This is a genomic window from Pseudomonas sp. HMSC08G10 (assembly GCF_001808425.1).
Taxonomy (GTDB): domain Bacteria; phylum Pseudomonadota; class Gammaproteobacteria; order Pseudomonadales; family Pseudomonadaceae; genus Aquipseudomonas; species Aquipseudomonas guariconensis.
On record NZ_KV793292.1, the window covers coordinates 1 to 57671 of the forward strand.

General features: G+C 62.5%; 42 protein-coding genes. 23 read left to right on the top strand and 19 right to left on the bottom strand.

The genetic code is table 11. The annotated features are described in order from the left end of the window. The first annotated feature begins 244 nt into the window (after positions 1–244). Complete coding sequence (locus tag HMPREF3173_RS03545) at positions 245–1162, top strand: AEC family transporter (RefSeq protein ID WP_070571564.1); 918 nt, start codon at positions 245–247, stop codon at positions 1160–1162. Positions 1163–1211: 49 nt separating this feature from the next. Then, complete coding sequence (locus HMPREF3173_RS03550; protein WP_070571565.1) at positions 1212–1823, top strand: cell wall hydrolase; 612 nt, start codon at positions 1212–1214, stop codon at positions 1821–1823. A 56-nt stretch (positions 1824–1879) separates the two neighbouring features. Here the strand turns inward: HMPREF3173_RS03550 and HMPREF3173_RS03555 are convergent, their stop codons facing one another. The 4 genes from HMPREF3173_RS03555 to HMPREF3173_RS03570 all read right to left on the bottom strand — a co-directional run bounded on the left by HMPREF3173_RS03555 (position 1880) and on the right by HMPREF3173_RS03570 (position 16155). Then, positions 1880–5554, bottom strand: coding sequence for an Ig-like domain-containing protein (locus HMPREF3173_RS03555; RefSeq protein WP_070571566.1), 3675 nt, complete (start codon positions 5552–5554; stop codon positions 1880–1882). A gap of 104 nt (positions 5555–5658) precedes the next feature. After that, on the bottom strand, positions 5659–10263 hold the full coding sequence (locus HMPREF3173_RS03560) for a Tc toxin subunit A-related protein (RefSeq protein WP_070571567.1): 4605 nt from the start codon (positions 10261–10263) through the stop codon (positions 5659–5661). Positions 10264–10406: 143 nt separating this feature from the next. Further along, positions 10407–15074, bottom strand: a complete 4668-nt coding sequence (locus HMPREF3173_RS03565; protein ID WP_070571568.1) for an Ig-like domain-containing protein — start codon at positions 15072–15074, stop codon at positions 10407–10409. Positions 15075–15225: 151 nt separating this feature from the next. Next, on the bottom strand, positions 15226–16155 hold the full coding sequence (locus HMPREF3173_RS03570; RefSeq protein WP_070571569.1) for a LysR family transcriptional regulator: 930 nt from the start codon (positions 16153–16155) through the stop codon (positions 15226–15228). Positions 16156–16369: 214 nt separating this feature from the next. On the opposite strand from HMPREF3173_RS03570, the gene HMPREF3173_RS03575 reads away from it, so the two are divergent. The 7 genes from HMPREF3173_RS03575 to HMPREF3173_RS03605 all read left to right on the top strand — a co-directional run bounded on the left by HMPREF3173_RS03575 (position 16370) and on the right by HMPREF3173_RS03605 (position 25369). Further along, positions 16370–17698 carry a hypothetical protein gene (locus HMPREF3173_RS03575; RefSeq protein ID WP_070571570.1) on the top strand — a complete coding sequence of 443 codons (1329 nt, stop codon included), beginning with the start codon at positions 16370–16372 and terminating at the stop codon, positions 17696–17698. Between the two features lie 9 nt (positions 17699–17707). Further along, complete coding sequence (locus tag HMPREF3173_RS03580; RefSeq protein WP_070571571.1) at positions 17708–19342, top strand: amidohydrolase; 1635 nt, start codon at positions 17708–17710, stop codon at positions 19340–19342. Positions 19343–19391: 49 nt separating this feature from the next. Next, the gene (locus tag HMPREF3173_RS03585) at positions 19392–20741 is read left to right on the top strand and encodes an APC family permease (RefSeq protein ID WP_070571572.1); all 1350 of its coding nucleotides are present in this window, start codon (positions 19392–19394) and stop codon (positions 20739–20741) included. A gap of 91 nt (positions 20742–20832) precedes the next feature. Further along, positions 20833–21150 (top strand): DUF2388 domain-containing protein, encoded by a 318-nt coding sequence (locus tag HMPREF3173_RS03590; protein ID WP_043215867.1) that lies wholly within the window; start codon positions 20833–20835, stop codon positions 21148–21150. A 280-nt stretch (positions 21151–21430) separates the two neighbouring features. Then, the gene (yghU, locus tag HMPREF3173_RS03595; protein WP_070571573.1) at positions 21431–22267 is read left to right on the top strand and encodes a glutathione-dependent disulfide-bond oxidoreductase; all 837 of its coding nucleotides are present in this window, start codon (positions 21431–21433) and stop codon (positions 22265–22267) included. A 300-nt stretch (positions 22268–22567) separates the two neighbouring features. Next, complete coding sequence (locus HMPREF3173_RS03600; protein WP_070571574.1) at positions 22568–24271, top strand: amidase; 1704 nt, start codon at positions 22568–22570, stop codon at positions 24269–24271. Between the two features lie 180 nt (positions 24272–24451). After that, positions 24452–25369 carry a pyridoxal-phosphate dependent enzyme gene (locus HMPREF3173_RS03605; RefSeq protein ID WP_070571575.1) on the top strand — a complete coding sequence of 306 codons (918 nt, stop codon included), beginning with the start codon at positions 24452–24454 and terminating at the stop codon, positions 25367–25369. A gap of 7 nt (positions 25370–25376) precedes the next feature. Here HMPREF3173_RS03605 and HMPREF3173_RS03610 read toward each other — a convergent pair whose 3' ends face one another. Beyond that, positions 25377–25547: a KGG domain-containing protein gene (locus tag HMPREF3173_RS03610; RefSeq protein WP_070571654.1), complete on the bottom strand. Its 171-nt coding sequence runs from the start codon at positions 25545–25547 to the stop codon at positions 25377–25379. Positions 25548–25856: 309 nt separating this feature from the next. On the opposite strand from HMPREF3173_RS03610, the gene nspC reads away from it, so the two are divergent. Together nspC and HMPREF3173_RS03620 are read left to right on the top strand one after the other, a co-directional pair. Continuing rightward, positions 25857–26954 carry a carboxynorspermidine decarboxylase gene (nspC, locus tag HMPREF3173_RS03615; RefSeq protein WP_043206869.1) on the top strand — a complete coding sequence of 366 codons (1098 nt, stop codon included), beginning with the start codon at positions 25857–25859 and terminating at the stop codon, positions 26952–26954. A 33-nt stretch (positions 26955–26987) separates the two neighbouring features. Further along, on the top strand, positions 26988–28232 hold the full coding sequence (locus tag HMPREF3173_RS03620; protein ID WP_043206871.1) for a saccharopine dehydrogenase family protein: 1245 nt from the start codon (positions 26988–26990) through the stop codon (positions 28230–28232). Between the two features lie 116 nt (positions 28233–28348). Here HMPREF3173_RS03620 and HMPREF3173_RS03625 read toward each other — a convergent pair whose 3' ends face one another. From HMPREF3173_RS03625 to HMPREF3173_RS03635, 3 genes are all read right to left on the bottom strand, one after another. Then, positions 28349–29395 carry a class I SAM-dependent methyltransferase gene (locus HMPREF3173_RS03625; RefSeq protein ID WP_070571576.1) on the bottom strand — a complete coding sequence of 349 codons (1047 nt, stop codon included), beginning with the start codon at positions 29393–29395 and terminating at the stop codon, positions 28349–28351. 155 nt (positions 29396–29550) lie between these two features. Then, positions 29551–30396 carry a type 1 glutamine amidotransferase domain-containing protein gene (locus HMPREF3173_RS03630; protein ID WP_070571577.1) on the bottom strand — a complete coding sequence of 282 codons (846 nt, stop codon included), beginning with the start codon at positions 30394–30396 and terminating at the stop codon, positions 29551–29553. A 14-nt stretch (positions 30397–30410) separates the two neighbouring features. Then, positions 30411–30716, bottom strand: coding sequence for a putative quinol monooxygenase (locus HMPREF3173_RS03635; RefSeq protein WP_070571578.1), 306 nt, complete (start codon positions 30714–30716; stop codon positions 30411–30413). Positions 30717–30812: 96 nt separating this feature from the next. On the opposite strand from HMPREF3173_RS03635, the gene HMPREF3173_RS03640 reads away from it, so the two are divergent. After that, positions 30813–31727 (top strand): LysR family transcriptional regulator, encoded by a 915-nt coding sequence (locus HMPREF3173_RS03640; protein ID WP_070571579.1) that lies wholly within the window; start codon positions 30813–30815, stop codon positions 31725–31727. Between the two features lie 42 nt (positions 31728–31769). On the opposite strand, the gene mqo is transcribed toward HMPREF3173_RS03640, so the two are convergent. Then, a complete protein-coding gene (gene mqo / locus HMPREF3173_RS03645) occupies positions 31770–33359 on the bottom strand; it encodes a malate dehydrogenase (quinone) (protein WP_070571580.1) in 1590 nt (529 codons plus the stop codon). A 248-nt stretch (positions 33360–33607) separates the two neighbouring features. Here mqo and HMPREF3173_RS03650 point away from each other — a divergent pair, with 248 nt between their 5' ends. Then, on the top strand, positions 33608–35398 hold the full coding sequence (locus tag HMPREF3173_RS03650; RefSeq protein ID WP_070571581.1) for a thiamine pyrophosphate-requiring protein: 1791 nt from the start codon (positions 33608–33610) through the stop codon (positions 35396–35398). Positions 35399–35403: 5 nt separating this feature from the next. On the opposite strand, the gene HMPREF3173_RS03655 is transcribed toward HMPREF3173_RS03650, so the two are convergent. Then, entirely contained in the window at positions 35404–35883 is a 480-nt protein-coding gene (locus HMPREF3173_RS03655; protein ID WP_070571582.1) for a VOC family protein, read from the bottom strand. Positions 35884–36176: 293 nt separating this feature from the next. On the opposite strand from HMPREF3173_RS03655, the gene HMPREF3173_RS03660 reads away from it, so the two are divergent. Further along, positions 36177–36992, top strand: coding sequence for a protein phosphatase 2C domain-containing protein (locus HMPREF3173_RS03660; RefSeq protein ID WP_070571583.1), 816 nt, complete (start codon positions 36177–36179; stop codon positions 36990–36992). A 59-nt stretch (positions 36993–37051) separates the two neighbouring features. Here the strand turns inward: HMPREF3173_RS03660 and HMPREF3173_RS03665 are convergent, their stop codons facing one another. Continuing rightward, entirely contained in the window at positions 37052–38212 is a 1161-nt protein-coding gene (locus HMPREF3173_RS03665) for a GGDEF domain-containing protein (RefSeq protein ID WP_070571584.1), read from the bottom strand. A gap of 149 nt (positions 38213–38361) precedes the next feature. Further along, positions 38362–39234, bottom strand: a complete 873-nt coding sequence (locus tag HMPREF3173_RS03670; protein WP_256543866.1) for a LysR family transcriptional regulator — start codon at positions 39232–39234, stop codon at positions 38362–38364. A gap of 118 nt (positions 39235–39352) precedes the next feature. On the opposite strand from HMPREF3173_RS03670, the gene HMPREF3173_RS03675 reads away from it, so the two are divergent. Next, complete coding sequence (locus HMPREF3173_RS03675) at positions 39353–40309, top strand: DMT family transporter (RefSeq protein ID WP_070571586.1); 957 nt, start codon at positions 39353–39355, stop codon at positions 40307–40309. Positions 40310–40365: 56 nt separating this feature from the next. Here HMPREF3173_RS03675 and HMPREF3173_RS03680 read toward each other — a convergent pair whose 3' ends face one another. From HMPREF3173_RS03680 to HMPREF3173_RS03695, 4 genes are all read right to left on the bottom strand, one after another. Beyond that, entirely contained in the window at positions 40366–40929 is a 564-nt protein-coding gene (locus HMPREF3173_RS03680) for a DUF4174 domain-containing protein (RefSeq protein WP_043206895.1), read from the bottom strand. A 226-nt stretch (positions 40930–41155) separates the two neighbouring features. Next, positions 41156–45679, bottom strand: a complete 4524-nt coding sequence (locus HMPREF3173_RS03685) for an NEL-type E3 ubiquitin ligase domain-containing protein (RefSeq protein WP_168166363.1) — start codon at positions 45677–45679, stop codon at positions 41156–41158. Between the two features lie 101 nt (positions 45680–45780). Then, positions 45781–48141, bottom strand: a complete 2361-nt coding sequence (locus HMPREF3173_RS03690) for a DNA polymerase II (protein WP_070571655.1) — start codon at positions 48139–48141, stop codon at positions 45781–45783. Between the two features lie 125 nt (positions 48142–48266). Then, positions 48267–49187, bottom strand: a complete 921-nt coding sequence (locus HMPREF3173_RS03695) for a LysR substrate-binding domain-containing protein (RefSeq protein WP_070571588.1) — start codon at positions 49185–49187, stop codon at positions 48267–48269. A gap of 154 nt (positions 49188–49341) precedes the next feature. Between HMPREF3173_RS03695 and HMPREF3173_RS03700 the strand changes: the two genes are divergently transcribed. From HMPREF3173_RS03700 to HMPREF3173_RS03730, 7 genes are all read left to right on the top strand, one after another. Then, a complete protein-coding gene (locus HMPREF3173_RS03700) occupies positions 49342–50118 on the top strand; it encodes a YqcI/YcgG family protein (protein WP_070571589.1) in 777 nt (258 codons plus the stop codon). Positions 50119–50120: 2 nt separating this feature from the next. Next, positions 50121–50750: a LysE family translocator gene (locus HMPREF3173_RS03705; protein ID WP_070571590.1), complete on the top strand. Its 630-nt coding sequence runs from the start codon at positions 50121–50123 to the stop codon at positions 50748–50750. Positions 50751–50789: 39 nt separating this feature from the next. Then, positions 50790–51884: a hypothetical protein gene (locus tag HMPREF3173_RS03710; protein WP_070571591.1), complete on the top strand. Its 1095-nt coding sequence runs from the start codon at positions 50790–50792 to the stop codon at positions 51882–51884. A gap of 190 nt (positions 51885–52074) precedes the next feature. Further along, entirely contained in the window at positions 52075–52737 is a 663-nt protein-coding gene (locus HMPREF3173_RS03715; protein ID WP_070571656.1) for a hypothetical protein, read from the top strand. Between the two features lie 93 nt (positions 52738–52830). After that, on the top strand, positions 52831–53532 hold the full coding sequence (locus tag HMPREF3173_RS03720; protein ID WP_043207072.1) for an AzlC family ABC transporter permease: 702 nt from the start codon (positions 52831–52833) through the stop codon (positions 53530–53532). Beyond that, positions 53529–53843 (top strand): AzlD domain-containing protein, encoded by a 315-nt coding sequence (locus HMPREF3173_RS03725; protein WP_043206906.1) that lies wholly within the window; start codon positions 53529–53531, stop codon positions 53841–53843. Before HMPREF3173_RS03720 ends, HMPREF3173_RS03725 begins: the two co-directional genes overlap by 4 nt. After that, a complete protein-coding gene (locus HMPREF3173_RS03730) occupies positions 53840–54673 on the top strand; it encodes an AraC family transcriptional regulator (protein ID WP_070571592.1) in 834 nt (277 codons plus the stop codon). Before HMPREF3173_RS03725 ends, HMPREF3173_RS03730 begins: the two co-directional genes overlap by 4 nt. A gap of 189 nt (positions 54674–54862) precedes the next feature. Here the strand turns inward: HMPREF3173_RS03730 and HMPREF3173_RS03735 are convergent, their stop codons facing one another. Further along, positions 54863–56020 (bottom strand): MFS transporter, encoded by a 1158-nt coding sequence (locus tag HMPREF3173_RS03735; protein WP_256543870.1) that lies wholly within the window; start codon positions 56018–56020, stop codon positions 54863–54865. Positions 56021–56169: 149 nt separating this feature from the next. On the opposite strand from HMPREF3173_RS03735, the gene HMPREF3173_RS03740 reads away from it, so the two are divergent. Next, on the top strand, positions 56170–56397 hold the full coding sequence (locus HMPREF3173_RS03740) for a hypothetical protein (RefSeq protein ID WP_043206911.1): 228 nt from the start codon (positions 56170–56172) through the stop codon (positions 56395–56397). Positions 56398–56515: 118 nt separating this feature from the next. Here HMPREF3173_RS03740 and HMPREF3173_RS03745 read toward each other — a convergent pair whose 3' ends face one another. Next, positions 56516–56995 (bottom strand): copper chaperone PCu(A)C, encoded by a 480-nt coding sequence (locus tag HMPREF3173_RS03745; protein ID WP_070571594.1) that lies wholly within the window; start codon positions 56993–56995, stop codon positions 56516–56518. Then, complete coding sequence (locus HMPREF3173_RS03750) at positions 56995–57603, bottom strand: SCO family protein (protein WP_043206915.1); 609 nt, start codon at positions 57601–57603, stop codon at positions 56995–56997. The genes HMPREF3173_RS03745 and HMPREF3173_RS03750 overlap by 1 nt, the downstream gene beginning before the upstream one ends. Positions 57604–57671: the final 68 nt, after the last annotated feature.

The following is a 57671-nucleotide window of genomic DNA, read 5'->3' on the forward strand; positions in this document are numbered from 1 at the left end:
CCTGCCATGACCTGCTGCTGGGCAATGACCATACACTGGAGGCCGGCAAGGCATTGGTGGAGGCGTTGCTGGATGGGCTGGAGAGACAGCAGGTGACAAAGACCATCGACTAGCCATGGCTGTGACTGCGCGAGACGTGACCGCTGACCGTGCAGTTTTCCTCAAGGGTCACTGCAGAAAACAACGTTTTTTTATGCTGACTGGCGCGGCTAGTCTGTGCCGGAACCCGACACGGACTGCCGCCATGCTCCCTCTGCTCCTGACTACCCTGCTCCCCATCATCCTGCTGATCGCCTTGGGCACCGTGCTGCGGGTGCGGGGGGTTCTGGGCGAGACGTTCTGGCCCGGTGCCGAGCGTCTGAGCTACTACGTGCTGCTGCCCGCTTTGTTTCTGCATGGCCTGGCCACGGCCAACCTGGACGGCGTGCCAGTGTTCGGCATGGTCGGCGTGCTGATGCTTTCGACCGTGCTCGGCGCGCTGCTGCTGGTGCTCTACCAGGGCGCGGTCAACCACGACGGCGCTGACTTCACCTCGGTGTTCCAAGGGGGCGTGCGCTTCAACAACTACATCGGCGCCACCCTCGCCGCAGGTCTTTACGGCAGTGCCGGCATCGCCCTGGCAGCGGTGGCCAACGCTGCCATCGTGCCGTTGGTGAACCTGCTGTGTGTGCTGGTGTTCGCCCGTTTCAGCGCCCGGCACAGCTCGCCAATCACGGTGCTGCGGGCGATCTTCGCCAACCCGTTGATCGTCGGCTGCGCCGGGGGCCTGCTGCTGCGGGTGACGGGGCTGGGCCTGCCGCCAGGGCTCGAGCCCACGGTCAAGGCCTTGGGCCAGGCAGCCCTGCCCCTGGGGTTGCTGTGCGTGGGCGCAGCGCTGGGCGGCGCTCGCCTGGGCCACCAGGTGAGGCCCTTGGTGGCGGCCTCGGCATTCAAGTTCCTGGTAATGCCTCTGACCACCTGGGGCCTGTGCCGACTGTTGGGCCTGGGCGGTCAGGCGGCGGTGGTGGCCGTGCTGTTCCAGGCCCTGCCGACCGCGTCGTCATCCTATGTGATGGCCCGGCAGATGGGCGGCAACGCACCGCTGATGGCCACGATCATCGCCTTGCAGACTGTCGCTGCCGCCGTCACCCTGCCACTGGTGCTGAGCTTGGCGCTGAGTTGAATCCGCTTGGCTAGACTGTGATTCACCTCACCTCGCGGAAAACTCGACCATGCGCACCTCGTCGCTGCTGTTAGGCCTGACCCTGGCCCTGCTCGCAGGCCCGCTGCACGCAGCCGACAGCCCCAAGGCCGCCGTGGCCGAGGACAAGGCGCAAGTGCTGGAAGAGAAAGTGGTCGAGGACGCGCCACCGCCCAAGAAGAAAGAAACCCTCACGCCCGGTGAAGTGAAAGCGGTCGACCCCGCCGGCCAGGCGCCGTTGGATGACAGCATCACCTGCCTTGCGCGCACCATCTATTGGGAATCGAAAGGCGCCAACGCCCAGGACATGAGCGCCGTGGCCAGTGTAGTGCTCAACCGCCTGGGCCACGAAGGCTTCCCCGACACGATTTGCGGGGTGGTCAAGCAAGGGGTGGAAACCAAGGCGTGCCAGTTTTCCTGGTGGTGCGATGGGCGACCTGATCAGGTCGAGGAGGAGCAGCGCTACGCCGTGGCCAAGGAAATCGCCCGCAAGGCCCTCAACCAGCAGTTGAAGGACCCCACGGGCGGCGCGCTGTATTTCCATGACCGCACGGTGCGGCCGCAGTGGGCCAAGGCCTATCGCAAGACGGCCGAGACCACGCATTTCTTGTTTTACAGGCCTAATCAGGCGTTGGCGCGATAGCCGCCCGGATCATCGACCTGCCCTTCCCAGGCGATGCTGAAAGCGCGCCTGTTCTCTTAAGGCATCACCGATGGCCAGAGGGTGAACCTGCCCACCCCTCCGATCGTTGTCGAGTTATAGGTCACACTGATTTCCATCGAGCAAGTGCGTTTGCGGTCAGTGGCTCCCTTTATTTCCCAATAGCCTTTGGACGCCGGCACACTCGAAGACACGCCAGGATTACAGGTCACCGTTGCATCGGACGTCAGACGTTCTATTTTGAGTCCGAGAGGATCGCCCTTGAAGTTCTTGAACCTGAACGACAGCTTTTCTGCTTTGGCGGTTATTTCAAAGGGATTATTTGTCCACTTATCTCGTGGTATCACAACGCCCTTCCAGGATATCTCCACTTCATCCGCCATATCAGGCATGTGCACAAAGAACAGATTCGCCTTGATGAAAGAGTCCGGGTAAAGCGAGCAATGAATGTTCGCCCTGCCTTGGCCACTTTTCGATGACGCGCCTGTCATCGCCCAACGGGTAATGCCAGTCGCATCCATATCCACTAGCTTGCCTTCACCTGGTACGGCGGTCACGAGTCCAGTGGTACTGTCAGTGATCTTGAGCGATAGTTTGGCCCCCAGCGTTATGAGCGGGCTGTCTGCAGGATAGGTCGCCTCCGCCCCTCGGGGGTCTTTCATTCCCCGCTTGATGAATACACCTGTGCGTTGGCCGTTATTCACATCGTCTTCGAGCCGAGTAGACAACAGCCCGCACGTTCCCAGCACAAAGGGCGTTTGGAATCGCTCCATCGTCACCGTTACACCGAACACGCCACTGACATCTGTCCCGGTCAATGTCCAGTTCAGTCCTTTGGCGACCGTCGTGGGCTGACCATATCCAGGTACAGCGTTCATATCGGTCTGCTTCAACGTGCCGCCATCGTTGAATGACAGACGGGCGACGAGATCCAACTGGGTGAGCGGGCTGCCAGCTTTGGGCTTCAAGCTGATCGTGCGCCCCACATTGCGTCGGAAGATCGGCGGTTCGCTTATATCGGAGCCTGACAACGTGTAATCCACTTCATCGTCCAAGTGGCTCGACATCAGTACTGCTGTGGACAGCACCCTTGGGGTATCGAAGTCCTCCACCCAGACTTCCAGACCGAACCGTCCACTGGTATCCGACGCCCCAGTCAAGGTCCATTCGTTGCCACCGACCGGTATCGGGCGCGGGACACCGTAATCCGGGTTCGCCACCAGCTTCGACACGGGCAAACTTTGGGCATCACGGAATTGCAGTCGGCTTTTAAGCGCCGTACCTGCGCTCAATGGGCTCGTATCCTTGGGCTTGAGCGTGACCCGCTGCGGCTGGCCCCGCCAGAAGTACCCCACCTCAGTCGCAGGCGAACCTTCCAACAAAAGATCGAATTCATCCTCCACCTTTTGCGACAGAAGCAGCCAAAGTCCTCGCTTCACAGGCGTCGTGAAGCCTTCCATGTGCAACTGCAGGCCAAAGGTGCCGCTGACGTCCGTTCCCGTGACCGTCCATGCCGGATTGGTGTAGCCATTGAATTGGTTGCCATAGTTTGGAACGGAACCTACCTGCTGGCTGCTCAGCGAACCGGAGTCATCGAAGGCGAGCCAATACTTGAGTTTCGACTGGCTTATGGGGCTGTTTGTCTTGGGCTTGAAACTGATCGTTTGCGCCACCTTGCGGCGGAACGTTATCGATTCCGTCTGAGCACTACCGTCGACTGTCATCTCGACTTCGTCGTTCAAGTCCAATGACAACAGCAGAGCATTGCTCAGCTTCAGCGGTGTGGTGAAACCCTCCATATGGACCTGCACGCCGAAAATACCGCTGGCGCTCTGTCCGGTGAGGCTCCAGGCCGGGGCGCTCAAGTCGGTGAAACGCGTACGATAGGCCGGAACGGCCTTCACATCTGCCTCGGCCAACGTGCCGCTGGTATCGAAATCCAACCAGAATTTGAAGCCCAACGTCTTTAGTGGGCTGCCAGGCCGGATCGCGAAAACGATTTTTTGTGTCTCGCCCCGGCGGAATATCGTTGGGCTTACAGGCTCGCCCTCCCCTAGTTTCAGAACGGCCTCATCGTGAAGGTCGGTCGACAGCTGAACACCCAAGAGCGAGAGCGGCACTTTCAGGCCTGCCTCGGCGACTTCCTTGGCGTACAAGCTGAACAGACCACTTATGCCGGTACCGCCTTCGATCGTCCAGCTGATACCGTCCTCGCCCATGCGCTGCGCAACATCAGCTTTCGGCTCAAGGGTGATGCCCAACTTCGACTCATCCGGCCAGCTCAGGGCGATATCCTTGCCGACAAAATAGCTCTCGGCGCTCGTGGGTTTGAGCGTCAGCGTGTGACGCGTACCCCGGGTCAGGCGCAGGGCCAACGCCGTCAGGTCGGCAATCGGCTTGCCATCGAGCGTCACCTCCACCTGTTTGAGCCAAGGGGACTCGTCGAAGACCGGCAAGGTACGTTCAGCGCTGCTGGTCTGCTGCAGTGCATCCTTGCACTGTGCAGCGAAAACCACCTGGTTCGCCTCACCTGCATCTCCCAGTTCAGGGATATAAGTCAGCGTGGCGTGGCCGTTGGCGTCGGTCTGACTGACATGCTGCTTACCTCGGTAGGACCAGATGACCTCCTGGCCGACTACAGGCCGATCAGGTGCGAAGGGGTTCTTCACGATGGCAGTCAAAGTGGTGGAGTTTTCGCCAACGACGGGCACGATGAAATCCCAGCGGATCTCTTCGATGATGTGATGGAAATCCCCTAGCTGCGCCGCGATGGGGTGTTTCTCCGCCTGCCAGTAGCTGCCCAGCCCCAGAGGTAGGTCAGAGGGAGGGTGATCTTCGGGTAACGTGGCATCGGCGGTCAGCCTCCAGCAGGCCCCGTCTCCGCTGGCCAGCGGCTGGTAGCGGTCCTCCTCGTCGCCACCACGGTTGAACTCAGGCTCAGCTTCCAGGCCGTACTGGATCGGCAGCTGATCGGTGCCCATCCATAGCAGGCTGGTTTTTTGTGCTTCCCAGGCGTCGCCAGCCGGCACCTTCACCTGCAGGCGGTGGGTGGCGCCGTGACACAGCAGAAACGGTCTTTCAGACTGGACGATCGGGTCATCGCCAGGGCGCTCAACCATGAGCTGAAGCTCACTCGCGTCGTTGAATGCCGGCAGGCGCAAGTGAGAGGTCACTTTTCTGAGAAAGAGAACGGGACCGGTCTGTTTCGGCGTTTCGAACTGCACGCGCAGCCGGCGAACGCCTTCCGGTATCTCGATGCGGCGCTCGGACAAAACATGCCAGGTGGCATCCGGTTTGGGCGGAATGACCGAAGGCGCTTCATCGATCGGCTGAATCAGCTCCAACGGTTTGCCTTGCATGACGCCTTCATAGAAGTGTTCCTTCCCATCGTCGTCGGCATCATAGACCCGAAGCCAGCACTCTTTGAACGCGGTGGCATCGTACTCGCAGCCCAGCCAGTACTCAGGGCGTCCCTCGACAGCGGCTTGGACAGGAAGCTCGATGATTTGCCAAAGCTTCTGGTCACAGGTAATCCCCACGTAAGTCCCGTCATTCGAATGTTCATAGTGTTGATATCGGATGTTTTGGGCTTTCCAGACAGTCGGTTTCGACTCAGTGAACTCGCTGATCGAGCCCAGGGGAAACGACTCGGCCTGGACCAAGTTGTGGCCGCGTGTCGATGAATCAATATTGCCGTTCATTGCAAAGGACATGGTTACTCCAACGTGTTGTAGATCTGCCGAATTCCCAGGCAAGGCCCTTCCTTGCCTGGATCGCGGCGGATGAAAATGTCAAAAGTTGCGTAGACGCCTTCGTTTCAGGCCGGCAGTGAGCGCGTGCGTCTCGGGTCCGTTGCCAGCAATTGCTCAACCGCCTCTTCAAACAGCGGCCCGCCATGCAGGGCGTGGTAGCGAACCTCGAGGATGACGTCGCTCAGGCTCGCCAGGGTGTCGGCCTGCTGGATATGCCGTGGGAACCGCAGGAGCCAGTCCGACACCGCTCCGGTACCCTCGAAGGGCCGGTAGCGGTCGTCAGCCTCTGGATTGCCGACCATCCCGATATCCTGGTTGGCGGACGACAGGCACACCTGTTGCCGCGCGCGCAGGCTCATCATCACGTTGCTGCCGTCGCCCTGGTCATCGGCCCGGGTCGCCTTGGGCGTCAGGAACTTCACGCCCTCGATGTCGGGCTTGACCAGCAATCGGCTCTGCGTCTGGGTCAGCGTCGCGCGGATGTTCTGATACGGCCCAAGCAGGGCAGGTATGGACAGTGCCACGCTGTGCAGGCGGCGCAGGTAATGGCCGGGGTAGTCCTCGTTGAACAGCGTCTCGGACAGCGAGAACGCCACTTCGCCATGCTCACTGAGCAGCTCGCCAAGCCGGGCTCCCTCCTCGACGGGGGTACCGTCCTTGGTGGATACCAGGCCTTTGTCGAGCAGCGCCTGCAAGGAAACCGTCTTGTGCACCTCCAGGTGCCGCTCGTTGCGCAGCAGCGCTTCGGATTCCAGGCGGTGCAGGTCCAGTCGCAGTTCGTTGCCGGCATTGAGGCCATAGCGGTCCGCCTGCCAGATCGGCGCCCGGACGATGCGCTTGTCGAACTGACCGGTCTCGAACTGCCAGCACGCCTCGGCGCTGTTGCATAGGCTGACCGCCACGTCGAACAGGGTTGCCTGCAGGGTCGCGGTCTGCGAGCGCAACCAACGGTACAGCGACACGCTGGTGGACTTGTTCTGGTAGTAGGCATACAGCTGCTGGGTATGGGCCAGCGCCTTGCGGCTATGTGCCAGCGCCTGCTCGGCGGCCAACGTGGCGTGCTGTTGCGCGTCCAGCTGCTTGTCCAGGATATGAAGCTCTTTGCCCGCCAGTTTGGCCTGCAGCTGCCATTCTTGCCGGCGGCGGCGGTAGCCTTCGGTTTCTCGCAGCAGTTCGGCCGCCGTCACCATGGTGCCGCCGGTTACCTGCAGCCCATGACCGACCAGGCTCAGCGGGCCTTTATAGCGCATCCCGCCGTTGGCCATCCCGAATACGTTCGGCCCCAGCTCCGCCAGGTGTGATGCCCCGATGAAACCGGTGCCCGAATGGGTCAGGGCTCGGCCGATACCGTGCAGGCTCATCGCCGCGTATTCACCGTCCGAAATGTGCTCTTCGTAAAGCTTGGTGTAGTGGGAGTGGCGCAGCTCAGTGGCGGCCCGTTGCGCTTGAAGCACGTCCTGGCTCTTTTGCTGCTGCTGGTAGAGCTGCTCCTGAATGCCAATGGTGTAGCTGGCGATTTCCGCCGCCTGCCGGAACTGCAAGGCTTCCAGTTCGGTGCGCTCCTCCTGCTCCATCAGACCACGCAGTTGCTCGCCGAACTGGATCAGCGCCGTGACCACTTCATGGGCCTTGCCAATGATGGTCCGGAAGCGATACGGCGGCACCACGGTGCGATAGCCGAGCAGGTGCGACATGCTGGCATTGCCACCCATCCTTGCCATGAGCAAGTCGAACGGGTTGGCCGCAGGCGCATACAGTGGCAGCAGCAGCGGTTGACCATCGATCGTCAGGTAGTGGCGCAAGTTGTAAAAACGCTGCTCCAGCAGCTGCCAGGTATCGATCAGGTGCTGATTGACGGGCAGGCGGAAAGCTTCGTGCGCCGCTACACCCGTCCACACGAACGTGGCCAGGCGTTTGGGCAGGTCCGCCGGGGCACGCACCTGTGCCTGACAGGCCAGCAGTTGTTCACCACGCGATGTACCGAGCAGTTGCGCCACGGTCTGGGGTTGCCAGGTGTTGATCGCACGCGCATTCGGCGCCTCGCCCATCAAGTCGGCCGCCCTTCGATAGAGCAGCCAGGCGGCGGCCAGGCTGTCACGGGTCGGCTGACGGTAATGCAGGTCGGCCTCGCCGATCAGCAGGTGCACGTACTGGTGGAAAATCGCCTTGCGGTAGTGAGAAGGTGCATGCAAAGCAATGGTATGTGGATCGAGCAATTGGTGTTCCAGGCCGGCGGCCGGGGTGTCCTGGGCCATGATCCAGGCGCAGTTCCAGTATTCAGGTCCTGGATTTTCCGTCGACGGCTGCTTGCGCTGCGGATCGAAGATCAAGCCCAGCCAGCGGCGGGCTTCTTCGTAGCGTTCCTCTGCCTGTAGACGCGAGGCGATCAAATGCGGGACGTGGAAGAAGAGCTCGCGCAGGTACAGGCCGTTGGCATCGTAAGCATCCATCGGCGCATCGTCCTGGGTACGCAGCCAACCGCCATGGCCCTTGCTGTTGGCCGCTTCGATGTAGGCCGGCTCGCGCAAGTATTGGGCGTCCCAGTCGAACACCGCCTGAGGCGACGCCTGGGCGCGATTGATCAAGTCCGGTACGTGCTGGGAGTTCAGGCGTGCGACCACTGGCTTGAATTGTGTTTTCTCGATCAGACCGATGTTTTCGAACACTAGAAAATCGGTATCGCTGCCCTGGCGTACGATGTAGGGCATGGTTGCCTGATCGATGTTGACCACAAGCCCCATTGTCAAGGTGAATACGGCTGCTTTGCTGGCATCTTCGGCGCTGGAGCTGGTTGTGACCGGTCCCAGCGTGACCTTGATCGACGGAGGGGTGCCGGCCTCCCCTGGTGGCGCCCAGCTCTCGGTCAACCATGGTGTGGCCGCATTGCCATTGAGCAGGAAGGTGCCGGTCCAGCTTTGGTCGCTTGCACCCGAGAACTTCATCTGTTCGCTAATTGCGGTTTCGGCGTGGACGGTTACGAAGTTGTCGGGGTTTTCCAGCACTTGCGCGTCCGACGCATCGATCTGCGCGCTGAAACCCGCACCTTGACGTATCCCTTGCGCGTCATACTTGGCCAGTGCCGCAGGCAGCGCCTCGGACTTCACCTCATCTGTAGCTTTGTACCAGCCATAGAAGGTCTTCTCGAATGAACTTCCAAGCAGAACCACATTCGCCGTTTCCACCGGGTGGGTCAGCTTCACCGCCTGGAACTGAGGCGCCTTGTTCGTCGTGCAACGGAACTCGACCTTGCCCTCAGGTGTCGTGAGCACCTGGGCACGCATCCAGACGCCCTCTGCCAATTTCAGTAAACGGGATACGTACACCGCCACAGGCTTGGGGGTGGTCTTCACTTGCCAAGAACGGCCACGCAGATGCAAGCGATGCTTGCCATTGCCTGTCTCCTCCAAAAACGCCTCAAGGTCCAGGCAAGGATCGCTGCCTGCTGAGGGCATGACGCTTCGGATCACCCACTGGCTATTGGTTATGCGGCGCTGGAAAGTCAGGTGGTCATCGCTTTTGTCTTCGAAATGCTCGAACAGCCGGGTCCTGGATGTCACATCAAAAGCCAGATGCTCCGGGGCTTCTCGTTTGAGCACGTTACGCTGGACCGTGAACAAGTCCACTCCCTTATCCGCGCGTAACGCGACGCACAGCTCGTCGTCACTGCCGTGGGCATGGGCAACGGCTACGGCCAGCAGTCGGTACAGGCTCGTGTCCAGATCTTCATTCTTTTTGATCGGGTCGGTTGTCATGCTCCAGAGCGTTTCAGGTGTGGACCATTGGTTGTCCAAACCTAGATGCATGATGTCTAGCTTGAGCGTGTAGCGTCTGGATTGGTCGTCTTGCGCCTGGTCTTGCTTAGGTTGGTCCTGCACCGGCTCGCCATGGTGCATCCAGACCAGATGCAACCGGCCGCAGAACAGCACCAGACGGGCCAGGATCACCTTGGTGCCAGCCGGCATGGAGATCGCGTGCCACTCCGTCCAGGCGTCGGGTTGAATGACCGTGGAGGTCTTGTCCAAGCGCACAGCGACTTTTCGCCAGTAATAGCGCGTAGGCGTCGCTGTGTCCTTGCCGAGCAGGTAGTAGTCCGAGTTGGCAAAGGCGTAGCCGTCGAAATGATCGCCATCAGTGTGGCGATCCTGGTAATCGATATAGCCAGACTGCACGCGGATGCTGTTCTGGTACTCGTAATGCTTTAGGTAGGTCAGCAACGCGTTCTGCACGTTCGCATCGTTGATCTTGCCTTGCCCCAGATCGTTTTCCAGGGTCTTGAATGGCTCGGTTTTGTCCAGGCGCATCTCGGCGCGAATGTAATTCTCCGGGTAGTCCTCCAGCATCTGGTAGGCAGCCCAGAGCGAGTAGTTGGACATTGCCTGCTGCCAGAAGGCGATCAAGGCCGGGTCGAAGTCCTGGTCGTATCCAGGTTCGAGGTTGCCGAGGATCGAGTTGATGTACGTCTGGGTAGTGGCCAGTGCTTGCGCCAGATAGGAGGTGGTCACGGCGGAGGTAACCTGCGTGTCCATCATGAAGTACCGATCCAGATGCTCGGCCGTCAACATATTAAGCGAAGCGGCCTGGGATTGGTCCGGCAGCACATGGTGGATGACATAGGCACTGAGCGCGTCGCGCCACTGCTCAGCCAGTTTATGGGTCAATGCATTGCTCATGGAGACCTCGATTGGTGGGGTCGAAGGCGTCGGGCGGCCGAACACCGCCCGACAGGCAGGGCCTGCTGCCCTGCCTGCTATCGCGCCAAATGAATTAGGGCTATTCCTGCCACCGGAGGCAGGGATGTGATTGTGGCGGTCCGTCAGGCGGGGGAAGGCTTGACGATGACGTCGATCCAGATCGGTTCCATGGCTTGCACGTAGGACACGCCAAGTTGCAGGGAGGCTTCCTGGTTCAAGCCGGTAGGCTTGCTCTTGATCTTCCAGTCCATCTGTACCCCCGGTGCCTCGAAGGATTTGGCGACACCCAGTTCTGGATTAAAATGAAGGCCCAGAGAGGACGCGGAAAAACGTCCGTAATACAGCAAGTACAGTTCTGCCTCGAGCAGAGGATGCCCCGCTGGCAGCCGGCATGACAGGGTGTACTCGACCTCACCTTCGGTCGGCTGGGTGATGACGCCCGGGCCATCGACCGGTTGCCCCTCGAACAAAATTTCCATGCCCTGCTCGGGCAGGAACGTCACCGCCCCGAACGGATAAGACCCGTCATCCCCCCAGCTCGCGACCACGGTCCGTTCGCCCACCTGCGTGCTCTTGAGCAGGTAATGGGCAATGCCGTCAGGCCCCGTGAGGCTCGTGACCGCTTCGACTTCACCCTCCTGCACGGTCCAGGTGACCGGATAACGCTCGACCGGCTTGCCATCGTCGCTGACGATATGAAGCGCGTACTCGGCTGCACTGATGCCATCGGCGAGTGGCCATTTCCCGCTGCTCGAGGGTTTCGCGCACATGGCATTGGACAGTACCTCGAAGCTGAGCGTCTCGGTGTAATAGCCGCCCTCGGTGTCACCAGGCTTGGTGAGCGTGACGGTGACCTCAACCAGACCAGCGGCCTTGGCATTCAACACCGCCTTGGCCTGCCCATTCTCATCGCTCAGCTCTTCCATGCTGACCAAGTCGGCGCCGGTGCAGGCCCACTTCAGTGCCTGTTTGGGATACGGGTTTCCATCGAGCGCCCGAATCGTCGCGCTGACGCTGATGTCATCATTGACAACCGCCCAGGAGGTGAGCGCCAGTGAGCCGACATAGGGCAATTCATCGAAGACAACCTCGAATTTTTGGACGTCTTCGGGATTGCCTGCGTACCAAAGAGCCACGATGCCTTTGCCCGCCTGCATGCTACGCAGCGAGATCCTGCTGATGCCTTCGCTGTCGGTCAGTGTCTCGCCCGAACTGTCGATGAACTCGCCGATGCTGCTGGTCCAGTTCACCAGGCGGTCGACACCGCGGTTACCCAGATCATCGATTAGCTGCACCTGCAAGTCGAAGCGGCCCCTATTGCCCGCCAGCACCGGCTTTTCGGGTACTGCGGTATTGTGGAGCCGCAATGGTTCATAACAATCGATGACCACCGGCGGGGCGAAGGCCTTGCTGTCGAGCAAATAGGTGGCCTGAACATGCGCAACCCCGATCAGTTGTCCGGCCTGCAGGCGCACCGTCGCGATACCCTGCTCATCGGTGTAGCTGTAATGCTCGAGCAAGCTTCCCAAATCGGTGGACCATCTGACTCGAATGTCGGACACCGGCTGGTTGTTTATGTCCAGTAGCGTCAGGCTCACAGCGGTTTCTTCATCACTCTTATTGGCGACCAGCCGCGGATTGCTGACCAAGCAACGTGTGGACAAGCTCTGACGCAGCTCAACTTCGTCGCGGCGCTTTTCGGGCGCCTGGCGCAGACTGCTCAGCACTTCGTGTGCGGCGCTGCGGTAAGCCTGGGTGTCAGAGTGACCGCTGAGGCGACTGAGCTTCATCAGGGAGCCGGCGCTCAGACCGGTTTTTTCGCACAGCTGGCGGGTATCGACCAAGGCGCACAGCTGCGCCAGGTTGCGAATGATGCCGTCAGAGGTCACCTGGGCGGCCACATCGAGTACTTCGCGGATGCCCCAGCCCAGCCAGGCGGCGATCTTCTCGGCCGCGGCGTCCTTGATCAGGCGGTGCTCGTTTTGGCTCAGCTCACCCAGCGACTCGATCAGGTCGAAGTAGCCCAGCAACTGTTCTTCGGACTGCTTGGCCTGGCGCAGGCACCGCGAATAGCGCTCCAGAAAGTACAAGGTCTGCAGGGTCAGCTCAGTGCTCTTGATGCTCCAGCGCGGGCGCTGGGCGCGCACCAGCAGGCTGGAGAACATCGCTGGGCTCAGGGCGAACTGGTTGACGACCCGGGCACAGCGTTGCATGCGTTGCATCAGGGGCATCATGGCTTTGAGAGCTTCGGACTGAAGCTGATCCGGCTCGAAGTTCGTCGCGCTTTCAAGCAACGTATGCGCTTTCCCTCCAGCCCAGTAGATCACCGGGATCACGCTGTCGGCCTTGAGCGACAAGAAGTGCGACAGGCGCTCCTGGACAACGCCCCACTGCTGCGAACGAATCCGCAACACGACGCCAAGAATCAGGGTCTTCAAGCGTTCGGCTTCATCGGCCGTGAGCAGAGGCAGCTCGCTGTCCTCGCTTTGCGTTTGCCCATCGCCCTCGCCTTCTTCAGGTTTTGGCACGTGCATCAGTCGCTGGATCACCACTTCGATTTCCCGTGCGGCGAAGTGCTCGTAATAGACAGGGTCGAAGTCTTCTTCGGAATGGCCGGTATCGGTGATCAGGCCCTGGGCGTCGACAATCTGCGTGAGATTCTGCATCCAGCTCTGGGTTCTCAGAGGTGCCACGCCAGCTTCGGCGAGCAGACGGTCGAAGTCCTGGAACGGCACCAAATGGCTCTTGAGCTCGCCCAGCAGCGTGCGGTACTCCTCGGGCACCACATCGGTGGTCTCGACCGGTAGCAGTTGTTGCACCAGCCAGGCGATGGGCAGTTGCTGCGCCTGGCACCACGCCACGCAACGGCTAAGGGCATGGATAACACTCAAGGTGTCGGTCTGGATATAGCTGTTGTACATCGCGTTTTGCGGGGCTCCGGCCAGCTGCAGGGCGTATTGGCCCTCAGGGCTCAGTACTTCGAGCAACGACAACAATTCGATGGTGGTGATCGACAGCAACCGGGCCAGCAAGGTGATGCGATAGAACGCGCTGACTGTCGACAAGGTGCGTACGAGAGTCGGCTGGCTTTGCCCCTGCATGACCAGGCGCGACAGGTAGCGGAAGGTCTCCATGTTGATCCCCAGCCCCTGGCACAGCTGATCGACCGTACGTTTGCTCTGGACATCCTCGCTGCCCAGGCTGAATGGCGCATAATCGAGCACCAGCGGCGTGGTCGTATCTGCGTTGAACACCCGATCGAAATGGCTGAGGGTATCGCCACTTGCAAAAATGGACATGTCCGACAGCAGGGCGGAAAAGTCTTCGGCGCCGCACGAGAAGCGCTCACGTAGAAACTGGAACACACCCAGCGCCCGGATCGTATTGGCGGTCATCCACAGCGGCGCCTCACTGGCAGTCTCCTGGCTGATAGCGGCACGCCGCTCCGCCTCGATGGCTGCGCAGACGATCTGGTCCGTTTCGGCGTAGGAAAGCTTCATTGCCGTGGCCAGGCGCACCAGGCGATTGATCCGGTCGCAGCGGTCTTCGGTCAGGTGCTGGAAATGGTGCAGGGTAGGTTCGGCATTATCGCTGACCACCGACACCGGGTTATCGCTGCCGCTGTTGATGAAGCGCGCGCCAAACTGCACGGATGTTGCAGAGGCATGAGGTGCAGCGACGACTACATTGTCGGAGCGAACCGGTGCGTAGGCGGCCAGGGCGAACAAGGACTCCATTTCATCCTGGCTCATGTGCAGAGCCTGGCAGAAGTTCACCACGTTCTGCAGCGTCGGGTAGGCCTGGACACCAAAGTTATCCTTGAAAAAACTGACGCTGTTGCTCGCCACTTGTTCGGCGCGCCGGGCCCCAGACGTGTGCGGCGGAGCCAGCAGTCGCCGGGTCTGGGGGTTGAAACGCACCTCACCGCCCGTGCCGAAGTAGGGTGCCTCGAGTAGGATCGCGCGCAAGGCCGGGCCAAGGCCTGCATCCTGTTGCAGAGCGACGTCCGACCACTGGGAGTGGGCTCCGGGCTGGATGAAATAAGGCGCATCGATGTCGGACAAGCGCGAAATGTCACTCACCGACAGCTCGTGATGGGCCAGCACCGTGCGGATCTGTTCCCAGTAGTGCTCATAGGGAAACTGCTTGAGCGGATAGCGCACCTGAAGGAGTTTGTCCTGCGTGGCGGTGGTGTCGTTGGCCATTTTTCGCTGGCGCTCGATGGCGCTTTCCATCACATGGTTGACCACCTCGACCTGGGTCACCGTGCGATTCATGGTGTCTTCATCGAGCGAAAGGTCGTACAGATCAGGACGCCGCGTTTTCAACGTCACGGCTTTGAGCGCATTCCCCTCCGGCTCCAGCTCCTTCTCCACGAAAGTCAGCAGGTCGATCAGGTAGGCCGCCGGCGAGGTAGTGGCATCCACCGCTTGCGGATGGGTGTGGTTGCCCCAGGACGGCGAGAACTGGTTCTCGAACGTCGGGCCATTGCTCTGTGCCAATGGGCCCTTGAGCTCGTCCGCTGCCCGGCGTGTCGCGGCGCTCAGACGGTTTTCCCGAAATACGCGCATCATCGCTGCCGTGGCCACGTCCAGGCGATCCTTGAGTCGCTGGGCTTGCTTCATACGCATACCGCTAAAGCGCTGGACCAAGGCGGCAGGAGGTTTGCCCTGCAGGTCCAGGACTGTGTCCTGGGCCACTGCATGGGTACTTAACGCGCTTTTGATGCCGGGTTCGGTTTCGAGGATTCGGTCAAGCAGGTTGGGTTCGTGATCACTGTGGTCAGACATCTAGGGCTCCCTTGGCATACGAGCGATCCATCCCGATCTGGCCGTCTGACGGCACTGCCGGGCGTTTCGATGGATGCTATTCCTGCTGCCTTGGCGCCTGAACTCGCAGATCTGTAGGGCGTCTACCAGTTGACCTATGGGAAAGGTTGCCTCAAGCCCCTTCCCCAAAGCGTGCGCTCATCCCCTCCTCGCTCAAGTACGTGCGCAGGTGTTCGATGAACACCGCGATCTTGCGCGTCGCCCGCCGGGTACTCGGGTACACCGCCTGCAACTGCGCGCCCAGGGCTTTGCGATCGAACGCATAGTCGCCGAGAAACGCCTGCAGCCGCCCCGCGTGCAAATAGGGCAGCACGCTCCAGTACGGGCAGGCAATCACCCCTTGTCCGGCCAGGCAGGCCTCGAGCAACAGCTCCAGATTGTCGCTGCCCAGCCGCCCTTTGCGCTTGATGGCATGGCGCTCGCCATCCTTCTCCAGCACCCAGGAATCGCCCAATGCCGGGTGCCGATAGACCAGACACTCATGCGCGGCCAACTGCGTCGGGTGCATTGGCGTGCCGTGACGGCGCAGGTACTCAGGGCTTGCGCACAGCACCACTCGGCTCTCGCCGATAGGCTGGGCGATCAGGCCCGGCAGGTCGCTCTGGCCCAGGCGCAAGGCCATGTCGTAGTGGCCGTCGAGCAGGTCGATGTACTGGTCGCTCAGGTCCACCTGCAAGGACATCTGCGGATGCGCCTGCAAAAAGCGCGCACAGGCGGCGTTGAGAAATGGCCGGCCAAATGACAGCGGCCCGGTGACCCGCAGGGTGCCCTTGAGGCTGTGCTGCAACTGGGCGATTTCCTCTTCGGTTTCGCGCATGCGCTCGAGGATGTCCCGGGCGTTTTCCAGGTACAAAAGGCCGGCCTCGGTCAACGCCATGCTGCGCGTGGTGCGCTCGAACAACCGCGCTCCGACCTCTGCCTCCAGGCGGCGGATCGACTTGGCCACCGCCGAGGGTGTCATGTCCCGCTGCTCGGCGGCCCGGCTGAAACTGCCGTACTCGGCACTGGCGACGAACAGTTGCAGGCTGAGGAACTTGTCCATGATCTAGTCCAGAAATTCCCAAGTGTTATGCCAGGCGACAACTAACTCGCCACAGCGAAGGCCTTTAACCTGTGCCGCAAGCCACAGGTGACGGGAAAGACTGCCACAGCGCACCGCGCCCGCAAAGCCACCCTGGCTCCGGCACTTTGAACTCCTAGGCCGCAAAGCCTGGGCACTGCCCCGCCGACAACAACAAGAACAAAGGACACCCTCGATGCATCGCACCCTCTCGCCCGCCCGGGCGTTGCTTCTCTGTGGGCTCGCCGCCAGCCAGCACGGTTGGGCCGGCCAGCGTTTCGACCTCGATGGCTTGCAGGGCGAGCTCACCATAGGTGCTGGCGCCGCCAACATCGTGAGCCGCGGCGTGAATTTCGGCGCCGGCCGCATGGACCTGCGCGACGCCAGTAACGGCGGCACCCGCGTGGACTGGCAAGAGCTCTACATCAAGCCGGGAGTCACCCTCGGCTATGCCTTGGCGCCGGATGTGGAAGTGCTTGGCGGTGCGTCGGTGATCGGCGCCACCACCCAGGGCGACGGCGATGCCGGTGGCTACACCCGCAGCGCCGATGGCCGCTTCGCCCTGGAAGAGGCCTACGGTGGACTGCGCGTAGGCGACTGGCGCCTGAGCGCAGGCCGGCAGAACTTCATGGTCGGAACGGGGTTCATCGTCGCCGACGGCAACCTCGACATGTTCGATGACGGCGCCTACTGGCTCGCCCCGCGCACCGCATTTCGCGACTCGGCGCTGCTCGGCTATACCCACGACGTGCTTCAGGCCCAGGTCTTCAGCCTGCGCAGCGACAATCACCAAGGCGACTTTCGCCTCAACGGTATCAACCTCGATTATCGCCTGGCCGACCGTGTCACCCTCGGCGCCATGGCCATGGGCGTCGACTCCCTGGCCGATCATGGCCAGAACCTGACCGCCCGCGATGGCATGCACGTGTTCAACCTGCGTGCCCTGAACGGCCAGCTGCCAGCCCTGGACGCCCTGACCCTGCACGGTGAGTACGCCGTGCAACGCGGCAGCGGCGAAGGCATGCACTACCACGCCGATGCCTGGTACGCCCAGGCCGACTACTCGTTCGCGCACCTGCCGCTTACACCGATCCTCAGCTACCGCCATGCGCGCTTCTCCGGCGACGACGACCTGGGCGATCGCACCCAGAAAAGCTGGGACCCGCTGAGCAAGGGCTTCGTCGACTGGAGTACCTGGTTGATCGGCGACGTGGTCGGCAACTACCTGCTGTTCAACAGCAACGAGCGGGTCAGCCAGTGGACCCTCAAGACCCACCTGAGCGACACCGTGACGCTGGGCGGCATCCACTACCAGTTCTCCCTGGACGAAAAGCACTTCAACGGCATGCCCGTGGACGATCGCCGCTTCGCCGACGAGAACGTGGTCTTTCTCGACTGGAACCCCACGCCCCGCCTGCACACCTCGCTGGCCTACAACTGGGTCAGGCCACAGGGCGCAGCCAAGCAGGCGTTGGGCGACGACACCTTCCGCGCCCTGGAAATGTATTTCACCTACCTCTACTGAGGACCTGCCATGCAGACCGCCGAACTGATCATCACCCACGCCGACATCCGCACCCAGGATCCGCACCTGCCCAGGGCCGAGGCCATCGCCGTGCGCGACGGCCGCATCCTGGCCGTGGGCGACAACGCCACCATCGAACGCCTGGCCGATGCCGCCACCCGGCGCATCCATGCCCAAGGCAAGCTGATGCTGCCGGGGCTTCAGGATACCCACGTGCATTTCCAGCTCAGCAGCGCCGACCTCTACCACAACGCGGCGCTGTACGACGCCACCAGCGTCGAGGAACTGCTGGCGATCATCCGCGACTTCGCCCAGGCCAACCCGGACAAACCCTGGATCCGTGGCGTGGGCTTTTCTTCGGCGCGCTTCACCCCCGAGCAATTGACCAAAGAGCGGCTCGACAGCGTCACCGACGGCCGCCCGGCGCTGATGTTCGCCAGCGACTACCACAACGGTTGGGCCAACAGCGCCGCCTTCGCAGCGGCCGGCGTACGCCCCGGCAGTCCGGAGCCGGACAACGGCAGCTACCTGCGCCTGGCCGACGGCACCCCAAAAGGCTGGCTGGTCGAGGACGCCATCTGGGCCATGGGCCGCATTGCCCCAGGCTACAGCGAGGCGGACTACCTCCAAGCCATGGCCCACTACAGCAAGGTGTTCAACAGCCGTGGCATCACCGGCGTACTCGATGCCATGGTCAGCCGCAACTACATGAAGAACTACCAGGCTTGCCTTGAGCGCGGTGACCTCACCCTGCGCGTGCGCGCCACCGCCAAGGTATTCGCCCACAAGCCGCTGGATGAGCAACTGCGCGAGTTGATCGACCTGCGCAACACCTATCAAGGCGAGCGCGTGTCGCTGCATTCGGCCAAGTTCTTCCTTGACGGCGTGCTGGAGAACGGCACCGCCGTGTTGCTCGAACCGCGTTGCGACACAGGCGGCAATGCCGAACTGATGTTCACCCAGGCGCAGATCAACGATTGCTTCGCCGCCTTCGACCGCGAGCGCTTCCAGTTGCACGTGCACAGCATCGGCGATGGCGCCACCCGTGCGGCCATCGACGGTATCGAACATGCCCGGCGCCAGAATGGCCCGTGGGACGCGCGCCACCAGATCGCCCATCTACAAGTGGTGCACCCGGCGGACATCCCGCGCTTTCGCGAGCTGGGCATCCTGGCCAACTACCAGACCCTCTGGGCACAACCGAACCCCGACGCCGACCCGCTGGTCGATGCCATGCTTGGCGAGGCCCGTGCGCAATGGACCTACCCGATCGGCGAGTTCATCCGCCAGGGCGTGACCTGCATGGTCAGTAGCGACTGGGGCGTGACCACATTCGACCCGTTCCAGATCATCCAGTGCGCGGTCACCCGCCAGAACCCTGCCCACGGCCCCGACAGTCCGGCGCACACACCGCAGCACCGGATCAGCATCGACGAGGCGATCCGTGGCTACACCCTCAACGCCGCCCATGCCGCCTGGCGCGATGACAGCACCGGCAGCTTGAGCGTGGGTAAGTACGCCGACCTGATCCTGCTCGACCGCGACCTGTACAGCATCGCGCCCCATGAGATCGGCGCCACCGAGGTCCTGCTCACCCTCCTGGAAGGCCAGGAAGTCCACCGCCACGCAGGCTTCGTCGGCTGACTCGCACCTGCGCCGCCCCCTCCAACAACGACAAGAACCGGAGCTCACCATGGGCCTTGCCACCGAGAAACCTGTGAGCCTTGAGGGCGGCGCGACACTGCGGCGCACCCTGGGCATGAAAGACCTGCTCGCCTACGGGCTGGCCTACATTGCGCCGATGGCGCCTCTGACCACCTTCGGCTTCGTCTGGGAGGCCTCGGGCGGACTGATCGCCCTGGCCTACCTGCTCGGCGCCCTGTGCATGTACTTCACCGCCCAGAGCTACGCCACCATGTCGGCCGAAGTGCCCTGCTCAGGCTCGGTCTACGGCTTTGCCCGGCACAGCCTGGGCGAGTTGCCGGGGTTCATTGCCGGTTGGCTGATCCTGCTCGATTACCTGCTGATTCCGGCGCTGGTGTTCCTGGTCATGGCGGTCGGCCTGCAAACGCTGGTGCCGGGCCTGGACCGCGCCAGTTGCCTGGTGGGCCTGGTGGTGGTTTCGCTGGCGGTGAACTGGTTCGGCGTATCGGTAACCACCCGCATCAGCCTGGTCTCGGTGGTGGTGCAGTTCGCGGTCATGCTGGGGCTGATCATGCTCGCGGTAAATGCTTTGGCCGACGGCAAAGGCGCCGGTGCGCTGACCTTGGCGCCGCTGTATGACGCCAGCCATCTCGACCTGGGCAAAGTGTTCGCTGCCACCTCGATTTGCGTGCTGTCGTTCCTGGGCTTCGACGCCATCTCGACCCTTTCCGAGGAGGTCAAGCGTGGCGACCGGCGACTGGTCGGGCGGGCCATTCTGGCGGTGTTGCTGATCTGCGCGGTGCTGTTCGTCCTCAGCACCTGGGTGCTGGGCAACCTTATGCCGGGGTTGCGCATCGCCGATGCCTCCGGTGCGATCTATCAACTGCTGGCCGTGCAGATCAACCCCTTCAGCGCCGTGGCGGTGGCTTGGCTGATCGCCTTGATGTGTGGATTCACCAATGTGCTGCCGATGCAGGTCGGCGTGTCCCGGGTGTTGTTCGCCATGGGCCGCGATCGCCAGTTGCCGGGGCTGTTCGCCCGTCTGCACCGGCGCCATGGCACGCCTCACGTGGCGCTGCTGTTGTCGACCGCGCTGTCGCTGGTGATCGCCATCGTGATGCGCGAACGGATCGACAGTCTGGCGTCGTTCGTCAACTTCGGCGCGCTGTCTGCATTCGTGCTGCTGCACCTTTCGGTGCTGGTGAAGCTGGGCATCCAAGGCCGCAGCCGGCGCTGGTTCGCCCACTGGCTGGTGCCCGTGGTGGGGATTGGCGTGGTGCTTACGGTAATGGGCGGGATGAGCGCCGCGACCTTGGCGTTCGGGAGCCTGTGGCTGGCACTGGGTCTGGGCTACGGCCTCTACCTGCGTGGTCAGGGGCGCATGGCGCTGCAGGTGTGACAGACAGGCGCGGCCAATGGAACTCCTGAGCACCGCCACCGCTCTTAACAACATGCAGTAAATCCCTTGGGCTTCACCTGGAGGTCTTGCCATGCGCCGTCTACTGCTCGTTCCTTCGTTCTTGCTCCTGCTCCCTGCAGGGGCTGCCCTGGCTGGTGTGGATGCGGGCGATGTCGCCACATCGGCGGGGGTCTCCGCCTCGCTGTACTCGACCTTCAAGGACGACAAACGGATCATTCCGGCCCGCGACGAGCTGTCGGCTTTCGTGGCCAGCGGCGGAGTCATTCGCGGTGCCTATGTGGAATCGGCGCTGGAGCAGGCCCGCAAGGACAACCCTGGCTTGCAGGCCAGTGACGAGGAGCTGGCCAATGCGCTGCTTTCCCAGGACGATCCCTTGACCGATAACTGACATTGACCTGCGTTCACTCGACGCTGCGTCAAAACCAAGGGCCGCACTCCTGCGGCCCTTGTTCATTGAACATACGCAACCCGTCACCGCCTCCCCTTCTTCACGCCAGCAATGCGATTTCTCCTACAGATCATCGGAAACGGCCCCCGGTTGTAGAGGGCATGAGCACGATGCACCCAACGCACGCCCACAATGCATTTGCCCCCGGCGGCGAACCCATGGCATAGATGCAGGTCCACCTTACGATGTGCCTACCTCGAGCCTTCAGGAGACTTCGCCCATGAGCAAACCCTACGTCCCGCCCAAGGTCTGGACCCACGAGGCGCCGTCCGGCGGCCAGTTCGCCAACATCAACCGGCCTGTCGCCGGCCCCACCCACGACCGGGCGCTGCCGGTCGGCGAGCATCCTTTGCAGTTGTACTCCCTGGCCACCCCCAACGGGGTGAAGGTAACCATCTTGCTCGAGGAGCTGTTGGCCCTCGGCCATGCCGGCGCCGAGTACGACGCCTGGCTGATCCGCATCGGCGAAGGCGACCAGTTTTCCAGCGGGTTCGTCCAGGTCAACCCCAACTCAAAGATCCCCGCCCTGCTCGACCGCAGCGTCGAACCGCCCGTGCGGGTGTTCGAGTCCGGCTCGATCCTGTTGTACCTGGCCGAGAAATTCGGCGCCTTCCTGCCCAAGGCCCCGGCCGCCCGTACCGAGTGCCTGAACTGGCTGTTCTGGCAGATGGGCTCGGCGCCTTACCTGGGCGGTGGTTTTGGTCACTTCTATGTGTATGCACCCGAGAAGTTCGAGTACGCCATCAATCGCTTCACCATGGAGGCCAAGCGCCAACTCGATGTGCTTGATCGGCGTCTGGCCGAAAGCGCCTACCTGGGCGGCGAGGAGTACAGCATCGCCGACATCGCAGTATGGCCCTGGTATGGCCAGCTGGTGCGCGGCAACCTGTATGGTGCGGCGGAGTTTCTTGCCGTGCATGAATACCCCCATGTGCAGCGCTGGGCCGAGGCCATCGCCCAACGGCCGGCCGTGCAGCGAGGCACCCGGGTGAACCGGACCTGGGGGGATGAGCAAAGCCAAGTGCCGGAGCGGCATTCGGCGGCAGACTTCGTGTGAAATGCTTGGGCTGCCTTGCAGCCCATCGCAGGCTTCGCCAGCTCCCACCGAGTAAGCGCCTACGGAACCTGTAGACGCTGACGAAGCCTGCGGATGGGGCGCGTAGTGGCCTTCACAAACCAGAAAAAACGCCATTCGAGGCGGTCTGAGCCTCGACCTCGACACATGCACTGACGCACGCATGCAGCGCACGAGACTGCCGCCGTGCAAATGACCATTGCCACGCTGCATGCCTGCGCCGGGCAAGGGCTTCTTGCTACACTCGCGCCACGAGTTTCCACCTGCATAACTGGTGACAGCATGATCGAGGTAACTGAGGTTTCCATTGCCGAGCTGCGCGACGCGCTCGAGTCCGGCCGCACGACGGCGGTTGAGCTGGTCAAGGCCTACCTGGCCCGCATCGACGCCTATGACGGAGCCGACACCGCCACTGCCCTGAACGCTGTGGTGGTACGCAATCCTGAAGCGCTCAAGGAGGCCGAGGCCTCCGACGCTCGCCGAGCCAAGGGCCAGACGTTGAGCCCGCTCGATGGCATCCCTTACACCGCCAAGGACAGCTACCTGGTCAAAGGCCTGACCGCCGCTTCCGGCAGCCCGGCCTTCAAGGACCTGGTGGCCCAGCGCGACGCCTTCACCATCGAGCGCCTGCGCGCCGCCGGTGCCATCTGCCTGGGCAAGACCAACATGCCACCGATGGCCAATGGCGGCATGCAGCGTGGCGTCTATGGCCGCGCCGAAAGCCCGTACAACGCCGCCTACCTGACCGCGCCGTTCGCCTCCGGCTCGTCCAACGGTGCCGGGACCGCCACCGCTGCCAGCTATTCGGCTTTCGGCCTGGCAGAAGAAACCTGGTCCAGCGGCCGTGGCCCTGCCTCGAACAACGGTCTGTGCGCCTATACCCCCTCGCGCGGGGTCATCTCGGTGCGCGGCAACTGGCCGCTGACGCCGACCATGGACGTCGTGGTGCCCTACGCCCGCACCATGGCCGATCTGCTGGAAATCCTCGATGTCGTCGTTGCCGATGACGCCGACAAGCGTGGCGACCTGTGGCGTCTACAGCCATGGGTGCCGATCCCGGCTGCGTCCTCGGTACGCCCGGCTTCCTACCTGGACCTTGCCGTCGACGCCAGCGCCCTCAAAGGCAAGCGTTTCGGTGTGCCGAAGATGTACATCAATGCCGACCCTGACGCCGGCACCTCGGAAAAACCCGGCATCGGTGGCCCGACCGGCCAACGCATCAATACCCGCGCCAGCGTCATCGACCTGTGGAAGCAGGCACGTCAAGCCCTGGAAGCGGCCGGTGCCGAAGTGATCGAAGTGGACTTCCCGCTGGTGTCCAACTGCGAAGGCGACCGCCCGGGCGCTCCGACGGTGTACAACCGCGGCATCGTCTCCAAGGAATTCCTGCACGATGAACTGTGGGAACTGTCCGGCTGGGCCTTCGATGACTTCCTGCGCGCCAATAATGATCCGAAGCTCAACCGCCTGGCGGACGTCGACGGCCCGCAGATCTTCCCCCACGACCCAGGCACCCTGCCCAACCGTGAGGACGATCTGGCGGCCGGCATGGACGAGTACGTCAACATGGCCAAGCGCGGCCTGAAGACCTGGGACCAGATCGAGACCCTGCCGGACGGTCTGCGTGGCCTGGAAAAGACCCGCAAGATGGACCTGGAAGACTGGATGGACAACCTGGGCCTGGACGCGGTGCTGTTCCCGACCGTGGCCGACGTGGGCCCGGCCGATGCCGACGTCAATCCAGCCTCGGCGGACATCGCCTGGAGCAACGGCATCTGGGTCGCCAACGGCAACCTGGCCATCCGTCACCTGGGCGTGCCCACCGTGACCGTGCCGATGGGGGTGATGGCCGACATCGGCATGCCGGTCGGCTTGACCTTCGCAGGTCGTGCCTACAGCGACAATGCACTGCTGAGCTTCGGCGCGGCCTTCGAGGCCACCGGCTCACGCCGCATGATCCCGCCGCGCACCCCGCCACTGGGCTGATCCAGCGCCTGGCTGGGAGCAGGTTTATCCGCAAGCACTGAGTCGGTTGCTTCGCGGGTAAACCCGCTCCCACAACGCGCATCGCCAACCTGCGAACGCCCCCCCGATGCACCTGCAAAAACCCGCTTGCCCCGCGATTGCGTCTGCCGGAACAATGAAGCATCCCTTTGGAGAGCCCTCATGTCCCTGCACATCCAGACGCCCCTGATCGAATCCCGTCCCCTCTCCCTGATCGCCGGCCGCTCGGTCTGGCTCAAGCTCGAAGCCCTGCAACCGTGCGGCTCTTTCAAGCTGCGTGGCGTCGGTCATGCCTGCCAGGTCCATCATGCCCGTGGTGCCCGCCACTTCGTCTCGTCCTCCGGCGGCAACGCCGGGCTGGCCGTGGCCTACGCCGGGCGCAAGCTCGGCGTGCCGGTGACCGTGGTGGTGCCAGAAACCACCACCGAACGTGCCAAGGCGCTGCTGCGCCTGGAAGATGCCAAGGTCGTGGTGCACGGCAGCTCCTGGCAGGAGGCCAACGAACTGGCGCAGACATTGGTCGGGCCAGACGATGCCTTCATCCATCCGTTCGACGACCCGCTGTTGTGGGCCGGTCATGCCAGCATGATCGACGAAGTCGCCCGCGCCGGCATGAAGCCTGATGCCGTGGTGCTCTCAGTGGGTGGCGGCGGCCTGCTCAGTGGCGTGGTCGAAGGGCTCGAACGCAACGGTTGGCACGACGTGCCGGTGATGGCGGTGGAAACCGACGGTGCGGCCTCGTTGCATGCAGCCCTTGAAGCCGGACAAACCGTGGAACTGCCACGCATCACTTCGGTGGCCACCTCCCTGGGCGCCAAGCGCGTCGCAGAACAGGCGCTGGCCTGTGCACAGCGTCACCCAGTCGAAAGTTGCCTGGTCAGCGACCGCGCCGCGCTGCAGGCCTGCGAGCGTTTTTTGCTGGATCACCGCGTACTGGTTGAACCGGCCTGTGGCGCGGCACTGGCCTTGGCGTACCTGCCCGAGGCCCTGGCGGCGTACCGCAATGTGCTGGTGATCGTCTGCGGCGGGGCCACCGCCACGCTGGAGCAGATCCAGGCGTGGCTGGCGGTCCAGGGCTGAACGGCGCTCAGCGATCGCTGCGCCGCGGGGTACCACCATGGCTGTGCTGGCCACCGACCCGGGCCTTTTCTGCCCGGTCGGTCTTCACATCCTGGTTGGTGCCGCCCTTGCGGCCGGCATCGTGGACTTTCTGTGGGTCGTCGGCAAAACCGTGGGAGCTTTCGTGATGCTTGGTCATGGGGTTCTCCTCATGGGTCAGTTCTGAAGGTTCGAACCCACGGCACATGCCCTGCTCCCTCCTTCCGACAGATGGCGGCGCAAACCCTGTGATCGCAACGGTCACATTCATCTGCTCAACTGGGTCTGCCACTAGGCTGCAGATACCCTGATGAGGCTCATCTTACCGAAGCGTCCGATGCCTTGATGGCAAAGGGACAACAAATACACGTGCAACTCGGACGAAATGCGCCTTCGACCCTTTCGATCCGGGGCAAGTGAAGGCACAATGCGTGTCCTTTTTTTGGCCGGCCTGGCCGGGGGCCTTTAAATGATCAAGACGCCGTACTACCTCATCGATAAACAAAAGCTGCTGGGCAACATGGAAAAGATTGCCTACGTGCGCGAACACTCCGGGGCCAAGGCCCTGCTGGCACTCAAGTGCTTCGCCACCTGGTCGGTGTTCGATCTGATGCAGCAGTACATGGATGGCACCACTTCTTCGTCGCTCTACGAGCTCAAGCTCGGTCGCCAGAAGTTTGCCGGCGAAACCCACGCCTACAGCGTGGCCTGGGCCGACGACGAGATCGAGGAGATGCTCGAGAACTGCGACAAGATCATCTTCAACTCCATCGGCCAGCTGCAACGCTATGCCGAACAGTCCCAGGGCAAGGTGCGCGGTTTGCGCGTCAACCCGCAGGTGAGCAGCTCCGACTACCTGCTGGCCGACCCGGCACGCCCGTTCAGCCGTCTAGGCGAATGGGACCCTGAGAAGATCGAGAAGGTGATCGAACAGATCTCCGGTTTCATGTTCCACAACAACTGCGAGAACGGCGATTTCGGCCTCTTCGACAAGATGCTATCGCACATCGAGGAGCGCTTCGGTCACCTGCTGCACAAGGTCCAGTGGGTCAGCCTCGGTGGCGGGATCCACTTCACAGGCGAAGACTATGCCCTGGACGCATTCTGCGCGCGCCTGAAGGCCTTCTCCGAGAAGTACGGCGTGCAGGTCTACCTGGAGCCCGGCGAAGCAGCCATCACCCAGAGCGCCTCGCTGGAAGTCACCGTTCTCGACACCCTGTACAACGGCAAGCATCTGGCCGTGGTCGACAGCTCCATCGAAGCGCACATGCTCGACCTGTTGATCTACCGTCTCAACGCCAAGATGGCCCCCAACAACGGCGAGCACACCTACATGGTCTGCGGCAAGTCGTGCCTGGCCGGCGATATCTTCGGCGAGTATCAGTTCGACAAGCCTCTGGCTATCGGTGACCGCCTGTCGTTCGTCGATGCCGCCGGTTACACCATGGTCAAGAAAAACTGGTTCAACGGTCTGAAAATGCCGGCCATCGTGGTCAAGCAGCTCGACGGCAGCGTCGAGGTGGTGCGCGAATTCGGTTTCGAAGACTACGTTTCCAGCCTGTCCTGAGGCAGGCCCTTTCAGTAAGGAGCAAAAGGTAAATTGAAGAAGAACGTTCTTATCATTGGTGCAGGAGGTGTCGCCAAGGTGGTGGCCCACAAGTGCGCACAGCATAACGACGAGCTCGGTCGTATTGCGATTGCGTCACGGAACATCTCCAAATGCCAGGCCATCATCGACAGCGTCAAGGCCAAGGGTAGCCTCAAGGTACCCGCCGACATCCAGGCCTTCTCGCTCAATGCCCTCGATGTCGAGGCAACCAAGGCGCTGATCCGCGAGACCGAATCGCAGATCGTGATCAACGTCGGGTCCGCCTTCCTCAACATGTCGGTGCTGCGTGCCTGCATCGATACCGGCGCCGCCTACCTGGACACCGCGATCCACGAAGAGCCGGGCAAGATCTGCGAAACGCCGCCTTGGTACGGCAACTACGAGTGGAAACACCTCGAAGAGTGCCAAGCAAAGAACATCACCGCCATTCTCGGCGTCGGCTTCGACCCGGGTGTGGTGAACAGCTACGCCAAACTTGCGCAGCAACAGTATTTCGACCGCATTGACTCGATCGACATTCTCGACGTCAATGCCGGCTCCCATGGCAAGTACTTCGCCACCAACTTCGACCCGGAAATCAACTTCCGCGAATTCACAGGTCAAGTCTGGAGCTGGCAGAACAGCCAATGGACCAGCAACAAAATGTTCGAGGTCAAGCGCACCGACGACCTGCCGGTGGTGGGCTCGCAGAACCTCTACCTGACCGGCCACGATGAAGTCCACTCGCTGTCGAAGAACCTCGACGTGCCGAACATCCGCTTCTGGATGAGCTTCGGCGAGCATTACATCAATGTGTTCACCGTCCTGAAGAACCTGGGCCTGCTCTCCGAGCAGCCGGTCAAGACCGCCGAAGGCCTGGAAGTGGTGCCACTCAAAGTGGTCAAGGCCGTGCTGCCTGACCCGTCCTCGCTGGCTCCGGGCTACACCGGCAAGACCTGCATCGGTGACCTGGTCAAGGGCACCAAGGATGGCCAGCCGCGTGAAGTGTTCATCTACAACGTGGCCGACCACGAAGAGGCGTTCGCCGAGACCGACAGCCAGGGTATTTCCTATACCGCTGGTGTGCCGCCAGTGGCCGCGGCCCTGCTGGTCGCCCGTGGCGAATGGGATGCCAAGCGCATGGTCAACGTCGAGGAGCTGCCGGCCGAGCCGTTCCTCAAGGCGCTGGACGTGATGGGCCTGCCGACCCGCATCAAAGACGAAAAAGGCGATCGTCCTTGGGACGCTGAAGCCTAAGCAGCAAACAGAAGGGGCGCCAGATGGCGCCCCTTCTGCGTGTGGCCAGTGCCCACAGACGCCCCACTGCGCACGGTGCCCCTTTTGAAGTCGCACCGCTCTCACAGGCTCGCCCGCTACTTGCGCGCCTCCAGGATCAGGTTGAACGGTGTCTGCGTCGCCCGCCGAAACCGCGTGAACCCCGCCTCCTCGAACACCGCCCGCAGCCGCGCCTCGCCGGCCTGGGCTCCCAGCCCCAACCCTACCTCCTGAGACAGCGAGTTGGGGGTGCAAATGAATGTCGAGGCCGCGTAGAACAACCGCCCCACCGGGTTCAGGTTGCCTTCCAGTGAATCCTCCGCATAGGGCTCGACCAGCATTACCGTGCCGTCGTCCTTGAGCGCGCGATAGGCATGCTTGGCCGCACCGACCGGATCCCCCATGTCGTGCAGGCAATCGAAGAAGCACACCAGGTCATGATCATGCCCCGGATAGTCCTTGGCCGAGGCCTGGGCAAAGCTGACCTGCCCGGCCACGCCCGCCTCCTCGGCACGCGCGTTGGCGGTCGTGATCGAGGGCCCGTGGTAGTCGTAACCGATGAAGCGAGACGCGGGGAAGGCCTGGGCCATGACGATGGTCGAGGCACCGTGACCGCATCCCACGTCGGCCACCTTGGCTCCGGCCTGCAGCTTGGCGGTCACCCCCTCCAGCGCCGGTAGCCACTCGGCCACCAGGAAGGTGCGGTAACCGGGCCTGAAGAAACGCTCGGTGCCACTGAACATGCACGGATGATGGTCACCCCAGGGCAGGCCCCCATCGCCACGCATGGCTGCGATCAGCTTGTCCTTGTCATGGAACAGTGCCGCTACCACCGACGCGCCGCCGGCCATGTAGACTGGCGACTCCTCGATGGCCAGGGCCAGAGCCTGCTCTTCGGGTAGGCTGAACGTACCGTCGTGGTGAACCATGTAGCCGGCTGCTACCTGGGCGCTGAGCCATTCTCGCAGCAGCCGTGGATGACAGCCGGTTCGCTGAGCCAGCACCTCGGGGGTCACGGGTTGGCTATCTGCCATGGCCCGGTACAGCCCCAGCTCATCGCCCAGGATCACGTTGGCCAGTGTCGCCGCCGCGCCCATGTCGCCCACCAGCTTGCCCATGAACTCGTGAAGTCTTGCCTCGTCCATGACCTGCCCTCCTCTGCAAGAAGGCCACCGTCGGCGACGTCCGGGCCGGGAGGCGGTGGTCGGATGGATGATTGCCGGGCCTGCGCGAAACAGGCCCGGGCTTTAAGTCTAGACGAGCATGGCAAGTGCCACCGGCGGTACTGAAGGCTCAGGCCTTACTGCCTGGCACCGTCCAGCTTCTCCACCAACGCCTTGGCCAGCACCTTGTCGGAGAACGGGTTCTGCCCGGTGATCAGCTCGCGGTCGATGACCACATGGGGCGCCCAGGCCTTCGCGTAGCTCATGTCGCCACCCGCTGCGGCCATGGCCTTGGCCGGATAGAACTGCAGGCGTTGATCTTTGAGCGAGCCTTCGAACACTTGCTCTTCCGGATCCGAGAAGATCGTCATGCGATAGCCTTGGTATACCCAATCACGAGCGGCCGGCGTCTCGCCACGGGCCAAGGCTGCACGGTAGGCAACCGGGTCCTGCTGGGCCGACAACAGGGTGATCGGGCCATGGCAGATCGCGGCGGTCGGTTTGCCTGCCTGATGGAAGTGGCGCAGCAGTGCCCCGACGTCAGGGTTGTTGGCAAGATCGATCAGCGGCGCATGGCCCCCGGGGATGAACAGGCCGGCGTAACGGTCCAGGTCACCCGCCAACACCTCCTTGACCGACAAGGTGTCGTCGATGCCCGACAGGCTCTGCACAACCTTGTGAATACGGCGCATCTCGGTCGCATCGCCACCGAAGTACTGCGGATCGACTGAACGCTCATCGACGCTCGGCGCATTGCCCTTGGGCGTCACCAGCACCAGCGTGTAGCCCGCCTTGAGCAGGTGGTCGGCCGGCACGCCGAACTCGTTGAGGTAATAGCCGGTCGGGTACGGCTTGCCGTCCTTGAGCTGCAATTGATGCTCGCTCGACAGCAAGACCAGCACCTCGCCTTTGGACGCGGCAGGAGCCTGGCCGGCCAGCAACGCGCCAGCCACTGTGAGCGCCAGGGTGGAAATCTTGTTCATGGTCAGGTTCCTGTTCAGACGAAGGGGGCAATGTCGAGTGGGTGGGCAACGCGGACCTGGGTCGGCGCAGCCAGCCAGTCGGCGGTGGCAGCGCGATAGGCCTGGTAATGGGCGCTGTTGCGGTGCGCTTCGATGGCCGCCGGGTCGACATACAGCTCGAACAGGTCGAAGGCCGGTTCGTCCCCTTCACGAATGAACAGGTCGTAGCGCAGGTTGCCGGGCTCGGCGCGCGAACGCTCCACCATCACCCGCAGGGCCTGCTCCACCGCGTCGCGGTGTTCGGGCTTGGGGAAAATAGTGGCGAAGATGCTAATAGGCATGACTGGACTCCAAGGTCGGTATCGGTCAGTGAGGCCATGCTATCGACTGCGCTATGATTCGATAATTCTAAAGATCTAATTTCAGCGATCCAAAATATGAATATCGCAAACAAGGACCTGAACCTGCTGCTGGTCTTCCAGATGCTCTATCAGGAACGTAACGCGTCCCTGGCCGCCGAGCGCATGGCGCTCAGCCAGCCGGCGCTGAGCCACAAGCTGAACAAGCTGCGCCATCAGTTCGGCGACCCGCTGTTCGTCCGGGCGCCTCGCGGGCTGACACCGACACCTCGCGCCCATGAGCTGGCGCCTCAGGTTCAGCACTTGGTGGAGCAACTGGAGCTGTTCTACGAACGTTGCGACGGCGCGGACATGCTCACCCGCCCTGCCCGCCTGCACCTGTACAGCACCGACTATCTGGAGCAAACCCTGCTGCCCCGTCTGCTACCGATACTGCGCAGCCAGGCCCCCAACTTGGTGCTGGTCACCCACAACACCCGTGGCCAGTTGCCGCGCGAAGCCCTGGAGAAAGGCACGTGCGACTTGGCCATCGCCGGATTCTTCACCGACCTGCCGGACACCTTCCACCAGCAGCGTCTGCTCGGCGAAGAGTTGGTGGTGCTGGCCGCAAGGAGCAACCCACACCTGACCGACGGCCTGGACCTGGAGGCGTTTCTAGCCTGTGAGCATGTGCTGACCACCCTCACCGGTGACCTCGATGGGCTGGTGGACCGCGCGCTGCGCGCCCAAGGCCATCGACGACGTGTGATCGCGGGGTTGTCGAGCTTTCTTGCCCCAGCCCGCCTGGTCAGTGGCACCGACCTGCTGCTCACCTGCCTGCGTTCGCTGGCCGAAGATGCGGCGGCACGGGACCCGGAGCTTGCGGTATACCCGCTGCCCCTGGCGCTGCCGAGGGTCGAATTGATGCAGATCTGGCATGAGCGCACGCACGCCGATCCATTGCGCAGGTGGTTTCGCCAAAAAGTCTGGGAGGTGGCCAATCACGTGGAGTAAAAGCCGCCGGGAGGCGCAAGGCCACCCGGGGCATTGCGCACACTACGGCGCTGCGATTTCGGTCTGCCCTGCGTGGCTCGACGGCGGCGCCAACTGGAGCAACTCGTTGGTGTAGGCCCACTCCTGTTCGAGCTTGTCAGGATGATCGTTCAGGCGAATCCCGTAGGACGGAATGATCTGCCGGAACTTCTCCTGCCAGGGTGCAGAGGCAGCCTTGTCCTTGAACACCTTGTGCAGCAGGTCGAGCATGATCGGCGGCGCGGTCGAAGCCCCCGGCGATGCGCCCAGCAAGCCAGCGATGCTGCCGTCCTTGGCCATCACCACTTCTGTGCCGAGCTTGAGCACCCCGCCAAGCTCCGGGTCCTTCTTGATGATCTGCACCCGCTGCCCCGCCTGCCACAGGCGCCAGTCCTCTTTCTTGGCGTGGGGGAAGTAGGTCTGCAGCGCCTCGAAGCGGTCATCGTCGGATTGCATCAATTGCCCGATCAGGTACTGCACCAAGTCGAATTCACGTACCCCGACGCGCACCATGGGCCAGGTGTTGTGCACGGACATGCTGGCGAACAGGTCCAGCAGCGAGCCCTCTTTTAGAAAACGCGTGGAGAAGGTGGCGAATGGGCCGAACAGGATCATGCGCTTGCCATCGAGCACGCGGGTATCCAGGTGGGGCACCGACATGGGCGGCGCGCCGGTCGCGGCGATGCCGTAGGCCTTGGCCATGTGCCGCTGGGCGATGGCCGGGTTGTCGGTCACCAGGAACGAGCCGCCCACCGGGAAGCCCGCATAGTCCTTGGCTTCAGGGATGCCCGACTTCTGCAGCAGCGGCAAGGCGGCGCCGCCGGCGCCGATGAACAGGAACTTGGCGTCGGTGGCGGCCGTGGTACCGTCCTTGAGGTTCTTGTATTCGACGTGCCAGGAGCCGTCATCGTTGCGGGTGATGTCCTGGACTTCGCTCGAGAGCTTAAGGTCGAAGTTCGGTCGGCCTTGCAGGTAGCCCACGTACTGGCGGGTGATCTCGCCGAAGTTGACGTCGGTGCCGATGGGCGTCCAGGTCACCGCGAGCTTCTGCGCGGGGTCACGCCCCTCCATCATCAACGGCACCCACTGCTTGATCTGTTCCGGGTCCTCCGAATACTGCATGGGCTTGAACAGGGGGCTGGCCTGCAGGGCCTCGTAGCGTTTTTTCAGAAAACGAATGTTGTCGTCACCCCACACGAAGCTCATGTGCGGTGTGGTGTTGATGAACGAATGCGGGTCCTTGAGCACGCCCTGCTTGACCTGCCAGGCGAGGAACTGCCGGGTGATCTGGAACGACTCGTTGATCTCTATGGCCTTGGTGATGTCGATCTTGCCGTTCTTCTCCGGTGTGTAGTTGAGCTCCGCCAGGGCCGAGTGCCCGGTGCCTGCGTTGTTCCAGCCGTTGGAGCTTTCCTCGGCGACCTTGTCCAGGCGTTCGACCATTTCCATCGACCAACCCGGCTCCAGCTCATTCAGCCAGACCGCCAGGGTCGAACTCATGATCCCGCCCCCGACCAGCAGTACGTCGACCCGTTTGGTCTCGGCGGCCTGGGCACTGAGCATGCCGCACGTGAGGCCCACCAAGGCCCATCGCAACGTCTTCGTGGTGTTCATGTTTCCTCCTGCGAGACGTGATGCCTCGTTGTGTACTCCCTGTCGTGCGCAAGGCTCGTGCGGCGTATCTGTCTGCCGCCCTTGCGCCTGATCGGCCTCGCAAGCGAAGTCAGCCCTCTAGATAGTTAGCGCAACTTTCCCCAAGCCACCAGTTGGATTCGTTCAGCCTGGCAAATGAATCTGAACATCCGGCCCTGGGGGTCGTCGGAAGTTTCACTGCTGTGACGGTTTGCATGGAGGTAGGAACGATGGCGAGCACCGTAGGCGATTTTCTGGTTGAGCGTTTGAGCCAATGGGGCGTGAAGCGGGTATTCGGCTATCCGGGCGATGGCATCAATGGCGTGTTCGGTGCACTGCGTCGGGCCGGTACGATCGAATTCGTGCAGTGCCGCCATGAAGAAATGGCGGCATTCATGGCCAGCGCCCATGCCAAGTTCACAGGAGAGCTGGGCGTGTGCATCGCAACGTCCGGGCCTGGCGCTTCGCACTTGCTGACAGGCCTGTATGACGCCCGCCTGGACCACATGCCGGTGTTGGCCATCGTCGGCCAGCAGGCCCGCACCGCGCTGGGAGGGCATTACCAGCAGGAGCTGGACCTGGTCTCGATGTTCAAGGACGTGGCCGGTGCATTCGTCCAGCAGGCCACGGCCCCGGCCCAAGTGCGTCATTTGCTGGATCGCGCCGTACGCACGGCGCTGGGCGAACGCCGGGTCACGGCATTGGTGCTGCCCAACGATCTGCAGGAAATGCCCTACGAGTCGCCTGCACGGGCACATGGCACCTTGCATTCGGGCACAGGCTTCAACCCACCGAGGATCGTGCCCCACCCCGACGCATTGCAGCAGGCTGCGCAGATACTCAACGCCGGCAAGAAAGTCGCGATCCTGGTGGGGGCCGGTGCGCTGCAGGCCCGTGAGCAGGTGAGCGCCATCGCAGAAAAGCTCGGAGCAGGCGTCGCCAAGGCCCTGCTAGGCAAGGCCGTCCTGCCCGATGATCTGCCTTGGGTCACCGGTTGCATCGGTCTGTTGGGTACCGAACCCAGCCTGAAGCTGATGAACGAATGCGACACGCTGCTGATGATCGGTTCAGGCTTCCCCTACGCTGAGTTCCTACCAGAGGAAGGTCAGGCCCGCGGCGTACAGATCGACATCGCTGCCGACATGCTCGGCCTGCGCTATCCCATGGAGGTGAACTTGATGGGCGATGCCGCCCAGACGCTGGACGCCCTGCTACCGCTGATCGAGCATAAGACCCGCCGCAGTTGGCGAACCAAGGTCGAAGGTTGGCGCAAGGCGTGGGACAAGAAGCTGACGCAACGCGCCCTGAGCAAGGCTGCGCCGATCAATCCGCAGCGGGTCGTCCATGAACTCTCGCCTCGCCTGCCGGACGCCGCCATCATCACCTGCGACTCGGGCTCCTGCGCCAACTGGTTCGCCCGCGACCTGCGGATCCGTCCGGGTATGGAATGTTCGTTGTCCGGGGGCTTGGCCTCGATGGGCGCGGCAGTGCCCTACGCCATCGCAGCCAAGTTCGCTCACCCCGAGCGTTGCGTGGTGGCTCTGGTAGGCGACGGTGCCATGCAGATGAACAACATGGCCGAACTGATCACCGTGGCCAAGTACTGGCGACAGTGGGGCAACGGACGTTGGATTTGCGCGGTGTTCAACAATCAGGATCTCAACCAGGTCACCTGGGAGCAGCGGGTGATGGAGGGAGACCCCAAGTTTGCCGCCAGCCAGGATATTCCTGACGTGCCCTACCACCTGTTCGCCCTCTCGATCGGTCTGAAGGGCCTGTATGTCGAACGCGAGCAGGACGTGGCCGGTGCCTGGGAGCAGGCCTTGGCCAGCGAGGTGCCCGTGGTGATCGATTTTCGTACCGACCCCGATGTCCCTCCGCTGCCGCCGCACATCACCCTGGAGCAGGCGAAGAAGTTCGCCGGCGCCCTGCTGCAAGGCGACCCGGACCAAGCCGGCATCCTGCGCCAGACCGCGCGCCAGCTGATCAGCGGGCTATTGCCAGGGCACGGCAAAGCATGATGCCGCTAACCTTTGAGCGCCGCCTCGATCCCGGCGATGTCGATCTTGCCCATCTGCATCATGGCGTCGAATGCGCGCTTGGCGGCGGCCCGGTCTGGGTTGTCCATGGCCTCGAGCAGCACCCGGGGCGAGATCTGCCACGAGATGCCCCACTTGTCCTTGCACCAGCCGCAGACGCTTTCCTGGCCGCCGTTGCCGACGATGGCCTGCCACAGACGGTCGGTCTCGGCCTGATCCTCCGTGCAGATCTGGAACGAAAATGCCTCGCTGTGCTTGAACGCTGTCCCCCCGTTCAGGCCGACGCAGGGAATACCAGCCACGGTGAACTCGACGGTGATGACATCGCCGGCTCTGCCCGACGGGTAGTCGCTCGGTGCGTGATGTACCGCCCCTACTGCGCTGTCGGGGAAGGTCTTGGCGTAAAAAGTCGCCGCCTCCAGGGCATCGTCGTCGAACCAGAGGCAGATGGTGTTTTTGCTGGGCATTGGAGCCTCCACGATCACGTCGCAAAGGTTAGAGTCTAGACCCTCACCCCTGGCAGGCGATGGCCTGGGCCAGCGCTTCGTCGGTTGCAAACGCTTGCAGATGGGCCAGGCGATAGTCGCGCAGTCAGAGCGTGGTTCACGGTGGTTTCCTACATAATTGAAACGGTATTTGGCCTACTCTCGAGCTCTTGGCGCTGCTTCACCAGCATTGGCTGCACAACACGCCGGCGCAGCACAACTCAAGGTAGCCGCGCTTGTCGAAGCTTCTTTTTTCACGAGATAGACGACACACCATGCATTTCGACCTGATCCAGAGTCTCAACCTGGCCGGCAAGGCCGATGTTCCCAATGACGACCGTATTGGCTGTGCAAGCCGTCATGCTTGGGTCATCGACGGCGCAACCGATCTGGGCCCGCCTGGTCTGCTGGGTGAACAAGGGGGTGCGGCCTGGTTGGCAGCGGCAGCGCAGGCTGCCTTTGTCAGCGCAAGCGGGCCGTTGCAGAGCCTGTGCGAACAGGTGTTCGCTACCGTGGCCGCAGCCTACGAACGCGACCGCCGACGTGAGCCGGTCGCCGGCTGGGAGCTGCCCCGCGCGGCCTTTGCGGCGGTGGCGCTGGAAGATGACGAAGTCGTCTGCGCCCATCTGGCGGACTGCGTCGTGCTTCACCGCAGCGAGCACGGCATTGCCTTCCTGACACCTGAGCCGGACCGCGAAACCGAGCGCGCCGAGGCGCTCGCCCTCGGCCCTGGCACCGGCGCCCATGGCGTGCGCACACCTGCCGTGCAGGCAGATCGGCGCATCGCCCGGGAGCGTCCCAAGGCCGTGCTCAGCGTCGATGCCGAAGTGGCCAGGGCTGGTACCTTATACACCCGCGCACCGGTAAGGCGCGGCGACGACCTGGTGCTGATGAGCGATGGTTTCGCGGCCCTGTTCGATACCTACCAGGCCTGCACGCCTCACACCTTCATGACCCAGCTGCGCGAGCAGGGCCTGGCAGAACTTGCGCTGCGACTACGGCAGATCGAGCGCGACGATGCCGCCTGCGTTCGTTATCCACGGTTCAAGATGAGCGACGACGCATCGGCGCTCTGGTTGCGGGTGGGCTGAAGAAGAAAAACGCCGGCCCGACCGGGCCGGTGCGGTTCCGATGCCAAGACGACCCTTGGCTACGCCTTAGGCTGGGTGCGATCGACCAGGCGGATGCTATCACGCCCGCCTCGCTTGGATTCGTAGAGTGCAACGTCACCCTGTTCGATCAGTGCCGCCAGGCTGGCAGGCGCCCGATCAAACAGGTTGACGCCGATGCTGAGGGTGACCGCCGCAGGCGTAGCGAACGTCTGCGCGGTCATCCGATGGAACTGCTCGCGCAAAGCGCTCCCCAACCCTTCGACTTTTTCACGGGTCGCGTTACCCAGCAGGATGACGAACTCATCGCCGCCCAACCGGGCGGCCAAGCCACTGGCGGGGGTCGATGCGCGAATCATCTCGCCCAACGCGACGAGCAGACGATCACCGGCAATATGGCCATGCAGGTCGTTGACCATCTTGAAGTTGTCGATGTCGATCAGCAAAAGCGCACCGGGGCGGTCCGTTGCCACGTCCTCCAGCAGACGCGGGGCGCGTGCCTCCAAGGCGCGCCGGTTATACAGGGCGGTCAAGGGATCGCGCGCCGCCAGCCGGGCGATCTGCCGTTCGCGTCGGTGGCGCTCGGTGCCGGTCATGGACAAGGCGATGAGCATGATCGCCATCGTGCCCTCGACCAGCGACACCTGGATGATCGCGCCACGCAAGGCCGCCAGATCGATCAGCGTCCCAGGCACCAACGGCGGGATCATCTTGGCCAAGTAGAAGATGCCGTGGGCCAGCAGCACATAACGCAGCTGCACCGCCCCCACGCGCAACGACTTGCCATGGGGCCGCAGCAGCACGCAGGCCCACAGGGTGGGCAAGGCCACCAGCAGCGAGTTAGCCAGCAACATCACCTTCGACCACTGCGGGCTTTCAGGCAGCAGCAACAGCATCAGCCAGACAACGGGCAACAGGTACCAGCCACGGGAAAGCCGCATCTCGGTAAACCGCGCCACACCCACGAGAAAGAACCAATGCGCCAACACCAGCAAGCCATTGGCGAACCACACCCCGACGAGCATCAGCCCACTGACGCGCAACAATGCCAAGGTCGACCCCACACTGATGGTGGCGAACCCAGCGGCCCAGAACAGCAGCGAGGTGGCACGCACTGTGCGCCACTCTACCGCCAGGTACAAAGCAGCCGCAGCCGCGAGGGCAATGCTGATGGTCAACATCGTGAGGGGGTCTAGAGCCATGAGTGGACAGGCCTGAGCGATCGTATTGAAGGGCGTGGATTGTAAGCGTTCGGATGCACTTTTAGCAGGTCGCTACCGACTGGTGGGTCCTTTCAAACGCGCCTCTCGGGCGGCGAAACATCAACATGTCAGTAGCCGATCCGGTGGGCTCATGCCGTCGACAGATAGCTGACCAGTTGCCGACCATGGGAGCTCAGGCGCTCCCAGTCGCGAAAACAGATACGCAGCTCCAGGGTGGCCCAGCGCTCCTCCAGAATCACCCTGCGAACCGCCAGTTCCTGCTCGGCGCGCACGGCGGCGGTTTCCGGCAGCATGGCGATACCCGCGCGTTGGGCCACCAATTGAGCGATGGCCTCAAAGCTCGGCGCACGTACACGCACCTTCAACGGCAGGGCCAGATTCATCGCCAGCTCCTCGACGAAGCGCTGCATCGCCCGCTCTGCCGGCAGACACACGAACGGGTAACCCAGAGCATCCGCCAGGCGCAGTTGTTCGCGCCCGGCCAAGGGATGATCCACTGGTACCAGCATTACCAGGCGCTCGTTGCGAAACGGCAGCGAGACGATGCCTTCGTTGATCAGGTTGCCGTCATACACCCCTAACTCGCATTCACCGGCCAGCACCACGCGCAATACATCGATGCTCTTGTGCTCGACCAATTGCAGGTCGACCTCAGGGTAGTCGGCCAGAAACGGCCCGAGCACCGCCGGCAACAACGTGCTGTTGCTGACAGTGGAAGCCGCCAGGTGCAGCGTGATGCGCCGCTGACCTGCCAACTCCTTCAAGGTGTCCTGCAGCTTTTGCGCCTCACCCAACACACCACGGGCCGATTCCAGTACCAACCGGCCAGCGGGGGTCAGTTGCATGCCATCAGCCTTGCGAACGAACAGGGCAAATCCACAGCGAGACTCGAACAGGCGCAGGCGGGTGCTGGCGGCGGATACCGCCACCGGGATGGTCGCCGCCGCCTTGCTCAGGCTGCCGGTAACGGCAATTGCGGCAAACAGGCGCAGATCGGGCAAGTCGAAGTGCATCCTTGTGCGTTCTCCAAAAGCGAAAGCCATGTTCGAGAAAAAGCGATTCTAGCCACAACCCGTTCTGTACAGAATAAGTCCTGCCTTCAATTGCCTGGACTTTGCCATGACGCGTTTGCACCTTCGCCTTCAAACTGCGATCCACAACGGCGGTGTCTATGCCGTGCTGGCGGCCTTGGGATTCAGCTTCAAGGCCATCTTCGTCAAGCTGGCCTATGCCGCAGGTCCGGTGGACGCCATCACCCTGTTGGCCATGCGCATGGGCCTGGCGCTGCCGCTGTTCGCTTGGCTGACCTGGCTCAGCCGTGGCCAGTCCGATGCGAAGCTGGGGCTTGGGGACGGTCTGCGCGTGGCCGGGCTCGGGTTGCTGGGCTACTACCTGGCGAGCCTGTTCGATTTCTACGGTCTGCAGTACATCAGCGCGGGGCTCGAGCGGCTGATCCTGTTCACTTATCCCACGCTCGTATTGGTGTTCCAGGCCATCGCCCTGCGCGAGCGCCCTACCCTGCGGACCCTGACGGCCATGGGCCTGTGTTACCTGGGCCTGGGCATCGCCTTCGTACACGATGTCAGTGTGGCCGGGGTCGGCGAGCAAGTGGTGCTGGGATCGTTGTGGGTGGTGGCCAGTGCGGTGAGCTACGCACTCTATTACTCGGGTACCGGCATCATGCTCAAGCGCATGAGTTCAATGCGTCTGGCCGGGCTCTGCGGCATCGCCTCGTCATTGATGGTGCTGGCGCACTACCTGCTGGTGGCGGACATCGGCCAGCTGTGGCAGCAGCCACTGGCGATCTGGATACATGCGGGGCTGATGGCGGTGTTTTCCACGGTGTTGCCGATCTACTGGGTGGCCCTGGCGATCCAGCGCCTGGGCCCCACCCATACCGCAGCGGTGGGCAATCTGGGTCCGGTGCTGACGATGCTCGCGTCTTGGGCGATCCTCAGCGAGCAGATCTCGGGGTATCAGTTGGCGGGTCTGGCGCTGGTGTTGTACGGCGTGACACGCCTGAAGCCTGCGAAGAAACAGCAAGCTTCGACGCAGTCCAAGCAAGCCGAAGCGTAGGGTCACCTGCTCACGCGAGCAAGGCGCCAGGCCAACCGGCGCCTTGCTTGTATCGATCAGTCCTCAAGCGGCTTTGGCGGTGCCGCCGGTTTTGCCGGCTTGGCAGGCTTGCTGTCCTTGCCCTTGGACTTGGGCTCAGCAGGCGCGGAAGCCGCCACCGGCTCCGGCGCGCTCACGGCCTTCTCGCTGGCAGGTAGTTCGTCCACGGCCTTGATGATCACCTGCGGATCTATCTTCTCGCCGCTGTCGTCGTCCTTGAGCACATGCCGCTCACCATCCTTGCCCACCAGGATCACCTTGGTGCCCTTGCTGGCGCCGAGCTTGAGTTCGCGAATCAACGCCATGGTGGTCTGCTGTTCGAGGTTCTTGTCCTCGCGCTTGCCCATCATGTTGGCAACGCTGTACAGCACTAGGCTGCGCTCTTTGAAGGCGGCTTGGGTAGCGGGGTCCTGGAGTGCCTCGTTCAACCCGCGCAAGGTCGGGTCGGCGCTGCTGGGTGCGATGATGACCAAGGGCCTTGCCTTGCCCAGTTCCTTGGCCAGCGGAGCATCGCTGTCCGCAGCGAACACAGGGCTTGCGAGGGCAAGCAGAGTGGCGAGGGTCAGTGACCGGACGAGCATGCGCATCTCCTTATTTCTCGATAACTCAAAGACTACAGATCATTGAGAAAGATCCGACGTGCGAGCCTAAACCACCTGACAAGTCAGGTGATAAGGCGAAAGGTAACTGGCCATTACCAGCTACGCGTCGAACCAAGCTTGCGACCTCTGCAGAAGCCGCGCCCCCCCGAACTGAGCATAGTCCAAAGCCCTCCAGCCAGCGCGGCACCTGCAGGCAATTCTGGCATCAACGGACATCGATGCCGGCACCGGCCGGGGCCGTCCCCAGCACCCGGTTGGTCAGAACACGCATCTCGTATCGCTCGTCAGCTTTTTGCAGCTTCTGGAGTCGTTTCATCTGGGCTTCGATGTTTTCCACCTGTTGCAGAACCTGGGCCGATAAGGCGTGCGCCTGGGTGTCGCCCTGCGTCAACGCATCCCGCTGCGCCGTCAATTGCTCAAGCTGTCGGTGATGCCGTGCGTTGCCTTGGTCGAAGTGCCCAGGGTTTTCCGCCAACAGATGCTCACGCCAGAAATCCTGATCCACCATCCAGCTGGCCAGCGCTTCGTGCTGTTCTGCGGCGCGAACCTGGGTACGGATCCGGTCGACCCGGGCCGGATCCAGATGGGCATACTCAGGAAACGCCATTTCGCCCGCCTCGATGGGTAAATCAAGCGATTCACGCAATGCCAGCTTATAGCCCAGCATTACCTCGACCTCATCTAGGGGGGTGCCTGCTTCAGCCTGGGCACGCAGGAAGCTCAAGATATGATCCTCGACCTGCTCCAGGCGCCACAGGCGCCGTCCGAGCCTAAGCAATGCCTGCGTCGTGGCGCCCTGCTCGGTGCCGGCCTGGGCCTTGGCCTGGACCGCTAACATCCGCACCTCCAGATTGTGAAACCGTAACGCCACACTGTCTTGGCAAGTCAGGTCATCGTCGGCATGGGTAAACAACTCTGTGAGCAAATCAGTCTGCTCGTGCATGTTTTTCAGCATGGTCAGCACTCGCTGGGCCAGTACCTGCGGTTGATTCTGGAAATCCGCGGTATCGAGCAACCTGCGCAGAAGTGTCATGAGCCCAGCCGAGCCCTCGGCCGCCTCGATCGAGTGCCACAGCTCGAGCAGCCGGTCCCGGTCAGGGCTCGCAACGGCATTGCTCCAGGCTATGGCATGGGTATTGGCTCCCCTGACGGACTGGAACGCCACGCGCAAGGCCTGGACATCGTCCTCGGCCAGCGGATTGCCCATCAACAGCACGCGATGCCTGAGCCACAACGGGGCCTGATGGAACATCGGCGGTATCCGGGTGATTCGATTGTCGCTCAGGTCCGCATAGTCCAGCTGCGCGCACTCCAGCAATCCCGGAGGCAGCACATCGATGAAAGTGTGGCGCAGCAGCAGTCGCCTGAGCCTGGAAAATCCGCTGACGGAAAACGCCAACCCCAGAGGGTTGTGGGAAAGATTGATGTATTCCAGGCGGGAGCAGCGAGTCAGCTCAGAGACTTGGCTGTCATCCAGGGCGATTTGGTTGTCGTACAGGTTCAGTTCACGCAGGCGCGGCAGTTGATGCAGGCGTGCCGGCAGTCGAGACAGTCGGTTGCCGCTGACCCGCAGCGTCCGGAGGTTGGGAAACGCCTGCAGGAAATAGTCCGGCACATGCGCCAAATCCATATCCAGAATCGCCAGCTCAGAAACATGGGAGAAGCTGCGGGTAGGCAGAGGGGGCAAGAATCCTGGCCTCAGGCCGTGGAGTTCCAAGCGATATTCGATCGCCAACGAATTGAGCTGCGAAGGCTCGTCGGTGACCCGTTGCCAGCACGCCAGCAACTGCCCCGTGACCCGCCTGCGATCTGACCTTTCCAACAGCGCAGTGGTGGCTGTGAGCCAAGTATTGAGCGATTGTTCCAGGGTCTTGAGTTCTTGACGAAGCTGACGCAGTTCCTGCGCCATGTCCCTGCCGCTACGCTGCATTTTCACTTGCCAGGCACTGACCTGAGCGTCGGAGTAAGTGGGATAGATCCGCCGCAGTTCCGCCTGGATCATCCAGGGGCCTCCTCGGCTCCGGCTGCTACCGGACAGGCGCCCACTCAAGGGATAACCGAGCCGGCCATCGTCCTGGCGCAGCGGGGCCAACCAGCGGTCCTTGCCTTGCCCTTTGCTCAACAGCTCCCTGACCTCGCTGGGGCGTTCGATCGCCTGGCGGGCCAGCAGCACGCGCAGGTTGTGGGCAAAGGGATCGGCAATGCCCATGGCCGCTTGCTGGCCTTGATAGGCGGCGGCCAGCGCGTCGAACAACTCATGCGGCTCGCCCAACAGGTTCGTTTCAGAATCGACGACCAGGAACTTACCCTTGACGTGTATCAGATCATAGGTGGTGGCCCCCTCCTCGCTCGCAACGAGCAAGGGGCCGCTGGCACTGCCCTCAAGCAAACGCCAGCGGATACCCGTGGCAGCACCGGGCAAGTAGCGCAGCATGCCGATGGCGACCCGGGCCACATCAGCGTTTTGCGGCGTGTCCAGGTGCAGCGCTTCATACACGCGTGTCACACGCATGTTTTGTACATACGCTCTGGAAGATTCCGCCAGTTGCAGCGGCACACGTCCACTGTCAAGCAGGCGTTGCCGGTCCGTAGTCGTCGCCGCGTCCACCAACCCTTGCGCAGCACGCCAGTGCAGGCTTGGAAACACCCGACGCAACATCGTGCTGGCGAGGTTCTCGCCGTTGGGCATGTGTTCGTAGAGATCCTGCAGCAACTCACGCCGAGCCTTCCATGCCACCTCGGCCAATGCCTGGTCAGGCAGTCCGCCAGCTCCGGGAAGACGTTGGGCGCCCTGCAATGCAAAGGCATCCTCCACCTGCTTGCCCGAGCGCAAGCGCTCGACCATGTCGCGGATGCGCAGGTCCAGGTGGGCACGGACCGTGCTGTCCAGCAACCCGGAAGCCGGCGCGCGACCATACACGTGCAACCCCCGCAGATCATCCGCCTTTAGCCCGTGGAAACTCAGGACCAGATCGATCCGCTCGTCATCCAGCTCGCGAAAGTGCCCACCCAATCGACGGAACAAGTAATGGACATCTTCCCACTGGGCCGGCTGCTCGAACCACAACCGCCAGGCACCCGCACCGTTGTGTCTCAACAACGGCCCATGCCCAGCCTGCGGCAGCAGTTGCCATTGCCCGTCCTGGGTTCGCTGACGCACGCGGTAGTAGTGTCCGTCCATCTCGATCCAGGCCTGCTCCCCCAACCGGAAGACCCCGGCTGTATCGCTCGTCGCGCCTGACGGTGGCACGTCACTGCGAAAGGCCTTGACGTCCGCAGCCCACAGCTTTGCCGAGCCGTCTTCCAGATCGGCCGGCAGCAGGTTGTCCATGATGCTCGAGCGCGCCGACAAGGCCTCTACCCCAGCGACCGCCGCGCTGGTGGCGCCGGCCACCGACACCGCGGTAACGACATTGAGCAGGTGTTTGCATGCCTGGCGTGTGTGGTTGTCTTGCCAGGCCTCGATGCCGTGGTAGACCTCAGTGAGCGTTTCCCAGGCGCTGACGGCCAAAAGCACCTCGCCAAGCACCGGCACAAACAGGCCTGCGGCGGACAACAATGCCTGGCCATCGGCGGCGAGGCGCTCGTCGTATTCGCGCTGCAGGGTGCGGTCCAGTTCTTCAACCGGCGCTACGAGCACCTTCGCGTCATCTTTTATCTGCTCGATACGCGCATGGGCCAGGCGTTGAAAAAAAGGCGTGCCATAGGGCACGAGGCTTTCATCCAGGCTGATGTTGGCCCAGATGACCAAGTCTTTGTACGCGGGGACCACGATGGAATAGAACGCATGGCTGTCGCGTCTGCGCACGAAGCGGCGAAAGAATGACTGGTACGCCTGGCTGCGTAGGCGCCTACCCAGTTCGTTGGCAAGCTTGCGAAGGCTGGAGAACCCGCTCCAGGCCCCATTTGGATCGCCAGGCACATAGAGCAGCAACCTTCCGTCGTTGTGCGACTCATCGATGACTACGATCTGCTGCAGGTCGCAGTCCAGCAGACGCAGACGCTGCGCTGTCACGGTCGAAGCCTTGTTTTGCGCGCCCTCTTTCGCGCAGAGTTCGGCGATCGACTCAAGCTCACGCTCGCTCAGCCCAGCGCGGTCAAGGGCCTGGTAAGCATCAAACAGCATGGCATGGCGGCTCCAGTCAGCCAGCAAGCATGGGACGGTCCATGCCGGTTTGTCGTCTGTCACAGACCCGCTCAAAACCTCGGCCAGATGCGCTTGGTATGCGCTGCCAAGATCGAGTTCACGACACAGCTTGGCAAACTCGGTTGCAGACGGCGCCTTGATCCTGCCCTGCCTGGCGCTGGTCAAGCGATTGCCGCGCGGTTGCCCGCCCGCTACGGCTTCCTCAGCGGTGAAGTTGCGTACTGCCACCTCCAGAAGCGAACGCTGGTCGTACTGCTGCTTGGTCAGGTGGACGCCAACGGGCTGGGCATTGATCACAAGCTCCGGGTACCCGCCGATAAAACTCCACTGATGAAGATTGAACTGAGCCGAATAGCGCGCTCGCAATGCGGCTTGCAGCTTGGATTTGATAAAGCGGTCCAGCGACTCGATCCGCCCCAGCACGTGTTTGAGATGCGAACGCAGCACCACGCTTTCGTCCATCGCATCTGCAAACCGAGCCCGTTGCTGCGGCGTCGCCGACTTCATCCACAGCGGCAGGCGTTCAGCGATGAAGCCATCCTGATAGGCACGCTCCGCTGCCAGCTGCGTTGCTTCGTTCACTTGCGGTTCATTGCGCTCGCCGCCCATGTCCATCTCCTGGTTGACTGGAGCGACGAGGCTAGGCGCTTGGCTTGGCGAAGGAACGCTAGATAGCTACCACCTCAAAACAACAGCAGTTGCCGACCGGTCAATGTGTCGAAGTCATCACCGACGAAAGGCAGGATCGCGTCGGCCACTGGCTGCAACTGACGCGACAGGTAATGCTCGTGATCGATCGGAGACTGCTGGTTTTCCAACGGCTCGGGACCGGCCGTGGTGATGACGTAGCTGATCCAGCCGCCGTTCTGGTACTGCTGCGGTCGCCCCAGGCGGCTGTTGTACTCATCGGCCAGGCGCGCGGCGCGCACATGCGGGGGCACGTTGCGTTGGTAGTCGGCCAGAGGACGCCTCAGGCGCTTGCGATAGACCAACAAATCATCCTGCTCACCGGCCAAAGTGCGTCGCACGAAATCGCGCACATAGTCCCGATAGGGCTGGCTGCGGAAAATACGCCCATACAGCTCCTGCTGGAACTGCCGGGCCAGCGGTGACCAGTCGGTGCGCACCGACTCCAGTCCCTTGTAGACCATCTCCTCCTGGCCCTCGGCGCGGCGGACCAGGCCGGCGTAGCGCTTCTTGCTGCCCTCGTCGGTGCCGCGGATGGTCGGCATGAGAAAGCGTCGATAGTGGGTTTCGAACTGCAGCTCCAAGGCGCTGTCCAGGCCCATGGTTGTCTCAAGGTGCTGGCGCCACCACTGGTTGACCTCGTTTACCAGCTCACGGCCGATACGCGCGGCGGCCTCTTCGCTGTGCGCCCCCTTGAGCCAGACGAATGTGGAGTCGGTGTCGCCATAGATCACATCGAAGCCACGGGCTTCGATCAGCGCCCGGGTCTGACGCATGATCTGATGACCGCGCATGGTGATCGACGATGCCAACCGGGGGTCGAAGAACCGGCAGCCACTGGAACCCAATACGCCGTAGAAGGCGTTCATGATGATCTTCAGTGCTTGGGACAACGGCGCATTGCCTGCGCGCTTGGCCGCCTCCCTGCCCTGCCAGACCCGCTCGACGATCGCCGGCAGGCTGTGCCGGGTACGGGAGAACCGGGCCCCGCGAAATCCCTCTACCGAATGCGCATCGTCCGGCTGGGCCAGGCCTTCGACCAGCCCCACCGGATCGATCAGGAAGGTACGAATGATCGAGGGATACAGACTCTTGTAATCGAGCACCAGCACCGAATCGTACAATCCAGGGCGCGAATCCATGACAAAGCCGCCGGGGCTGGCTTCGTCCGGGCGGCTGCCCAGGTTCGGCGCGACATACCCCAGCCGGTGCATGGGCGGGATGTACAAATGACAGAACGCCGCCACCGAACCACCGCTGCGATCGACCGGCAGGCCCGTGACTGTGGCGCGTTCCAGGAGAAACTCCAGCAGACGGGTATGGGCGAAAATGCGCGTGACCAATTCGCAGTCCTTGAGGTTGTAGCGCGCCAGCGCGGGCTTGTCCTCGGCGAACATGCGGTTGATTTCGTCCATGCGCTGGTAGGGCGAGTCGATGGCCTTGCCCTCGCCCAGCAGGGTCTGGGCGACACTCTCGAGACTGAACGACGGAAAGCTCCAGGTGGCCGAGCGCAGTGATTCGATGCCGTCTATCAACAGCCGGCCTGGGGCATCGGCGAACACGTGGTTGCGGCTGCCATGGGCGCGCAAAGTCAGCGGCGCACCGTTGCGTCCCAGGGTCAGCGGCACCTGCAGACGCGCGGCATGCTCATGCAGCAGGCGTAGGTCGAATTGCACCAGGCTCCAGCCGATGATCGCGTCCGGGTCATGGCGTGCGAACCAGTGGTTGAGGCGCTGAAGCAACTGGGCGCGGTCCTCGCAGTATTCGAGGTTGAAATCCACTTCGCGGGTATCGCCGTTGGCCGGCCCCAGCATATAGACCTGCCGCTGGCCGCAGCCTTCCAGGGCGATACTGTAGAGTTCGCCGCGCTCGCTGGTCTCGATGTCCAACGACACCAGGCGCAACGCAGGGCGGTAGTCAGGGTTGGGTTTGAGATGGGCATCGCAGATCACGCCCTGGGCATCAGCTTGACCGCTGAACAGCACCGGTGCGGTGATGAAGCGCTCCATCAGGTAGCGCTCCGGTGGGCGGATGTCGGCCTCGAAAACCTCGATGCCGGCGCTGCGCAGGCGCTGCTCAAGTTGCATCAACTGACGGTGCTGCCGGCAATACAGGCCCAATACCGGACGCTGTTCGAAATCGCGCAAGCCAAGCGGGCGCAACTCCACCCCTTGCTCGTTCCCCAGCAACAGCCGCGCGTGCTCACCTTGCCCGGCCGCGATGAACGCCACCGACACCTGCGGCGCCAAGCGCAACTGCCGTGGCCCCTGTTCGGTGGCCAGCCAGAACTCCACGCAGGTGCCCTCGGGCGTGTCATGCCAATGGCGGGTGAGGACAAAGCCCTGCTGCAACTGCACCGCGTCGACCTCGATCATGTTCGTTGGCAAAGCGTCATTCTACCGCGTCATGACGGGAGCGACTGTCTTGATTGCATGGCGCCATTCAATCCAGGGCGCGCCCCATCCGTGCAGTGGGCTTCTTATCAGCCGTAGAGGTAATCGATGTCCTTGTGAGCCAGTGGCGGCACCTGGCTGAGCAAGTAGTCCCGCAGGCGCTGCATGTGGCGCGCCTTGGGGCTGGACTTGAGCCACGTCATGTAATAGCCATCACCTGTGGCCACCGCGTGCTTGAACGGCGTCACCAGACGGCCCGCGGCCAGGTCGGCGCTGACCAGCACCAGGTCGACCACCGAGATGCCCAGGCCCTGCTGGGCCGCCGAAATACCTTGGTCGAGAGTGTCGAAAACCTGCCCCTGGTCGATGCTGATGTCCTGGGCGTCCATCCGCGCCAGCCAGCGCCGCCAGTCGCGCCGATCCGGCGAGGGGTGCAACAGGTCGCAATGCTGCAGCGCAGACAGCCCCGGCTCAGCGCCTTGAAGATACTCAGGATGGCACACCGGGATCAGCCACTCGTCGAACAGTTTCAGGCTCTCGACGTCGGCCGCGAAGCGTCCATTGCCCAACAGGATGGCGCAGTCGTAGGGCTCGGAATAGAAGTCTACCGTGTCGATGTCCATCCAGACGCTCGACAACTGCACAGTGCAGCTATTGTCGATTTTCTTGAAGCCATCCAGCGCCTTGAGCAACCAGCGCACAGTGAGGGTCGAAGGCGCCTTCAGACGAAGGCCGTAGCGGTCCTGACGCAGTAAGGCGCAGGCGTTTTCGATGATCTTGAAACCCACCTTGAGCTCCTGGGCCAGCAACCGGCCATGCTCGGTCAGGCGCAGCTTGGGTCCGCGCCGCTCGAACAGGTCGCAGCCGAACATGGCCTCTAGGGTCTTGACGTGATGGCTTACCGCTCCCTGGGTCAAGGCCAACTCCTGGGCTGCTCGGGTGAAGGAGCCGTAGCGCGAGGCCACTTCGAAGGCGCGCAAGGCGTGGAGTGCTTGAATCCGTTCTGACATGGTCCTGCCCAAAGCATGAGTGAGACTAATAGTAGGTCATAGTTCCACACGTTTTACAACGTCGGAAGGTTCTCAGAAAATGCTGTTAAATCACAAATTTACAATGGAAACCGCATACATCTTGCTTAGATGTCACTGAATCTCTGGGGACACCATGTTTACGGGTTATGGAAATTGCTATCGCTTGGATGCGCTAGAGCTGGCCGCTGAACATATCCAAAAATGCCAACATTGGGCGTATCAAACCCTCGCACAGTTTCGTACCTTGCTCGGCCATCCCGACTTTCCCTGCCTGTTCGGCCGCAAGGCGGTCGCCGCCGGCACCTGCCATCTGGTCTTCGCGCGCGCGACGCAACTGGCGACAGACATTGCCCGAGGGCTCGCCGATTACGTGAGCATCCTCGAACCGATCCCGCTCAGGCAGCGCATCGGCAACCCCTTGCTGGTGTTTCTCGAAACCGAGCCAGACAGCACGCTGGCCGAACAGCAGGCGCTGGCCTGGTCGGTGCTGCAACAAGTCCATGAACTGGACCCGCAACCCTGGCCTCGGACGCTACCCACAGACCCTCATGACAGCGACTGGTCGTTCTGCTTCGCAGGCATGGCGCTGTTCATCAACATGAATTTCCCGGCCCACCGGCAGATGAAAAGCCGCAACCTGGGCGCGCACATCGCCTTCGTCATCAACCCGCGGGAGAGCTTCGACGAGGTCGCCAGCGCCGCCACCGAAAGCGGCCGTCGCATCCGTGCACGCATTCGCGAGCGGGTACGCCATTACAACGATGGCGTCGTCCCCGATACCCTGGGCTTCTTCGGCCAAGAGGACAATTTCGAATGGCGCCAGTATCAACTCCAGGAACCGGGCTCGCTCAACCCTTCGCGCTGCCCATTCCATGCGCATGCAACACCTGAAACCCTGATCGAGAACTGACCGTGAACACCGCACTCACCGCCACCTATGCCCTCACCGTGCTGCTGCTGATCGCCACCCCTGGCCCAGTGGTGGCACTGATCGTCAATACCGCAGCCACCTCAGGCTCACGCAAGGCGCTGTCGACCGCCATCGGCACCAATTGGGCTTCGCTTGTCCTGATCGCCGCCGCTGCCTGGATCATCATGACCAGCGCCGCCATCGACAAGGCCTGGCTCAGCGGCATGAGCCTGCTGGGCTGCCTGTTCATCGCCTACATCGCGATTACCACCCTCCGAGAAGCGATGCAGGCGCCGGCCCCCGATGCGCCGGAACAAGCCCCTGAACAGCCTGGGCGCAGCGGGCTGCTCCAGGGGTTCATGGTGGGCATCTCCAACCCCAAGGACATCATCTTTTTCATTTCCTTCTTCCCGCAGTTCATCCAGATCACCGAATCGTTCGGCAAGAGCATGGTGGTGCTGTCGCTGTTGTGGATTGCCATCGATTTCGCCGTGCTCAGCCTGTACATATTCGCCATCGGCAAGATCGCCTCGCAACGCAGCAACCGCATCATCACACTCGCCTCGGGCATTGCCCTGCTGCTGATCGCCCTTGCCGGACTGGCCTACAACATCAAGGAGCTGGCCGGCTGAACCGCGCCACCCTCTACCTCGCGTGCCAAAGGAGCGCCCATGAGACCGATCGACCATGACACGAACGTCCAGGGCAGCCCTCTTCCCCTGCAGCAGGACTATCAGCGCTTCCTGCTACTGGGCAGCCGTCGCGCACCGCATACCCTTTACATGCATGAACGAGGCTATCGCTCCGGCACCATCAACACCGACAGCCATGGCATGCGCTACAGCCATTGTGCCGACAGACGCTGCTCGGTGACCGAGCACAGCGGCGTCAAGCGGGTCAATCTGCTGGTGGGTGGTTCGACTACCCTGGGCATCGGTGCCAGTTCCGACAAACACACGATCGCCTCCTACCTGTCGGCGTTGACCGGCGAGGTCTGGCTGAGCCTGGCCGGCTGCGGCCTCAATGCCACTCAGGAACTGCTGATGTTCCTGACCCACCAACATCGCTTCACAGAGGTCGGCCACGTAGTCGTACTCAGCGGCCTGAACACCGTGGCACACGAGGCGTTGGGCGAAGTGCTGGCGGGCGATCACGAACAAGGGCACGCCCTGGCTTACCAGGACCTGCTCAACAGCTTCAACGAAGGCGTGCACACCGCCCATCCACCACCCGGCGAGTCGCTCTGGCGCCGCCTGGGCCAGGCCCTGGCACCTCGCAGACAACCGCCTGCCCCCGCCTGGAAACTGTCGGCCCCCGACAAACGCCTGGCCCGCGCCGCCGACACCATCGGCCGCAGCCTGCAGCAATGGGACCGCCTGCTGGGCGGCGGCTATGCCACCCTCACCTTCATCCTCCAGCCCCTGCTGCCCTGGTGCCGGGAAGCCATCCCTCAAGACGAGCAGCTCATGCTCCAGAACCTGCAACGCCAGCCGACGAACTTCGACCGATTGCTGGCCGATGTCTTCGACAGCCAGTTGCACACGGACTTCTTTCGACGCATCAAGCAGCAGGCTGCGCAGGTGCCCTGTTATGACATGAACGGCATGCTCAGCAGTTGCGCGATGTTCGACCAACCGTTGTTCGTCGACCGCCTGCACTTCAACGACCTGGGCAACAGTGCACTGGCCAAGGTGATCACCGCCAAACTCGGGCTGGCCCAGGAAAAGCACGCCAATTATCGACCACCGCCCGTCAGGCTGGTCTGACAAAACAGGATTGGCCTTTCGGCAGGCAGCGTTGGGTGGCTAGAATACGGCGTCGTCGCTCTTGATTCGCTTGAGGTACATGCGTAACTGCCATGATGATCGAAGCCGTCCTGCCGTATCTGGCCCACCCTGGCCAGTCCGCCTGCGAGGCCTACCTGTGAACCGCGCCTTCTTCTGGTCGCCGTTGTTCATGGCCGTGCTGGCGCTCGACACCCAAGCGCTGGAAGTACAGATCGACCCCCATGCCGATCTGCTCTACCGCCAGGCCCTGCCCCTCTTGGAGCAGGCCGACCTCCAGGACGACAGCCCCAGCCCACTGCGCACCTCGATTGGCAGCGACCCGGAACTCAGCCGCCAAGGCCAAGCCCTGGCGCGAACCCTGCCCACCGCCGTGGCCTTGCTGAAAAAATCGGTGGCACTCAACCATCCGGTCGCCCAGTACCGCCTGGCGCTGTACTACATGACCTACCTGCCGACCGCGCAAATTCCGGATGCGGCCTGCCCGCTGCTCGAAGCCAGCCTGCAACAAGGATTCGCGCCACCCGCCCCGGCGATCGCGACCTGGTGCCCGCCTTACAACGCAAGCCCCGCCTACCGTCAGGCGCTGGAAGCGATCCCCAGCATGGCCACCCGTTATGCCGCCTATTACCCTCAGCCTGCGATACGGCTGGCCTGCAACCGCAGTCAACCCCAAGGCCTGGAAATGCAGTGGGGGCGCCAGCGGGACTACCAGGCGGAGGTGTATCGCCTGCTCGGCGACCTCGATCCTCAACAACGCCAGACCTTGCTGCAAAAGGCAGTGGACATCAATGGCTGCGCCGCAGCCCAACGACACCTGACCAGCAAACGCTAGACTCACTTAGCAAGGGGCAGGCAGCAAGAATGTTCAAGCCATGCCCCATCCGCTCTGGCATGCTGGACTGCCTTGCCGATTCAAGTCACCACCATGCCCTGCAGCCCACCTGTCGCCCGCCAAGCATTCCTCCATGGCGCCATCGCCATCATGCCCTTATCCCTGGCCGTAGCCCCCTGGGGCCTGCTCGCCGGTTCCATGGCCATCGAGGCCAACCTCAGCGCCTGGGAGGGCCAAGGGCTGTCGGCCATCGTTTTCGCAGGGGCCGCGCAATTGGTAGCGATCGGCATGCTCAAGGGCGGTGCCAACCTGTTCTCGATCCTGCTCACCACCTTGTTGCTGACCTCCCAGCATTTGCTCTATGGCCTGAGCATGCGTCCGGTGCTGTCCGGCCAGCCGCTGCGCTGGCGCCTGGGGCTGGGCTTTCTGCTCACCGATGAATTCTTTGCCCTGACCAGCCGCTACGACCAACAGCAGTTCAACCGCTGGTACGCCCTGGGCGTCGGCCTGACGTTCTATGTGGCCTGGAATCTGTTCACCCTGGCCGGCATCCTGCTAGGCCAGAACATTCCACACCTGGACCAGCTGGGCCTGGACTTTTCCATCGTCGCCACGTTCGTCGCGTTGATCGCACCGCTGGTGCGCAACCTGCCGACAGTGGTGTGCGTGGCGGTGTCGCTGCTGTGTTCGGTGCTGTTCAGCCATTGGCATTGGGAGACCGCTCTGGTCGCTGCCGGCCTGCTGGGCATGAGCGCCGGCTTCGCTTGCCAGAAACTCACCGGAGGCCGCTCATGACCTGGCTGCTGATCTTCGCCATGGGCCTTGTGGTGTTTCTTAACCGCTACGCTTTCCTGGAACCGCGCCTGCCCCTGCGCCTGAGCTCCAATGCCCGGCAATTCTTGGGCTTCGCCGTACCTGGCATGCTGACGGCCATCTGCGGGCCGATCATCTTCCTGCCTGGGCATCAACTGGACCTGAGCCTCACCAACCCCTACCTGCTCGGCTCACTGGTGGCGATCGCCCTGGTGCTGTTGACCCGCAGTGTGTTGCTGAGCATGCTGGTGAGCATGTTGATCTTCTTCCTCCTGCGCAGCTGGCTGGCATGAACACGCCCCCGCGCGAACAGACCCATCTCTGGCAAGCCCCGGCACTGGGCGATGTGGAAATGCTGCACGCGCGGTATTTCCAGCAACGCTTCGCCCCTCATGTGCATGAAGGCTACGTGTTCACTGTAATCGAGTCCGGCGCCCAGCGTTTCTGGCATCGTGGCAGCGAGCACCTGGCACCGGTGGGCAGCATGGTGCTGATCAACCCGGACGAGCTGCACACCGGTGCCACGGCCCACGAGGCAGGCTGGCGCTATCGTGGTTTCTACCCCGAGCACGAACGGGTCACTGGCGTACTCGACGAGCTGGAGCTGGGTCGCCATGGCATGCCGCACTTCAAGGACAGCGTGATCCAGGACCCCGCCCTGGCCACCCTGTTCAGCCAGTTACACCGGCTGTCAGAGTCCGACGCGAGCGCCTTGGAACAACAGACCGCTTGGCGCCAGGCAGTCCTGGCGCTGGTACAACGCCATGGCCACGGCGCCGAGGCGCCCGCCCCCGGCAACGAACCGCGCGCTGTGGCCCGCGCCCGAGAACTGCTCGAAAGCCAGCTGGCCGACCCACCGTCGCTCGAAGCCTTGGCCGCAGCGGTCAACCTCTCCCCCTTCCACTTCGCCCGGGTGTTCCGCCAGGCCACCGGCCTGCCGCCCCACGCCTGGCTCAAGCAGCGCCGCCTGTCCCGCGCTCGGGAATTGCTCAAGAGCGGACTACCCGCCTCAGAAGTCGCCTTCGCCCTGGGCTTTGCCGACCAGAGCCACCTCAGCAGGCAGTTCAAGCAGGCCTATGGCGTGACGCCGGGGGCGTATCGGCAGGCGTGTCGATTCGTTTAGCACCCGGTCACACCGCTCAGAAAGGCAGCTCCAACTGCAGATGGGTCAATGCCTTGCGTCGCACCTTGACGGCAATGCCCACCAAACGCACTGCACGCCCGTGGCGCTTGGTCTCTCAAAGTCTGCACAGCCCCAGGAAGACCTCTGGCTCCAGGCCTTGCGCAGGGGTTTCAAAGGTTAATAACAGCACTATGCACGATCCTGATGCTCATCCGGAGCTCCTTTCTTGATATTCCAGCGCAGGGGAGCGACGACCAGCATGAACGTCATCCCAACGAAGGTGACCGGGCCGACCAGGAAATAGACGATGCTGGCAATCAACCCTGAAAAGGCATCACCGATTACCGCAGTGAAGTAGTACAGCGAGAAGTTGCGCCCGACCTCCTGCTCGTTCGACAAGCACTGGATATTGGTCACGATGGCAATATCGACAAAGGCGCCGACGAACCCCACAAAGAACAGTACCAACAGGAACAGCCAGGTGTTGAACTGAAGCGCCACGGCAGCGATGAAAAACAACGCGCCATATAGCCCCCAATAGCGCAACACAAGACGCGCCGAGGTGTGTCGATTGAACCTGGTGTAGAGCAGGCCGCCCAGCACGGTACCCGTGGCCAGCAGCGAGAAAACGTAGCCAACCGCCGCCTCCGAGGAGAACCGTTCAAGTACCGATGCCGGGAGGATGAAGCGTATGACGGATGTGGCGAACATCGCGCAAAAGGTCGTGCAACAAATCACAGCAAATAGCGGTGCATTGCATGCACGCATATGACCGACACTGCGTGCGGCATCACGCACCAGCGCCATGCCATCGAAGGCCGCCGCTTTCGGTTTTCCAACCGCAGGCAACCTGGCCAGACTGGCTGCCGACAACAGCAGGGAAACAGCAAAGAACAGGAAAGTCGCCTCACTGGCGTAAAGCAACGCCACAGCCGAGAACACCAGCGGTCCAAGGATCGACGACATATCCTCGACCACCTGTACGCCGCTGTTGACCGAAGGCAGTTCGTTCCGCTCGACGATGTCGGGGAAATAGGCACGAAACGTTGGTACATAGAGGCAATCCAGTGCCGTCATGACCATCGCGGCAAGGGTGACTACAACCAATGCGGGCTCGGAAAAGGAGAACAATGCAAAGAACACCAATGCCAAAGCTGCTTTGGTTAGCTCTATCCACACTAAGGTGCGTCTGCGTTCACTATGGTCAGCAAACCAGCCACCCATCGGTGAAAAAACCATGCTGGGTAGATAGCGAAAGAAGTACACCAGGCCAATCAACAGCAGGTCTGCGTCGACCATCGACACCACCACCACGGCAATAGAGAGGATGAAGACCGTCTTACCCAAGCCGTGTATATATGCCATTAATGGATAATGCAGTCGTTGTGCATCGCGCGAGACGTGAGGGTGCTGATGCGCAGTGAGTACCCAGCCCCCACATCAGGCAGGAGCCCCACCCCCTGCTACACTGAAAGGGCTGAACGGAGGAACCTGCCATGTCCGATAGAGAGCTCACCACCCTCCTGACGCTGATGAACCAGCGCCAAGCCTGTCTGAGCAGTGCCTGCAAGGAGATTGCCGACTGGATCGACCGGCAGGGCGATGTGCCCGCGGCTGGCAAGATCCGCGCCAGCCTCAAGGCACTGGAGGCCGAAGACGCCCAGGTACGCAAGACCTTGACCTCGCTGACCATCGAGCGGCCCTTGCCAAGGTTTCGTAGCTGAGCAGCATTGGTAATGTCGATCGGGGCGCTTTGGCGCCCCTTTTATGTAGCAAGGCCGCGCCCACACGGTGGGAGCGGCCTTGTGTCGCGTTGGGCTGCGCGGCAGCCCATGCCACCGATCAGTGCATGTGCGCGTGATCATGCCCGGCTTCAGCCCCCAGCGGGCGAACCGGTGCCTGGATTTCCAGGGTCTGCTTTGTTCCCTTGGCATCTTCGATGGTCAGGGTCAGCGGCACCTGCTCGCCTTCCTTGACCTGCTGGGTCAGGCCCATGAGCATCACGTGGTAGCCGTTAGGATCGAGGGAGACCGCTTTACCGGCGGGCAGGTCGACGGCCTTGACCTCACCCATGCTCATCACGTCACCCTTCATGCTCATCTCGTGGATCTGCACGGTCTTGGCGACCGGCGAGGCCACGCTGAGCAGCTTGCTGTCGGTGTCGGCGGTCAGCGTCATGAACGCGCCAGTGGACTGCTGGTGCGGCACGCTGGCGCGAACCCAGGCATCACTCACGGTGGTCTGGGCCAGGGCCGGCAAGGCCAGGCCCATCATGGCCAGAACGGCCAGCGCACGTTTGGCAGGTTGCAGTGAAACAGCCATTAGCAAATCTCCATCAGGGTGACCAGGTCTTCGGCGCATTCCTTGGCGGTCAGGGAATGGCCAAGACTCAAGCGCAGAGTGCCACGCGTGTCATAGACGTAGCTGGTGGATGAATGAGAGACGGTGTAGGTATCGCCGGCGGGGACCTTCTCGTAGAACACCTTGAATTCCTTGGCCACCTCGGCGATTTCCTCGGGGGTGCCGGTCAGGGCGGTGAACGACGGGTCGAAGGCCTTGACGTAGGCATCGAGCACTTCTGGGGTATCACGCTCCGGGTCCAGGGTGATGAGCACCACCTGGAACAGGTCGCGGTCGCGGCCCCTGAGCAACTTCCTGATTTGCGCCGCGCGCGCCATGGCGGTCGGGCAGACAGCCGGGCACTGGGTGAAGCCGAAGAAGATCATCGGCATGGAGCCATAGAAGCTCGACAGGGTGCGCTCGTTGCCTTGGGTGTCCTTCAGGCGGAATTTGCGCCCGAGGATTTCGTTGCTCATGTTCTTGCCGTACTTGAACTCGAGCCCCCGGGCCGGGTTGCAACCGGCCAGCAGGCCAAGCCCCAGAACGCCCATCCCGGCGACGACAGCACGCCGGGTCAGTAGATCAGTCATGGAACCATCCTTTATAGGGAAGGTGCCGGCCCCTGGGATGGGCCGACGAAAAAACCGAGGCATTCTGG

What these genes read in the sequence shown, in the direction of transcription:
- HMPREF3173_RS03550 (WP_070571565.1), top strand. Translation starts at nt 1,212, where the DNA reads ATGCGCACCTCGTCGCTGCTGTTAGGCCTGACCCTGGCCCTGCTCGCA.
- HMPREF3173_RS03750 (WP_043206915.1), bottom strand. Translation starts at nt 57,603, where the DNA reads ATGACTGATCTACTGACCCGGCGTGCTGTCGTCGCCGGGATGGGCGTT.
- HMPREF3173_RS03695 (WP_070571588.1), bottom strand. Translation starts at nt 49,187, where the DNA reads ATGTCAGAACGGATTCAAGCACTCCACGCCTTGCGCGCCTTCGAAGTG.
- HMPREF3173_RS03745 (WP_070571594.1), bottom strand. Translation starts at nt 56,995, where the DNA reads ATGGCTGTTTCACTGCAACCTGCCAAACGTGCGCTGGCCGTTCTGGCC.
- HMPREF3173_RS03585 (WP_070571572.1), top strand. Translation starts at nt 19,392, where the DNA reads ATGGGCCTTGCCACCGAGAAACCTGTGAGCCTTGAGGGCGGCGCGACA.
- HMPREF3173_RS03605 (WP_070571575.1), top strand. Translation starts at nt 24,452, where the DNA reads ATGTCCCTGCACATCCAGACGCCCCTGATCGAATCCCGTCCCCTCTCC.
- HMPREF3173_RS03630 (WP_070571577.1), bottom strand. Translation starts at nt 30,396, where the DNA reads ATGAACAAGATTTCCACCCTGGCGCTCACAGTGGCTGGCGCGTTGCTG.
- HMPREF3173_RS03700 (WP_070571589.1), top strand. Translation starts at nt 49,342, where the DNA reads ATGTTTACGGGTTATGGAAATTGCTATCGCTTGGATGCGCTAGAGCTG.
- HMPREF3173_RS03555 (WP_070571566.1), bottom strand. Translation starts at nt 5,554, where the DNA reads ATGTCCTTTGCAATGAACGGCAATATTGATTCATCGACACGCGGCCAC.
- HMPREF3173_RS03610 (WP_070571654.1), bottom strand. Translation starts at nt 25,547, where the DNA reads ATGACCAAGCATCACGAAAGCTCCCACGGTTTTGCCGACGACCCACAG.
- HMPREF3173_RS03650 (WP_070571581.1), top strand. Translation starts at nt 33,608, where the DNA reads ATGGCGAGCACCGTAGGCGATTTTCTGGTTGAGCGTTTGAGCCAATGG.
- HMPREF3173_RS03640 (WP_070571579.1), top strand. Translation starts at nt 30,813, where the DNA reads ATGAATATCGCAAACAAGGACCTGAACCTGCTGCTGGTCTTCCAGATG.
- HMPREF3173_RS03665 (WP_070571584.1), bottom strand. Translation starts at nt 38,212, where the DNA reads ATGGCTCTAGACCCCCTCACGATGTTGACCATCAGCATTGCCCTCGCG.
- HMPREF3173_RS03680 (WP_043206895.1), bottom strand. Translation starts at nt 40,929, where the DNA reads ATGCTCGTCCGGTCACTGACCCTCGCCACTCTGCTTGCCCTCGCAAGC.
- HMPREF3173_RS03625 (WP_070571576.1), bottom strand. Translation starts at nt 29,395, where the DNA reads ATGGACGAGGCAAGACTTCACGAGTTCATGGGCAAGCTGGTGGGCGAC.
- HMPREF3173_RS03655 (WP_070571582.1), bottom strand. Translation starts at nt 35,883, where the DNA reads ATGCCCAGCAAAAACACCATCTGCCTCTGGTTCGACGACGATGCCCTG.
- HMPREF3173_RS03635 (WP_070571578.1), bottom strand. Translation starts at nt 30,716, where the DNA reads ATGCCTATTAGCATCTTCGCCACTATTTTCCCCAAGCCCGAACACCGC.
- nspC (WP_043206869.1), top strand. Translation starts at nt 25,857, where the DNA reads ATGATCAAGACGCCGTACTACCTCATCGATAAACAAAAGCTGCTGGGC.
- HMPREF3173_RS03575 (WP_070571570.1), top strand. Translation starts at nt 16,370, where the DNA reads ATGCATCGCACCCTCTCGCCCGCCCGGGCGTTGCTTCTCTGTGGGCTC.
- HMPREF3173_RS03565 (WP_070571568.1), bottom strand. Translation starts at nt 15,074, where the DNA reads ATGTCTGACCACAGTGATCACGAACCCAACCTGCTTGACCGAATCCTC.
- HMPREF3173_RS03590 (WP_043215867.1), top strand. Translation starts at nt 20,833, where the DNA reads ATGCGCCGTCTACTGCTCGTTCCTTCGTTCTTGCTCCTGCTCCCTGCA.
- HMPREF3173_RS03715 (WP_070571656.1), top strand. Translation starts at nt 52,075, where the DNA reads ATGGCCGTGCTGGCGCTCGACACCCAAGCGCTGGAAGTACAGATCGAC.
- yghU (WP_070571573.1), top strand. Translation starts at nt 21,431, where the DNA reads ATGAGCAAACCCTACGTCCCGCCCAAGGTCTGGACCCACGAGGCGCCG.
- HMPREF3173_RS03545 (WP_070571564.1), top strand. Translation starts at nt 245, where the DNA reads ATGCTCCCTCTGCTCCTGACTACCCTGCTCCCCATCATCCTGCTGATC.
- HMPREF3173_RS03730 (WP_070571592.1), top strand. Translation starts at nt 53,840, where the DNA reads ATGAACACGCCCCCGCGCGAACAGACCCATCTCTGGCAAGCCCCGGCA.
- HMPREF3173_RS03600 (WP_070571574.1), top strand. Translation starts at nt 22,568, where the DNA reads ATGATCGAGGTAACTGAGGTTTCCATTGCCGAGCTGCGCGACGCGCTC.
- HMPREF3173_RS03740 (WP_043206911.1), top strand. Translation starts at nt 56,170, where the DNA reads ATGTCCGATAGAGAGCTCACCACCCTCCTGACGCTGATGAACCAGCGC.
- HMPREF3173_RS03560 (WP_070571567.1), bottom strand. Translation starts at nt 10,263, where the DNA reads ATGAGCAATGCATTGACCCATAAACTGGCTGAGCAGTGGCGCGACGCG.
- HMPREF3173_RS03675 (WP_070571586.1), top strand. Translation starts at nt 39,353, where the DNA reads ATGACGCGTTTGCACCTTCGCCTTCAAACTGCGATCCACAACGGCGGT.
- HMPREF3173_RS03570 (WP_070571569.1), bottom strand. Translation starts at nt 16,155, where the DNA reads ATGGACAAGTTCCTCAGCCTGCAACTGTTCGTCGCCAGTGCCGAGTAC.
- mqo (WP_070571580.1), bottom strand. Translation starts at nt 33,359, where the DNA reads ATGAACACCACGAAGACGTTGCGATGGGCCTTGGTGGGCCTCACGTGC.
- HMPREF3173_RS03725 (WP_043206906.1), top strand. Translation starts at nt 53,529, where the DNA reads ATGACCTGGCTGCTGATCTTCGCCATGGGCCTTGTGGTGTTTCTTAAC.
- HMPREF3173_RS03720 (WP_043207072.1), top strand. Translation starts at nt 52,831, where the DNA reads ATGCCCTGCAGCCCACCTGTCGCCCGCCAAGCATTCCTCCATGGCGCC.
- HMPREF3173_RS03580 (WP_070571571.1), top strand. Translation starts at nt 17,708, where the DNA reads ATGCAGACCGCCGAACTGATCATCACCCACGCCGACATCCGCACCCAG.
- HMPREF3173_RS03660 (WP_070571583.1), top strand. Translation starts at nt 36,177, where the DNA reads ATGCATTTCGACCTGATCCAGAGTCTCAACCTGGCCGGCAAGGCCGAT.
- HMPREF3173_RS03710 (WP_070571591.1), top strand. Translation starts at nt 50,790, where the DNA reads ATGAGACCGATCGACCATGACACGAACGTCCAGGGCAGCCCTCTTCCC.